The sequence below is a fragment of the Collimonas sp. OK412 genome, assembly GCF_900112135.1.
Lineage (GTDB): Bacteria > Pseudomonadota > Gammaproteobacteria > Burkholderiales > Burkholderiaceae_D > Collimonas > Collimonas rhizosphaerae.
Genome location: NZ_FOLC01000006.1, coordinates 115,344 through 172,396, shown reverse-complemented (window position 1 = coordinate 172,396; position 57,053 = coordinate 115,344). Strand labels below are relative to the sequence as shown.

Sequence of the window (57,053 nt, the reverse complement as noted above, 5' to 3'; positions counted from 1 at the left end):
CGGAATTGGGCAAGCCATTGGCGAATGGCGCTTTGCTAGGCTCCCGCGCAAAGGTCAGTGCTGCCAGCTTAAGCAGCTCCTGCACAGTCGGACACCGCTGCCAGATTGTGCGCACTCAACCGCAAGAACAAGACGCCACCATCTGGGAAAGCTATCAGCTGGCGCTCTCCAATGCGATCCAATATATCTACGCGGAGAACCAGTATTTCTTCTTGCCTGAGTGGGCGCAAGGGATAAAGCAAATCCGCAAGGCCAACCAGACCGGCTATCAGGATGGCAAAGTCGTAAAAAAGGATATTCCGGTTTTATACGTATTTATTGTCATCCCGAATCCGGAAGAACGCGGCATGGTTCCGCGCACCTATACCACCGTGGCCGAGCTGGGGGCAGGCAATCAATTTCCTGCTTACCAGACAGAGACCGAACGCGTTGCCAAAGAAATTAACAATCCTCCGCCGCCGAGCATGAATTATTTTGACGGTGATGTCGCGGCTATCGCGAGTCCTGGCCCAAAAGATATTGTTGATAATCATCACTTATCGGACATCAAATCGATTCGCAGAGAGCTCCAGCAGCTTGGCATCGAAGTACTGGTCGCCATGCTGCAAAGCTTCGATGACAGCGGCTCCAGTAAAAGCAAGAATTCTGAAGAGCGCTATCGTGAAATTTATATCCATAGCAAATTAATGCTGATCGATGATACCTTCACTACCTTGGGCAGCGCCAATTTGAGCCCGCGTTCGATGGCCGGTGATAGTGAGCTAAATCTGATTACCGAAGATCCCGGTTTCACCAGCAATGCACGCTCGCGCGTTTGGGGCAATCTGGCGGGCGGCGATTTAAGCGGTGGTGGCGGTTCGCGTGACGAAATTGCCAAAGCTCACAAGAAATGGAAAGATCGTATGGATAAAAATTACGGCGGCAAAAGCAATAGCCAAGCTTTCGAGAAAGGTAGCTTTGTCGTGCCATTCAGGGACACAGGCGGCAGCGCTATGCGGGTTCGTTAATGGAGAAAACTTTCCTACGTTCTTTTTTCCGCAGTCCTTGGTATATACGTCTCGGTTTGCCATTACTTGCCGCATGCCTGTTGTTTGGCATTGCCCAATTCACTTATGAACACCGCCATATTATGTCCAATCAATTACGCTATAGCCAGTTGCCGTTGTTTAACCCTCATCGTACTGAATTTACCTGTATCCAGCAGGTAGCCGTGGTTCCTCCAATCGATCCCGAGGCCAATCTATGGTTTGAACAGGGTATGGCATTGACCAGTGAAGACAAGTACGAAGAAGACAAGGACTATAAAACCGCTGCCGTACTTTGGACGAAAGCGGCGCAGCGAAAGCACTGGAAAGCACAGAACAATCTCGCCGGATTGTATTTGCATGGCAAGGGCGTTCCTCTAGATCCGGAAAAAGCATTACAACTGACAGAAGAAGCGATGGCTTGGGGCGTACCACAAGCATGGGACAACATGGGTAGTTATCATATGCAAGGCGTAGGCGGGCTGAAACCTGATGCCACTGTCGCCTATGCCTTTTGGCAAAAGGCTGCAGATATGGGCGCACCCGGGGCGCAGACCCTTTTAGGTGCGCAATTGCTTGCCTCGTACGATAGTCCCAAAGATGGTTTTTGGGCTAATAAAAAAATTGGCCTGCAAATGCTTGAATGTGCGCTTTCTCAAGGTCAGGGCGCCGCGGCCAGAAAACTTGGCTTGGAATACGAACGGCAGAAAACTAGTGAGGGTAAGCACCGCGCCCTAGCCTATTATCAGGAAGGGGTGAAATTCGGTGACCAGGACTCTGCAGATGCTCTCGAAATCGCCTTTGAAAGTGGGCCGTTAGATTATGCTGCGCCATTCGTTGACCATGACCGCGAACGCCGCTACCAAGTGTTTGGCAAGGCACTGAGAGACAATCCTGATTTGCGTTTCCCGAATCTGGACAAGATATTGCCATTACCACCTGCCAAATTGCCGTATTGGGACGGTGATGAAAATCATTTGCTGGATTCCGCCGGAGAAGCCCGCCCAGTTTCTGTGGAGCCAATGTCTGGCTCAGCAAAATAGCTCGGCAAGCATGACACGCTTTATCGCGGCCCCATTTTCTATATCGTCAAGAAAGCGTTGTCGAACCTGGCATCATCATTTAGTGTTCAGCCTCCTTTGTCTTGCGTTATGTCAAGCGGTCCATTCCAGGAATAGCGATTTACCTCGCAACCAAATTCCTGACCTATTCCATCCGCATCGCACCGAGTTTGCGTGCAAGCGCGAATTGAACGTGGCGCTGGCGCTGGATACGCCAGATCTGTGGAAGGACGACCGAAATTGGCCGCTCATCATCGAACTATATAAAAAGGCTGCGGACCGCAAACATTGGAAAGCGATGAATAATCTGGCGACCCTATACCAGACAGGAGTATGGGGCCTAAAAGATTCCAACAAAGTTCTCGTGCCGCGGAATCCAGAGGCGGCGATGGCGCTAACCGAAAATGCCATGCGAATGGGCGTGCCGCTGGCTTACGCAGTGATGGGCAACTATTACGCCGATGGCTTCATAGTCAAAAAAGATCCGACAGCAGCTTGGGCATTCTGGCAAAAAGCAGCTGACATGGGCAGCAGTTATGCACAATTTACAATCGGGCGCAGCTTGAATGCGGCATTAGAAAAAGATGAACCCGAACGTGAGCGCTGGAGCAATGAAGTGATCGGCCTCAAAATGCTTGAATGTGCTTTTGCGCAGGGCAATGGCGATGCCGCCGAAGCACTGGGGATCGAATATGACGTCATTCAAAAGGACAAGTCACGGGCCCTTCACTATTTTCACGAGGGAGTGAAGTTCGGAAGCGCCGGATCGGCTGACTATTTACCCGGCGAATTCCAGAAGGTTGGTGGTCTCGCGCCTAGTGGTGTTGATAACTCACGAGCTGATCGCTATCGAGTCTTCAAGAAAGCCCTGGAACACAACCCGGATCTGCGTTTTCCTAATCTCGACAACGTCTTACCATTGCCCCCGACAAAATTGCCACAGTGGAGCGGCAAATCGGAAGACCTGATCAACGCTGCCAAATAAATTCATCCTGTGCCGCCAAAGTCCGCACCAAGCGTCGCAAGCTAGCTCAACAAGAGCTCCCAGCCATTTACCCGTTACCGCTATTTCAAACCAAGCGGTGCATATATTTAAAAAAGGCAGATGGATCAGAAAGGCGAGACTGGATATTTGGTCGCAGGCTTATTGAATGCCATACCTCTGCTGTGCACGATATTAATCGCATCCTTTCAGTTTTACATACTTCATACCGAGCGCTGGAATTAGTGATGGAACGTGTCGCTGTGCGTCTTGTTTTTCCTGCGTCATACGACGCGACATCCACCGCAGGTTAAATGTTAAATACACCTGCAATGCAGGCTATCGAATGTGCACAAACTCGCACATATCATTGCTGGATATTCTTTCACATCAACCACCCCCAAATCCCCGCCAATCCCGCCTGAATACACGCTACACAAGCCACGCAATCAATATCCAATACGGTATCGATGCCATGCGAAACTTCATTGGATATCTGCCGTGGTGCCTCATACAATCGGCGCATCATTAATCCGGCGCACCGCCATTCCGTCCTTCCGATATGTGCTGCCGCAACAAAACCATCCCCAAAATTTTTCTCAGCAGGTGACGTAGCTTCATACAAACGACGACAAATCCATAAAAAGGAGACAGGCGATGAAAAGAAGAGACTTCCTGGGCTATGCAGTAGTCACGCCGCTGCTGGCGGCTTGCGGTGTGGGCGGCGAGGACGGCGCGGCGGCCATTACCCCGAGCGCAAAATCGTTTGCTGCTGCCGGCAACACCACCAACGCCGTGTTCGCCAGCGGCGGCAACCACGCGCTCTCCTGGAACAGCAGCGGCAACTGGTTCATGGATGGTTCGGCGTTCCAGTTCTTCGGCGGCGAAATCCATCCGGCGCGTGTCCCTTCGCAATACTGGGACCATCGCATCAAGATGATCAAGGCGCTGGGCTGCAATACCATCTCGATCTACCTCATGTGGAATTTCCACGAACTGTCCGACGGCTCATTCGACTTCAGCTCGCCCGACAAGAACATGGGCCACTTCATCGACCTGTGCGCGCAGAACGGCATGTGGGTGCTGCTGCGCCCCGGCCCTTACGTCTGCGCCGAATGGGATTTCGGCGGCCTGCCGCCGCGCATGCTGGCCGATCCGCAGTTCAGGGACAGCGCCGGCAACCTGCAGATCCGCGGCAACTTCGCCAGTTACATGGCGGCCGTCAACAGCTGGAACACCGCGCTCTACAACAATGTAGTGAAGGGCCGAACCCTGGCGGCCGGCGGTCCGATCATGCTGGTGGCGGTGGAGAATGAGTACACCTCCTGGTCGCCCGACGACGGCACTTATCCGAACGCGATCGCGCAGCAATGGACGGCGCTCGGTTATGCGGAAAAATTCTGCGTGTGCGACGGTTACGCCAACGGCTTCAAGAACAACCATATCACCCTGCCGGCCAACACCGCCTACGGCATGACCGCGGACGGCGCATCGGCCGGCAACTATGCGACCGCCGCCGGCAATTACGGCGTAGGCGCGTTCGGCGCGGAGTGTTATCCGGGCTGGATCTGCCATTGGGGAGACGCCAGCCAGACCCTGCATGTCGGGGATTTTGTGAACCAGGTCACGGCGCTGACCACGTCGCAGTGTTCGTTTGTGCTGTACGTGGCGCATGGCGGCACCAACTTCGGGTTTACCGCCGGCTCCAACGGCATCAGCGATTCCAGCAGCCAGGGAACCATCACCTCCTACGACTACGGCGCGCCGGTCTCGGAATCCGGCGGCGTCAATCCGAACTTTTCGCCGATCCAGGCTGCCTATGTCGCCAACGCGTCGTACAGCGTGCCGTTTGCCGCCACGCCAGCCGGCATCCCACATATCAGCGATGGCGATATCGCCGCCGTGCCGAGCAGCCAGCTGACTTACTGCGGCTTGCTGCCCGGCCTCAACCTGACTATCCAGAACCGGCTGCCGCAAACCATGGAAGCGATGGCGCTGGCGCTGAACAAGAACCAGCCGGCCAGCGCCGGCGTATATCCCTCCGGCGTAGCGATTTACCAAACCACGCTGCCGGCATCCGGCGGCAACTTCACCCTTACCTTTGACCGCGCTCCCGACTATGCGCTGGCGTTCGTCAACGGCGTGCGCGCGTCCAGCCAGGTGCTCAGCACGGCATCCAACGGTGCATTGTCTCCGACCACATCGCTGACGATCAGCAACGCCGCGCCAAACGCCACGCTGCAGATTGTCTGCATGCCGTTCGGACGGGTCAACTACGGCGCCGGCGGCATGAATGCCGAGGGCAAGGGCTTGTCCCTGAACGTCTACGCCAACGGCGCCGCGCTGATCAACTGGAGCATGGCGCTCGCGCCCCTGTCGGCAGCGCAGGTCGCGGCGCTCACCTTCAGCGCCACGGCGCCTGCCGGTAGCCAGCCGTTCTTTGCCAAAGCCACGGTCAACATCGCCACGCCGCAAGACATGTACATCGACATGTCCGCCTGGGGCAGCGGCTATGTCTTCGTGAACGGCCACAACCTGGGCCGCTACTGGACCGCCGCCGGTCCGCAGAAGCGGCTGTACTGCCCCGGCGTGTGGCTGACCAGCGGCAGCAATACGATCGTGGTGTTCGAATTCATCCAGGGCAGCGCGGGCAGCCTGAGCTTCTATGGCGCGAGCGGCATGCCGCAGAATATCACCGGCCCCGCCAGCACGACAGCGGTGCCGCCGCCTGCCGCCAACACTTATTTCCTGCAGAACGTCAACAGCGGCCTGTACCTGGACGTGATGCCGGCGGTGGCGGGATCGGCCTACACCTATCCCGGCGTGCAGCCGCTAAGCGCCGCCGCGACGCAGGGGTGGACGGTGAGCACCGACAGCTTCGGCAACCTGAAGATCGTCAACGCCAGCACCGGCGCGGCGCTGGACGTCGCCAACAACAGCACGGCCGCGGGTTCCTCGGTGATCCTGTATGCGGCCAACGGCGGCGCCAACCAGAGCTGGAAAGCGGCCGGCGTCAGCACCGGCATCTACACCCTGGCCGGCAAACAAAGCCAGCTGCTGCTGGACATCAACGGCGCATCCAAGGCACCGACGTCGATCTCGTCCACCAGCGCATCCGCCAACATCGTCATCAACCCGGCCGACAATCCCAACCAGCAATGGCCGTTCAGCCAGCAGTGGCGCTTCCTGCCGGCCATCGTCAACAACGGCGTCTACACCATCACCAGCGCCATCAGCAGCCTGCTGCTAGGCGTCTACCAGGGCGGCACGGCGGCCGGCACCCGGCTCGGCATCGCCGCCGCCACCGGCGGCCAAGAGCAGCAATGGCGGCTGACCATTTCCAGCGGCAACTGGCAGCTGACCAACATCAAGAGCGGCCTGGTGATGGACGTGACGGGACAGAAGACCGACAACGGCACCGCGCTGGAAATATGGCAAGGCAACGGCGGCGCCAACCAGCAGTTCGCGCTCGTGCCGCGGCCGGATGGCGTGAGCTACGGAATCAAGGGTGTGCAGAGCGGGCGCGTCATCGACGATAACAATTCGGGTACGTCGCCCACCAGCTACGGCGCCACCAATGTGTCTGCGATTACGCTGTGGGATGACAATGGCGGGGGTAACCAGAGCTGGAAGTTCACCAAGGTGGGGTAGCAGAAGAGGTGGCTTGCCGGGGAGAAGAGGACTTCACATGCTATCCCCGGCATAGTCAGCTCGAAATCAGGCCGGAACCAGTTCTATCTTGATTTTCTTGCCTAATGCCGCCGCTACGCCCGCCAGCGTAGTCAAGGGCAGGCTCATATCGCTTTCATCCAGCAAGCGATCTAGAGCAGCGCGACTGCTATGCATCTTGCAGGCCATCGCAGTCTTGGTTATTTTTTGTCCCTTCATTTCACTTGCAATTTGCCACGCAATCACACGTTTAATGGCCACGGCGGTTATCTCGTGCAGCGTCGTATCCTCTGCAAGCGAGGTATCGAAACTGCTGCCCATATGTTTTCTGTTCATCATTCACCTCTTGATTTTTTCTTGCGGTTCATCGCTGTTCTCAATCTCAGGTTTTAGAGAAGGTTGACGCTTTTTATAAAACCGTGCATCAGCGCCATGTCAGCCAAAAGCCGTCTATCTCGCTTGCTCTTGTTCGTCTTCCGTCATATCCATTATTTCATCTGCAGTAATAAGGCTTGACTTAAAGTTAGCTTTAACTCGTATCCTTGCACTGCATACAACTTAGTGCATTACTTAATTCATTAAATTGGTAGGATGTTATTTATATATGAAGAATTTAAGGGCCTATATGGAAGCAAGTTTTTGGCATGAAAAATGGAAACGCGGCGAAATCAATTTTCATCAAAGCGAAGCAAACCCTTTACTGACAGCGCATTTTGAAAAGTTAAACCTGGCAAAGGGCAGCCGCGTATTCCTGCCGTTGTGCGGCAAGACACGCGATATTGCATGGCTGCTTGCCAGCGGTTATCGCGTTGCCGGAGCGGAGTTGAGCGCACAAGCCATTAACGACTTATTCAAAGAACTCGGCTTGGCGCCGAACATATCCAACGTGGGAAATTTGACCCGCTACAGCGCTGACGATATCGACATATGGGTAGGCGATATTTTTGACGTGTCTGCGGAATATCTTGGCCCCATAAATGCGATATACGACCGCGCCGCCTTGGTCGCGTTGCCGGCAGACATGCGAAAGCAATATGCCGCGCACCTGATGCAAATAACCGGCGCGGCGCCGCAGCTGCTGGTCTCTTACGTGTACGACCAATCGAAGATCGACGGCCCGCCGTTTTCAGTGAACGAGGATGAAGTAAGGCGGTATTACGGCGCTGCCTACCAATTGACGTCCGTTGAGATCAGGGACGTGGTGGGCGGATTGAAGGGGAAGGTTGCGTCAACGGAGACTGTCTGGCTCCTTCAAAAAACCAGCAGATAAAGCGTTAAAGCGCAGTCGATGGCGGCAATCTCACCAGCCCGCCGCGACACCAGCACGGCGGTGTATCCTGTCGCCATGGATTCCCTGATAACCGCCTCCGCGCGGGCTCTCGCCGCCGGCGATGCGCTCGGCGCCCTCAAGCGTGTCGCCCTGCGCGACGATCCGCCGGCGCTGGCCTTGCGCGGCATCGCCATGGCTCAGCTGGGCGAGCACCCGCGCGCCCGTGAGCTGCTGCGGCGTGCCGCCCGTGGTTTCGGTGCCCATGAGGAGTTGTCGCGCGCTCGCTGTGTGGTCGCCGAGGCCGAGGTGGCGCTGGCCGTGCGCGACCTTGGCAGTTCGCCGCGCGCGCTGGCGGCGGCCTTAGCCACGCTGGAGGTGCATGGCGATCACGCCAATGCGCTGCAGGCGCGCCTGATCGCGGCGCGCAGGCTGTTGCTGCTTGGCCGTCTCGACGAAGCCGAAGCGACACTGACGCAACTCAATGGACATAGCCTGCCGCCGTCCTTGGCGGCGGTGGCCGAACTGGCTGCGGCGGAACTGGCGCTGCGCTCGTTGCGCGTAGCCCCGGCACGAGCGGCGCTGGCTCGTGCGCACGAAGCAGCCGGTCGCGCGCGCGTGCCGGCGCTGCTGGCAGAGGTGGCGGAGGCGCTGGCCACGCTTGAGCGTCCCGCCGCCCGGCGCCTGTTTGCCGGCGGCGAGCTGGCGCTGCGCCTTGATGAGGTAGCTGCACTGCTGGCTTCCGATGCGCTGGTGATCGATGCCTGCCGTCGCGGGCTGGGTGTCGGCGCCAGCAACGCCTGGCAGCCGCTGGCGCGGCGGCCGGTGCTGTTCGCCCTGGTGCGCGCGCTGGCCGAGGCATGGCCTGGCGATGTCGACCGGGAAACCTTGATTGCGGCGGCATTCAACACACGCCATCCCGACGACACCCACCGGGCGCGCCTGCGGGTCGAGATCGGCCGCCTGCGGGCGCTAGTCACGGAACTGGCGCAGATCGAAGCCACCGCGCGCGGTTTCGTGCTCAAGCCGCTAGGCGAGCGCGCCGTGGTGGTGCTGGCGCCGCCCATAGCCGGCGACCAGGCGTCGCTGGCGGCGCTGCTGGCCGACGGCGCGGCCTGGTCGACCTCGGCCCTGGCGCTGGCCCTGGGCGCCAGCCAGCGCACCATCCAGCGCGCGCTGGCCGAGCTGGAGGCCGCCGGAAGGGTGCGCTCCATAGGGCGGGCGCGGACGCAGCGCTGGCTGTCGCCGCCGCTGGCGGGATTCACGACAATCTTGTTACTCCCCGCCGCGCTCCAGATGGAATAGAGTTGTCTTACGGCGCCGCTTCGAGGCGCGCAACAAGACAACCGCAAGGAGACAGCAATGCCCCACAAAGCCAGTGCACCCAGCAAAGACAAACCCCAGGCCAAGGCGCGCGCGGCCGAGATCGTGCGCGAATACGGCCCCTTCGCCGGCGCCACCAGCATAGCCGGCGTGACCCATGACGGCCAGCGCGTCTGGGCCGCCACCGGCGCCAGGCTGATCGCCTTCGATCCCGAGAGCGGCGAGACCACGCGCACGCTGGACTGTCCGTGCGACGCCGGCACCGCCTTCGACGGCACCCATCTGTACCAGATCGCCGAACAGCGCATCGACAAGATCGATCCCACCAACGGCAATGTGCTGGCCTCGATCCCGGCGCCCGGCCACGGCAACGACTCCGGGATGGCCTGGGCCGAGGGCAGCTTGTGGGTAGGCCAGCACCGCGACCGCAAGATCCACCAGATCGATCCGGCCACCGGCGCCATCCTCCGCACCATCGAATCCAACCGCTTCGTCACCGGTGTGACCTGGGTCGACGGCGAGCTGTGGCACGGCACATGGGAAGGCGACGAAAGCGAAATCCGCCGCATCGACCCGGACAGCGGCGCCGTGCTCGAACGACTGGAAATGCCGCCCGGCACCAACGTCAGCGGGCTTGAATCCGACGGCGCCGGCCTGTTTTACTGCGGCGGCGGCGGCAGCGGCAAGGTGCGCGCCGTGCGGCGTCCGAAAGGCGCCGGGTCGTAATCACCCCAGCAGCACGGCGAGCAGGGCCATATCTTCGGCGCAGCCGAGGGACGCCGCACGCCGGTCTGATTCAAACACTGTCCTGATCAACCTCAATCCAAGGAGCAAAACCATGAAGCTGTACTACATTCCATCCGCCTGTTCGTTGTCGCCGCACATCGTTGCCAACGAGCTTGGCCTGCCGATCGAACTGGTGAAGGTCGACCCCAAGACCAAACGCACCGAACACGGCGACGATTATCTCGCCATCAATCCCAAGGGCTATGTGCCCGCACTGCAGCTGGACGACGGCCGCGTGCTGACGGAAGGACCGGCCGTGGTGCAATACCTGGCCGACTTGAAGCCCGAAGCGCAGCTCGCGCCCGCCAACGGCAGCATGGCGCGCTACCGCCTGCAGGAGACGCTGGGCTATATCAATTCAGAACTGCACCAGGGCTACCTGCCCTTGTTCTACCCAGAGACCAGCGATGAAATGCGCGCCGGACGCATGGCCCATCTGCGCAAGCACTATGCGCTGATCGACGCCACGCTTGGCTTCACGCCATTCCTGCAGGGCGAACAGTTCAGCATCGCCGATGCCTATCTGTATGTGGTGACGCGCTGGTCAGCGTTCGTCAACCTCGACCTGTCGCCGTTCCCGCACCTGCAGGCATTCCAGGAACGCATCGCTGCCCGCCCTGCCGTGCAAGCGGCGATGCGGCGCGAACAACCGGCAACCGCCTGACCCTTTGCTATCCGTCAAGGAGCACATCATGAACACCGCTATTTCCGAAGTAAAGAACCATCCCGTGGTCTCCAGCGAGCGCTGGCTGAGCGAACGCAAGACGCTGCTGGCGCGCGAAAAGGAACTGATGCACCTGCATGACCAGGTTGCCCGCGAACGCCGCGCGCTGCCGTGGGAGCGCGTCGAGAAGGATTACGCGTTCGACACCGCCGAGGGCCGGCGCACGCTGTCCGAACTGTTCGGCGGCCGCCGCCAGCTGCTGGTGCAGCACTTCATGTTCGGCCCGGGGTGGGAGCAGGGCTGTCCGAGCTGCTCTTTCATGGCCGACCACAGCGACGGCATGAACGCGCACCTGGCGCAGCGCGATATCACGCTGGTGGCTATTTCGCGCGCGCCGCTGGCTGAGATCGAACCCTTCCGTCAGCGTATGGGCTGGCGGTTCCGGTGGGTGTCCTCGCATGGCAGCGATTTCAATTACGACTTCAACGTCAGCTTCACGCCGGAAGAACGGGCCAAGGGCGAGGTCAGCTACAACTATGTCATGCAGTCCTTTCCGCACGAAGAGGCGCCGGGCGTCAGCGTGTTCTACAAGGATGACGCGGGTCAAATCTTCCACACCTATTCGACCTACGGCCGCGGCGTGGAGGTGATGATGGGTGCGTACAACATGATGGACCTCACGCCCGAGGGGCGCGGCGAGCGGGATGTGCCGCACAAGATGGAGTGGGTGCGTCATCATGATCGCTATGAGACGGGGCTAGTGGCTGGTTCTTCTTGCTGCGCGCATACCTGAAGCACTGGCTATCTGAGCGCATCATGTCTAACCTTTGGCCATGGCTGGCGGTGGCGGGGGTTGGGGCTCTCCATGGGCTCAACCCTGCTACCGGGTGGATGTTTGCCGCCGCCCGGGGTCTGCAGTCGGGTGATCGGGCGCAGGCGTTGCGGGCGTTGGCGCCGATTGCGGTTGGGCACGCTGCATCGGTCGCGCTGGTGGCAGGTGCAGTGGTGCTTGGGCTGGCTACGGATCGTGCGATGTTGCAAGTTTTGGCGGGCGTGCTGCTTGTGATGATCGTGGGATATCACCTGGTGAGCCGCAAAACCAAACGGATCAGGACGCCGGCAGGCCACGTCGGGCTGGCGCTCTGGTCCTTCATGATGTCCACCGCGCACGGCGCCGGATTGATGCTGGTGCCGGCGTTCATTCCGCTGTGCATGACAAACACGCCTGCGCGTGAAATCACCGCATCTGGTTCGCTGATGCTGGCGCTAGCTGCAGTGGGTGTTCACGCTGTGGCTATGCTAGCCGTCACCGCTGTGACCGCATACGGAATTTGCCGCGGCTTTGATGTCGGCGGCCGCTTGCTTCATAGCGTCAGACAGAAAGCGCCAAAAGTAGTCACTAGCGACAGACCGTAGGGTGGGCACGGATGCCCGAGAAGACTGAGAACATGGTGATTCGCTTCGCACAATCGAGGCCAGCAGCGACGCCGCACACTGGCATCGATTGTCATCAACTCGCTCAGCGCCGGCCTTCGATTTCGCTGCGCCGCTGCCGCCCCAAAGCTGTCAGGCGATAGCGCTGCTTGCTGCTGCGCGGCACAGCAGGCAGTGTCATTTCGACCATTTTTGCTTCAAGCGCCGGCAACAGATAGAGTTTGCGGAAGTTATCTTCATGCCTCAACCCCAACGCCAGCTGCAGCCCCGTACGCGGCATCTCGCCATTGAGTGCCAGTAATAGCTTCTCAACTTCCCCGGTCACTTCCCCGGTCACTTCCCCGGTCACTTCCCCGGTCACTTCCCCTGAAACCACTGGGGATCTGGCGTGAATCGGCAGGCGGATCACAAATGCGGTGCGCTCCTCATCGCTCTCAAACACCGGCGCCGGCGAACCATTCGTCATCATGACTTTCAGAATTTTAGGGATGCCGGTGGCACGTCCTTCCGCGAGATCCAGTTCCTTCAGAAACTCGCCAATGCGCCGGTTACGATAACGACGGCTAACCGCGCGTCCTGCCTGTAAATCAGCCAGGCGAATGGAACGGTCAGGGCCTGGAAAACTCAGCACGACCAACTCTTCATGACTGATGCGCACCTCGATCGGCTCGCGTTCTTCATACGAGCGGTGATATACCGCATTCACCAGCGCTTCTTCAACAGCGGCATAGGGGAAATTCCAGAACCGCTCTGCTTCGGCACGCTGCGGGTGTTTAATCACCGTTTCATGCAGATAATTACGCTGGATATAGTCGAGCGCCTCGCGCGTCATGCGGCCTAATGGCCCCTCGAAAGTCTTTTCAACAAAGCGGTCACCGCCTGCGCCCTCGGGAAACCACAGCACGTCAATCTGCGTGGCGGGAAAGAAGCGCTCCGGCCTTTCATTAAAAAATAACAAACCCACGTTCTTGAGCAAGGGCGACTCACTTGCGCCACCGACAACATTCATCTGCCGCCCCAGACTCTCTACCGATAATGCATGCGCGCCTGCCGCCAGTTCGCTACCGACCTGATCCAGGAAATCCTGCATCAACGGCTGCGATAAATCGGCCATCTTGGCAGATTGCTGGAAGCGGTCGTCGAACGGTACTTTAGCCGTCAAACCGAGCAGTTCCTGCTCAACTTCCCCCTTGGCCTCGATGGTGCTGGCATAGCGGCGAATATAGTAGTGCCAGGTTTTATGTCTGGCAGTAACCGACGCCGGCGCTTTATAAGGACGGTTCTGGCCACCCGGTGCCCACAGCACGATGAGGTTCCGGCCTTCTACAAGCTCCACGCTCAGCGCCGGGAAATACGGCGGCTGCAGCCGGTTGCAAAAAGCCAGCAACTCTTGCTGAATCCTGTCCAGCTGCGTGTCCGGCAAACCCGTCGGCGGAAAGACCGGCTGTCCGTTGGCATCGCAATCTTGCCCGATGACGATATAGCCACCGCCAAGATTCTCTATGTCATTGGCGAACGCGCAGATGGTGCGCAAGACCGGATCAGGATTCCACCCCGTCTTGTATTCGATACGCTCACCTTCGACAGTACGCTGGTGCAGCAGGTCATGCAAATTGATAGGTAACTTGTTGGGCATGATAGATCTGCACAGTCCTTCAGTTTCACATTGCTCTTTTTTAAGAGTAGCTGCTGTTATTGAAAAACGTCAAACATCAGCGGATATACGGACAGGATAGACTCTCGCCCTCGTCGGGGAAGCGCTTCTCGATGTCGCGCGGGGCCAGAACATACACTCCGCGCCGCGTCGACTTTGACCAGCGCTGCTTTCATTCTGAATGTTACGTGCTAATATTGCAACATTAATTAAAAGATAATATTAGCGCACTAGCAAACCACGTCACCGCCAGGCATTCGACGGACCGCCAAGTAATACCCGTCATTCGTCTGAAGCAGTTTCTTGATTGAAGACCCATGCTGAACACCGACCCACAACGCAGCAGACCCGGAATTCAGGCAATGGAACTTCGCTGCACGGGAAGATGAATGAGGAGAGACAAATGATGGTGCTTGGAAAAGGAATCATACGGGTCGGCGACCAAAACGTACTTGGCGGGCAGGTGATGACAGGCTCGCCTGCAAAGAAGGTGCTTGGCAGGGCGGTTGCGCGCGTCGGGGACTTGGTGGATTGTCCGCTGCATGGGATCAATCAGATTATTGAAGGATGTCCGTCGTACAGGGTGATGGGTGTGCCGGTAGCTTTGGATGGGCATGTCAGCGAATGTGGGTGTGCTTTGGTTTCCAGCTTCGGTGGCGGAAATGGCAATGATGCTGCTGGTTACAGTTCGTCCGCTAACGCATTCAGCTCTAACAACGACCGTTCCGCATCGAGCCATGAATTTGATCAGCATTTTTATCTCATCGACGATGGCACGGGCGAAGTGCTACGAAATCGACTCTATCGTATGCATTATTCAGACAGGGTTGTAGAAGGCCGGACAAATGAGATGGGCGTGACAGAGACGGTTTCGGCCAATGTGGGCGAGGAAATCAAGATCGAGATTTTTGCGGAGGGCATGTAATGCCATTGCCCTTAGCTCCTATTGTTGTCATGACAGCCGTCATGACATTGCGCAGTGATACCAAGCCCGTCAAAGTATACGTAAAGAAACCTAGAGGGACCCTGTATTGGGGTGGCGCCGGCCTGGACGGAAAATACGTAGAGCCGCAGTTAAAGGCGTTCTATGCAGCTGGGATTCATAACGTTAATGCAGGCCTAACCAATTCGGCAGTCAATGATGTAGGCGTAGATGCAGGCCCAATTGTTGATGCACTTCGAGCCGGACTGCTTATTCGCTATGAAGACGACGATGAATGGGTTATTTCAAAAGGAATGGATTCATCGGCAACGCAATTCAATATGATTGGATATTCCTATGGATCGCTACTTGCCGCACAAACAGCAAATTTCTACGCAAATCAGGGGCACGTCGTAAGCCATCTAGTTCTCATTGCCTCTCCGATCGATCGTGATTTCTTGAACAAATTAAAGATCAACAAAAATATCAAAAAGGTCGTTGTGGTCAATTTGACAGATCATGGTGATCCCATCTACGCTGGCATCACGCAGCTCGATCTTATCAATGCAGTGCCACTCATTCAGCATCAGCAGGACCGAAACAAAGGGGAAGGGCATTTTTATTATGCCCACGCGACAGCAGAAAGTCCCGCCCGTTGGGCCTCACTGGCAAAAAAAATGTTTGATGAGGGATTGAGGTAATGCAATTAACCAAGCGAATATTCATCAGCCTGATAAATTTTCAGCAAATTGTATTCGCGGTCTTTTACTGCGTTTTTGCAATTTTTTTTGCCAAATACGATGATAGGAATGTCGGTCCAAGCGTCATATATATGGGCTATGTCATGTTATCGGTTGCGATTTGCCAGATTACAAATCTCCTCTACTGGTTTTTCGTCAGGAGAACTCCCTCCGAGGTCTACTATCTGCGAAACATCGCCGTGGCTGCATTTTCTCTAGTGATCATGTCAGTTTGGCTTGGGCAGCACTATGCGTACTGGGGATCAAGTCATCGTTAGGCAATTACATGCGCAAACGCAAACTGGATTATCCAAGCGATTTTTTGTCTGCGCCGTGAATTCACTGCAAGTCCTGATGGCAGTCTTTTACTGCATATTTGCGATTTTCTTTGATAGGTACGAAATGAGAAATGTTGGCGTCGGCGTGACCTATGCAGCCTATCTCATCCTCTCCATCGTTATCTGCCAGATTGCCAATGTGATTTTTTGGGGAGCCGTCAGGAAGATACCTTCTGAAGTGCGATTCTTGCGAAACACCGTTCTTGTTTCTCTCTTTGTGTCAATCGTGTTTGTTTGGCTTGGGCAGCGCTACTCATACTGGGGCTCAATGCACATCGGGTAATTCACTGTTACCGACAACAACTCATATTGAGGACTGAAAAATGCCTTTTCGCAGTTTTCTACAACGTCAGATTGCCTGTATTTTGCTTGTCGGTGGTTCTGCTATATCAAGCCAATCTGGTGCAATGTTTAGCGGTTATGATGCGTCAGCAATCCATGAATTATTAATGGCACAGGTCATTCTGAAGGACGACGTTCCTTGTTTCTTTTCGACTGCGATGACTGAGGAAGATAAAGGAGCAAGGCAGCGATCCATTACCGTGGAACCCATGCAAGGTAAAATCGCTTGGCATATTTCTGAAGATCGTGGTTCGCGACCGTTGCCAGCCAGCGCAGACCAATGTGTCAAATACGGCGAGACCTGGCAAGCTGGAAAGATACTGGCGGAACCAAAGCCCCTGCAATACGGAATGCCTTATCTTGTCGACTTTGGCGCCCGATATCACTATCTGGGCATATTTTGCCTTTCGCGCGATTCCACCGGCGCGACGTTGCTTACGCAATGGAGCATGGGTGAAGATATTGTGTGTACAGAAACGCCATTAAACAAACCAAGCAAGAATCCGTCTGGTACATAAAGAAGCAACGCTGAACCGACTATATTTCTGATGTCGGCTTATCGCTCGTAGTGAGAACCCATCGGCTTAGCAACGGCCGCACCTGGATCGAACCCACTTAGGTCGGCACTGAAAATCGAACTGGCCTGTTGCTGTTTGTCTCGCCGATCGGAGCCGAAATTTTCAGGCTCCTGATTTGGATCTGGTGCGTGAAATTCAGCGTGGGCACGGGTGCCCACCCTACCGATCAAAAACAATAAAAAGACTCGATCTATCCCGTCAAGATTCGCCAATATGGCAATGGCCGCGCAGCTCGCCTGCATACGCATCTGGGCCTGAATTCCCTAGGGTTGACGCAAACCTCTTTCGCAATCGAAACGGATAATGGCCATGGACGCGTCATTTTCCGCATGCATGGCCACCATCTTGATTGCAGCCGCGACGTTCACGGCGTGATGCTGATTACTTAGGTGCAGCTTCTTTCACATCGGCCTTGGCAACAGGCGCCTTGATGTCAGCCTTGGCTGCCGGTGCTTCTGCCTTTTCTTTTGCGACAGGTTTTTTTGCTTCCGACTTGGCTTTTACAGTCTTGTGGTGCGCCTTGCTTGTCGCGGTATTGACCTTGGCTTCAGTGCCAGCGGTCTTTGCTTCCGTCTTTGCATCAGCCTTGACTGCCGGGGTAGTGGCGGCAGTAACTGCGGCAGGCGCGGCTGCCGGTGCGGCTGGAGCAGCTGGTGCAACACCTTGGGCGAAAACAGAAGTAGCAAACAAGCCTGCGATCAAAGTAGCGATTAATTTGTTCATTTGTGCACCTTTACGTTATCTTGATTACCCCCGGATAATTCCTGAGGACCTGAGCAATTAACGAGTGCTGCAAAGGGTTTGTTGACGCACATTACACGCGGTTACAACTATGCCATGAAGCGCCTGGGAGGCAGGCAAAGAACGAGTGACGAGGTATTCAGTGGAACGCCCGTTTCGGCCTGGCGGAACATGTTTCGTTTCTTCTCGATGCCAACCAACATGACGTCATAGGATGCGAGCATGTCAATCCATGTGCTATAGAAACGTTATGCCACCCAAAGTGTCTTCGGCTGCCGAACATCCTGTTTTTTCCCCGGTCGATGAGCATTCTTCGGTTGACGGTGAGAACGCTTCCGCTCAGCCCGCCCGGCCTGTTGCACGACAGCGCCGCGGTGAGTCGTTTGATGGATTGCCGCGCCGGGTATCCAGCGCGACGCCGGAGATCCGGCCGGAACCGGCACGCAGGTCCGCGCGCCTGCCTTTTGTCAGGGACGTTCGCAGCCAAGGCCCGCACGCAATTCCATCGGCGGAACAGATTGAGTCAGACAGGAACTGGGGAGGTGACCTGCTTCCGGGCCTGAAGACGGCTTTGCTGGCCCGAACCAATCAGGGTGCAGCATTCTTAACCCATTTCAGCGACGAAGAGATGAGCCGCTGGGAAGGCGCCTGCAATGGGCAGTGCCATATATGGATGAGATTGCGTGAAGCCAGTCCGCTAGCCGCCGCCACAGATCGGCTCAACGCGCTGGCATCGTTCGAAGGCACGGTCCATGCGAATATCCATCAGAGCGCCTATAGCGATAATCGCGCCGACGATTTCAGCATCGGGCGCCTGCTTGGCATCGATGCGTGGAGTTCGAAGCCTGGAACCCACGATGCGATCTACACCAAGACCATCAACGACCTCAATCGCATGGCGCTGCACGTCAACTCGCATTCCAATCTGCGCATGGAGATGCTTCCCAGGGCGCTCGAAACAATCACCGGGTATGCGATGTTGCGGCTCAGTCTTCCTGGGCGCCAGTCACCGCGGCACACCTGGGCAATCCATCATGCGGGCCAAGGACACATGACATTGTTCGATCCCAACTACGGAGAATTCCATGTTCCCAATAATCGGCTGCCAGATTTTCTGAGAACGCTGAACGAACAAATCAAGTTGGATCTCGGGAACACTGTTGCCCGGATCGACATTGCACCGTGTATTGTCAACCCCGAATTCGACGATACTCCGGTCGCGGCACTATGTCGAAGCCTGCTGGACAGCGGCCAAACTTCCGCGCCATCTCGCTCCGAGCTCAACAGTGAAAGGCAATCTGTTACCGAGATTGATCAGGCAGGCAAGCCGTCTTCGAAGAGCCAGGCCGACTTGCGTCGCCGTGGCGGCAAGAAGGAAGCGGAGCTTTAGTGGGCTGTAACAATCAATTCGGAAGTGCCGATCAGGGATCCGGGATCCGGTCTACGCGTTCGTACAAATATAAATACCGTTCTCCGCGGCTCACCGCTTGGTGTGGGTGAACTCGATCGTCCCGTACCGCAAGCGCGTCAAATGGTAACGCCGCTGACAATCTTCGTTGACCAAATTTGCTTCCGGCGTATTGCTACCCACCGTACCCGGCATCAATCACCAACTCGCTGCCGCTGACAAAGCGGCTCGCATCCGACACCAGATATAAAATCCCCGCCGCTACATCCGTGGCCGCGCCCCGGTTCGTCATCATCCGCAATTCAGCAGTGTCGGTCAGCGCCTGCGTCAGGTCGCCTTGCTTACGCTTGGCCGCCGCCAGTGCCGGCGGCCGCGCTACACCGGGATAAATGGAATTGACGCGGATGTTATGCGCGGCATAGCGGATCGCATTCATGTTCGCCATTCGCAGCGCCGCCTTCGCCGCATGATCGGCGGCATCCTGCCGCTCATCGTCCATACCGCATAGCGACAGCACATTGACGATAGAGCCGCCGCCGGCCCGCGCCATTGCAGCGATCACATGCTTGCTGCACAAGATGCTGCCGTTGACGTTGGCCTGCATCGCTTTTTCCCATTGTTTTATCGATAGTCCCTGCGCAGACGAATTATCGGCATGGACGCCGGCGCTGTTGATCAGGATATCGATGCGGCCGAAATAAGCTTCTACCGCCGCTATCGTCTGCCGCACTGCATTGTTGTCGCTGACATCGAGTTGCCAGAATCGGGCGCGGTTCTGCGCGCCGCCAAGCATCCTGGCGACGGCATGTCCTTCCTGCGCGCGCAAGTCCAGAATTGCCAGCCGGGCTTCAGCGGCGGACAGCGCGCCGGCGATGTGTAAAGCCATGCCGCGTGCTGCGCCGGTGATTACCGCTACTTTGTTTTTGAGGGGGAAGTAAGCGTTGAGTGGATTCATGTCAGTTCAACCATTTCGAGGTTTCGGCCTGCGCCACCAGCGTACCGATCAGGTTGACGAAGACCATCTGCTCCAAATCGCCGGCGGCGCACATCATTTCGCCAGCTTGAATCATTAGCGTTACTGGCGCGATGCAGTTGTCGATCACTTGCGCCCGGGTCTCTGCCGAGAGAGAATCGTTGCACAACAGATCCAGGCGATCGGCAATGATGTCGGCGAGGTCCTGTGGATCAGGTAAGGCAAATAATGGCATTTCGTATTCCTTATCGCGTGTTTGGGTCACGATGGAAGCGTTCATTGATCCGGCCGCCGTCAAGACCTTGTCTCCTTCGCTCTTGTTCCATAACCAAAATTGTATATAGCCCTCAGCCGTCCAAAAGCTCCGCTACGGTGACACTCAATGCTTTAGCCAAAGCCTCTATGGCTAACAGAGACGGATTACGACGTCCTCTTTCGATTCCGCTAATGTATGTGCGATCAAAGCCACACAAATCGGCAAATCCATCTTGAGAAAGACCTCGATCTTTTCTTAGCTTTCGTATTCGTTCACCGAAGTGTATTGATAAAGGTTTCACATACGCATTGGGCCATTTTTTTGGCTAGTAGTGAACGGACTAATCGTCACATATATAAGTGTCGTGCGTTGTGGATAGACTTTGACATCCTCAAATCACACAACGAATTCGCCCAACCACCACCTCTGCCTGACACTTCCTTCTGAATAATCTTTATCTAACGTGTCAAATCTGCAATAAGACGAGTAATATAGACGTTACCAAAAGGAAACGTTTATATGGCGACACTTATTCCCGCAATAGGCTCCTGCTCTTCCAGAATGACTTCTGGCGAACGACGATTCGCGCTCCGGCTGGAAGAAAAGCTAGAGGCTGATTATCTGTGCTGGTATGACGTTTCCATCGGCGAGAAAACCAAACACCCGGATTTTGTTGTAGTTCATCCCAGCCGCGGATTGCTGGTGCTGGAAGTCAAGGACTGGAAGCTTGACACCATTCAAAGCGTCGACAAGCAAAATGCCAGCATCCTCACCGCCCAAGGCGTAAAACATGTATTGAATCCACTCGTACAAGCACGACACTACATGTTCGCTGTCACCAATCTATTTGAGCGCGATCCGCAATTGATCTGGCCGAGTGGATCGCTGAAAGGAAAACCGTCATTCCCGTATGGGCATGGCGTGGTGCTGACCAATATCAGCCGCAAGCAATTCGACAGCACCGATATCGGCGAGGTGATCCCGCCTCATCTGGTCATCTGCCAGGACGAGATGCTTGAGAGCGTTGATGCGGAATCGTTTCAACAACGTCTGTGGGAAATGTTCCCGATTAAATTTACCCGGCGCCTGTCTCTACCGCAGATTGATCGCATCCGCTGGCACATGTTTCCAGAAATCCGTATCCCGGCGCAGCAAGACATGTTTGAGGATGCCGGACAAAAGATGACTGAAATTCCTGACTTGTTGCAGGTCATGGATTTGCAGCAGGAGCAGTTGGCCCGCAGCCTTGGCGAAGGTCATCGCGTCATTCATGGCGTCGCCGGATCGGGGAAGACACTGATATTGGGCTATCGCGCGGAACATCTTGCCAAGCTATGCCAGCGTCCGATTCTGGTGCTTTGCTATAACAAGACTTTGGCGACCAAACTTGGCAGCATGATTGAAGCCAAAGGATTACAAGACAAGGTTAACGTCGTCAATTTCCACGCCTGGTGTGCCCGCCAATTAAAAGCTTACAACGTCGGAATGCCGCCTCAAGATTTCAACAAGAACAATTTCTTCGAGGCTTGCGTTGAGAAGGTCATTCAATCCGTCGACAACAAGTTCATTCCATCTGCACAATATGACGCTGTATTGATCGATGAAGGGCACGATTTCAAGCCTGAATGGTTCAAGTTGGTAGTGCAGATGATTCATCCGGACTCTAACTCGCTGTTGGTGCTGTACGACGATGCGCAGTCGATTTATGGAGGTAAGAAGAAGCTTCGGTTCTCGTTCTCTAGTGTTGGTGTACAAGCGCAAGGGCGCACCACCATTCTCAAGTTGAACTATAGAAATACGGCGGAGATTTTATCGGTTGCACGTGCGTTTGCTGATGATCTTTTATCGCAAAACGACGCTGAAGACGATCAGGCACCAACTCTTCTTCCTATGAGCACTGGCCGCAGGGGACCCAAACCACTGTTGGTCAAATTTCCGACATTGAAAGACGAAGCGGACTATCTCGCCGAAAGGCTACTTGAGGCTAACAAGACAGGTACTGCCTGGAATGACATTGCAATTATCTGCAGACACTATGCAACCGGCAGCACCTTTACAGACAGTTTAAAGCGGAGAAGCATTCCATTTGAATCGCAAATGGATAAAAAACATTCTTACAATCCTGCGGACAACAGCGTCAAGATTATGACCATGCACAGCAGCAAGGGTCTCGAATTTCCGATGGTCTGTATTCCGGCCCTCGGTGCCGAAGCCATCGGGGTCGACGATCTGCAAGATGAGGCACGCTTGGTCTATGTCGCACTGACCCGCGCGACACATGAATTGATCATGACACATAGCGAACAAACTCTGTTTGTTGACAAGATGCAGAAGGCCATGCAAACACTGCAATCTCTTTAATTGTATATATCATTAAAGATAAAAGTGGTATCAAGGATTACACCATAATGAGCAGTCACGCGGACCCAAAATATACTTCGCGGCGTAATCAAAAAATTTGATCCTACAACGAACTGATAGTGTTGATTAAAAAAATGGACGATGCAATTTTTTCTTCAATTCGCTCGGACTCTCTAGCGACGCTGCGTCCGTTGATTGAACGCGTAGGAATTCTTAAAACTTTAGCACCCCTCTTCCAGCTGACAATTGTTGTCGATGCTAATATTGTTTTGAAAGATATTTTGTGGGCCGTACGCAAACGAGTGAAAGTTGCGGCGAAATCAGAGCTCGTCGAACTACTTCATTCCCAAACGATCATCGCGATAGCGCCAACGTTTTTACTTGAGGAAGTCCAAAAGAAAATTCCTGAAATCGCAGCAATGCATAAAATATCGACAGTCGAGCTGGAGAAACACTGGGAAAGTTTTCGCACATTTATCAAATTCATCGATACTGGCGGCCCAGATCTCTCATTCATCGATCCGAAGGATGCGCCCTATATCAAATTGCAGCGTCAAACTGGGCACTTAATCTACTCCCGCGACTCACATATGACGCGGATGGGCGGCGAGGTTATTCAGCCAGCAGTAATGACAACGCTGCGATTTTACTCACGACATGTTGCTGTTGAATACACGCTCAAGGTAGGAGGCGTCGGTTCACTAGTGGTGGCGTTTCAAACACTTCGACTCGCGGGGCGGTTGGCCAAGACAATATTTGAAGGTGTAAAGAAAATCCCCAGCTATGTGTGGCCAATCTTAGTCGGAATCATCGTCTTGGCGCTGTTACATGAGTCGACGCGTGATGGTCTCGGGAGACTGATCTCGCAATTAGTTGGACGGCAACGTACACTAGGCTACAAACTCCTTGGTCATTTAAGTGAGATGTATGTTATTCACGAAAAAGCTAAAGCGGAAGCGCAGCGACAGTTGTTTACCGCAACCAATAACTTGCCTCAAATACCAACGCAGTGAGGCACCACGGGGTTGTCGTTGCCAAAGGTAAACGTAGGCCCGAACAAGGCGGCTTTCGCCATACCCATTTCACCAAGAAATCCTTCGATAGCACTAGTCATTGTTGTCGTTTCTTCCACCTATTCATTCTGATCAACAGAATCATCATCTACAGAAGAGCCAACAAAACACATTTTCAGTTTTGATGGAAAGCTCCACGCCGACAACTGGCTTCATCCGGCAAAAAAACGAACTGTAGTTGAGAGTCGGGTCGGGGTGATCAATACTCCATAAGAAATCATATTGTCCGGCTTCACACGTGGCTGGCACTTTCATTATCAACAACTAGTTATGGCCTCAGTTTTTCCATGGCATGCAATTTTGCTACTTTTCCGAAAGAGTCCGCACAGTATTGCTACGTCAAAAAACGATTTTTAAGTGAATATGGCATTTCCCAATTGACAGCATATGGCAACTAATGGATATTTGGATGTCTCATGTACATCCAATGTGGTCACAATGAAAGAATCAGGAATACGCATCAGAGTCGAGTCCGATCTGCGAGAACAATTCTTGCTTGCCTGCAAGCAAGAAGACCTCACTGCCGCTCAAGTTATCAGAGGATTTATGCGGATGTACGTTCAAAAAAAACTTCTACAGTCGCAGCAAGACCTGTTTGACTTAAAAACTTCATCTGAGCAGAAAATATGAATTTCCCCGCAATAAAACTTCCTCTTGTGAACACATATTTGGAAACACTGAATGGTCAATCGCTCCCAAAAAAATATAGTGGTTTGAATTTTGTATCTGTCTTCTGCGGAGGTGGGGGGTTGGATCTAGGCTTTAGCTTAGCTGGTATAAAGCCAGTGTTTTCTTCGGATGTTATCCCATCCTTTTGCGCCACCGTTGCAAAAAACCTGCCTAAGCATGTTGTAGAACCACACGATATTAATCTCCTGTCCGGCAACTATGTGCTGGATAAAGTACGTGCGCCCGTTGATATTGTAATTGGCGGCCCTCCTTGCCAGGCATTCAGTATTTTGGGAGATCGAAAGTCGCGAGATGATCCCCGAGGTCAGTTAGCTTTTGAGTACGTTAGGTTTATTAAGGAAATCGGCCCTAAAGCCTTTTTGTTTGAAAATGTTCCCGGTTTGCTAACTGTGAACAAAGGAAAAGATTGGGAGCAGCTTTTAGAGTTTTTCGCAGCAGAAACCGGCTACAAAATTAGATGGACAAAATTGAATTCTGTTAGATATGGGGTCCCGCAAATCAGACAGCGAGTAATTGTTGTTGGCTTCCGCGACGAAGTAAATTTCAGATGGCCAGCGCCAAGATATGCGGAATCTCAGGATCAAAGTGAATTAGGGATGATTCCACCATTGCCGGCATGGATGGCACTAGAAGATGTCGAAAATCTTCCAAATCACGTTCTTCGGGAACATGGTGAAAGAGTGATCGAGAGATACAGTACGATTCTTCCCGGCGGAAGAGATCGAAAAGATCATACGGACCGAGTTCATCCTGACAGGCCATCCGGTACTGTTCTCGTTGGTTCTGGAGCCGGCGGTGGACGACCATTTATACATCCATTTGAACATCGTCATATTACCGTTCGTGAAGCGGCCAGGCTGCAATCGTTTCCCGATTGGTGGGAATTTTCTGGTGGACCGACATCTGCTTATCGACAAGTTGGTAATGCCGTTCCTCCTTTAATGGCAAAAGCCATCGCGTCAGAAATTCGACTGGCTCTGGGGAAATAATGGCAGCACTACCTTACGACGGTTATTCGTGGTCTTTTACCCAACATGCGGCAGGCCTTCCAGAAGAAACACTACGTGGTTTTCTGGAGTCCGCTGCACAACAGGAGGGTAAAAATGGTGGGTACGCGGCCCTCATAACTGCCTCTATGATTGATAAGGATTTGTTGACGCCAAACAAGAGAGATGGGACCGATGACGCATGGCGGGACTATCAACAGATATTGGCAGAGCTGGGATTAATTTACTCAACAACAGTTAATAAAACACTAACATTAACACCTATTGCACATGCTTTTTTAAGCGGCGATCTCAAATATTCTCAAGTTATGGGAATGCAAGCGCTTAGATATCAATATCCAAATGGGCAAAAATCCACTGTTTCTTCACGCGTAAGAAACAATCTTACGATTGAAAAGCAATTCAATGCTCCAGATACATTGATTGAGTTTCAATCGGATATTGGGGTATTAATCAAGCCGGGCCTATTTGTATTACAGGTTCTACTTGGTCTAATTGAAGCAGGTAGCGATAACTATTTAGATATTGCAGAATGCCAAGCATATCTTCTTCCATATGCCCTCAATTCAAAGTGGGAGATGGCCGTCAGCGATATTTTGAATCAGCGCTCAACTGGCGTTGAATGTCGTCATATAAATCGACACGCCAGAAGAAATCTTCAAGATTGGTTTAGTTTCTTGCAACGCTCGGATATTTTCGTCAAGACATCTACTACAGGGCTGTCACTTAGCGAAATCGCGGTTTGGAATAGCACTATGCTGCGAAAATTTTGTGATGAACAGCAGGAGCCTATCAATTATTGGCAGCCAATTTCTTATGACTTAAATGCACGTCGTGAATGGTTCGATTGGTTTGGAAAAATTGACCCAAAAGTAAAACAGATCACTTCATCTTTACTACCTGAGCTTAATAGACTTGAAGTATCGGACATTTCGCCAATTACAGCACAAATTTCAAATTCTGGTATAGAACAGGAGCACGAAGATCCTAGCCTGTTAATTATTCAACCTTTCGATCCTGAAAAAATTAGAGTAAACACCATACCTGCACAAGTTAGCCTGGTGATCAGACGAATCGAAGAAAAAGAGATTGATCTAGCACCCGAATTTCAGCGTCGGGCAAGAGTTTGGGATCAGGGTCGGAAGAGTAGATTAATAGAATCTCTACTGTTGAAAATTCCTCTACCCGTCTTTTATGTTGCAGCAGACTCAAAAGACAACTGGTCTGTGGTAGATGGACTACAACGCCTCACCACAATCTTAGATTTTGTAAAGAATGAATTCAAACTTGAGGGTTTAGAATATTTAACCCAACTAAATAATTTGAATTATGGATCCCTTCCACGCGCCTTTCAGAGAAGAATAGAAGAAACATCTCTTGTGGTCAATTTGATACAAGATGGCACGCCTGAAGAAGTTATGATTAATATCTTTAAGCGCATCAATACGGGGGGGGTATCACTCACACCTCAGGAAATACGTAATGCGCTTAATAAGGGACCAGCTAGGAATTTTTTGCGAGATCTCGCAAAATCAGACGCATTTCTCCTCGCTACGGCTAGTTCTATTAATGACGACCGTATGGAAGCGCAAGAATGTATTCTTCGCTTTTTTGCGTTCTTTCTGCACCCTTGGCAAAATTATCTTGTCAGTAATCCTGGCTTAGAATTGTTTCTCAATCAAACGATGCGATTGTTGAACAGCCTTTCCGAAAATCAATTAAAAAATAGCGGTGATATTTTTATTAATGCGATGGATACAGCTTATAAAATATTTGGCTCCGATACATTTCGAAAACGTTATGCTGAAAATGATCGTAGAAAAATGGTGAATAAAGCACTATTCGAAGCGTGGGGTGTAAACATCGCTTTATGCACGCAAAAGGATTTGCTTATTCAGCGCAAGGAATTTCTCCGTAGAGACTTTATCTCGCTTATGAATGATCCTGATTTTGATGCCTCAGTCTCATCATCAACAGGTGCACCAAAGAGAGTTGAAAAACGATTTTCTGCAATTGCAAATCTTATAGAACAAATCACACAATGATTTCGCACATCTCACTCAAAAATTTTAAATGCTTCAGATCCCTTGAGCTGCCATTGAGAGGCCTTACTTTACTGGCAGGCCTAAATGGCATGGGCAAAAGCAGCGTTATACAAAGCCTACTGCTACTACGACAATCATGGCAATCTGGTGATCTGTACAATGGACGTTTGGATCTCGGTGGTGCGCTGACAGACCTTGGAACGGGAAATGACATTCTTTTTGAGGGGGCTGAGAAGGATTCAATTGAAATAGGTATTGTTTTTGAGAGGGAAAATTCAGAATTCGACAATATCCGTATTGATTTTGAGTTTATGTATAACAAAGAAGGTAATCAGCTTGCCACTTTGACTGGGCGTGGACTTGAGAAAAATATCAACGACCAGGTATTACAGGCGGTGAAAAATTCACTCCCTCCTTTCGGTGGACGATTCCATTATATTTTTGCTGAAAGATTCGGCCCCAGAAAAATGTTACCTTTGTCTGAATCTCATATCCGAGAATTCAATATCGGGATTCGCGGCGAATACGTCTTTCATATGCTCATCGAGCACGGGAAAGGAATAGTTCTATCCGCAGATGATCCCAGAATTTCTTCTTCGTCCTCGACTCCAGCTGGTTTGGCATTAATTGACCAAGTTGATGCTTGGTTGCAAGAAATCAGTCCTGGTAGTCATCTCGCAATCGAAGCCATACGAAACGCTGACTCTGCCGTCGGCGGCTTTTTCTTTGACAGGCCGGGTGACGTTGCGACACGAGCATTCCGCACTACCAATGTAGGTTTTGGGCTGAGTTATGTTCTGCCCGTGATTGTCGCTCTTTTGGCCGCTCCCAAAGGTGCATTGGTACTACTCGAAAATCCAGAAGCTCATATGCATCCAATGGGGCAAACCCGACTCGGGCAATTAGCCGCGCGTGCGGCGGCAGCAGGTGTTCAAGTAATCATCGAGACTCACAGTGACCACGTAATGGACGGTGTCCGTATTGATGTTCGAAGCGAAATATTAGATGCTCAAAATGCAGCTTTCCATTTCTTTGAGAGAAAAGGCGCGGAGGCCCATGTAGTAAGTCCGATGATCGATGCTGATGGTCGCTTGGATAGCTGGCCAAACGGCTTTTTTGATCAACACAATGAAAATTTAGCTCATCTTTTGGCGCCGAAATCATAAATCAAAATGCGCGAACTAATATTCAATGAGGCATCTACAAGACCGGACAGTACACAGCTCAGTGAGTTGCAACCGATTTTAGTAAATTTGGCAGAAGGGATTGCCATACTAATAAAAAAAGGTTACACCGACAAAATTCTTCGTATGCAAAATGAGAGCAGTGAAATTGCCGTTGCCAAAAATTGTTCATTATTTCAAGCAATCATGAGTCTTCGAGCTACAGCTGCTTATCGCGATGCTTATAGTTTTTGGCTAGGGCTTACGCAAATTACACCTCTGCTTTCCGAATTATCAAGTGAAGTATTAGCTCGATTTTATGGATGCGAAGTGGATGCAACAGATGGATATAGCAATGAAGCTTTAGTTTTGTGTGCACATCATTTGGCCGTTGCTATTTCAATACCAACAACACAAATTTGGGATGCACATTATATTGAGGTTCATTTTGTCGAGCTTTTACAAAACGAGAATGTAGTCCCCGTAAAAGAAATAATAGACAATGTTTCTCGTAGCAAACATGCAAATCTAATTCTTGAAAAGTATCAAAATCAGGAACTCAAAAATCTAACGCCCGAAACATTCTGGCGAACTAAAGAAGTTGTATATCCTCTTTTAAAATTTGGACTAGATGTCGAGGAAAATATCGCAACGCAAGGTGGCCATGGATTTGAAACCATAGTAATGCGTCTTGCCGAATTAAATGAATCTGCCGCTGACTGGAAAAAATTGGGAGGTCCAGCGCCTCCGTGGAGGTCCGTCGTAACACCGGAAAGCACCACTGTAATGAATAATGCAAAACTGAGGTCCTACCGTAATTTCCGCGATGCAGAAGGAAACAGCCGCTTATATGAATGGCACGCGCGTTTTGGAGGCGGTCGAATCCATCTACGGTTTGATGGTGCTGAGAGGAATGTTGAAATTGGTTATATAGGCAAGCATCTTCCCTTATAAAAGGCGATTTGCTCATTAAGCCCCCACTGACTCGACAACAAATGCGTCGCCAAATAAAAGGCCCCTCCGATGGAGGGGCCTCTCTGATTTTTCACAGCATCCGACAAATCAGACGTCGATATTCCCCGCCTGCAGCGCATTCAATTCAATAAACGCCCGCCGAGGCTCAACATCATCCCCCATCAATGTCATAAAGATCTGATCCGCAGCAATAGCATCCTCAATCTGCACCTTCAACAACCGGCGCACAGTCGGATCCATCGTGGTTTCCCACAGCTGCGAAGGATTCATCTCGCCCAGACCTTTATAGCGCTGCTTACTGACGCCGCGTTCGGCTTCGTCGCGCAGCCAGGCCATGGCTTGGTGGAAATCGATGATGGCTGATTCTTTTACCTTTTCGCCGGCGCCGCGGCGGATCAGGGCGCCTGGGCCGATCAGGCCCTTGAAGGTTTCTGCGGCGTTGACCAGCACCGTGTAGTCCGGGCTGGCGACGAAGTCGCTGTCGATGGCGCTGACCTTGATGTTGCCGTGGTAGCGGCGCTGGATGCGCAGGGCGTGCTTGTCGGAGAGTTCGTCGGATTTGACGATGACTTGCACCGATGGCTCGTTGATCGACGCTTGCAGGGCCTGGGCCGAGGCTTGGGCGTCGGCCAGGGTGTCCAGCTTGAGGGTGACGCCGGTCATGATGGAGGTGAGGGCGGCGCCGTCTACCGCGCGCGTCAGGCGCGTGATGATGGCGTTGGCCATGTTGTACTGGCGCACCAGCTCGGCCAGGGCCGGGCCGCTGATCGGCTGCGCGCCTTCGCTTGGGATCAGGGCGGCGTCGTTGAGGGCGACCTGCATCATGTAGGAGACTTCTTCGGCGTCGTCCTTGAGGTAGCGCTCGTCCTTGCCGTGCTTGACCTTGTACAGCGGCGGCTGGGCGATGTAGATGTGGCCGCGCTCTACCAGTTGCGGCATCTGGCGGTAGAACAGGGTCAGCAGCAGGGTGCGGATGTGGGCGCCGTCGACGTCCGCATCGGTCATGATGATGATGCGGTGGTAGCGCAGCTTGTCGGCGTTGAATTCGTCGGCGCCGATGCTGGTGCCGAGGGTGGCGATCAGGGTGGTGATCTGTTCCGACGACAGCATCTTTTCAAAACGGGCTTTTTCGACGTTGAGCACTTTACCGCGCAACGGCAGGATGGCCTGGAATTTACGGTCGCGGCCCTGCTTGGCGGAACCGCCGGCGGAGTCACCCTCGACGATGTAGAGTTCGCACAGCGCCGGGTCTTTTTCCTGGCAGTCGGCCAGTTTCGATGAGAGGCCGAGGCCGTCCATCACGCCTTTGCGGCGCGTCAGTTCGCGCGCCTTGCGGGCGGCGTCGCGGGCGCGGGCGGCTTCGACGATCTTGCCGCAGATGATCTTGGCGTCGTTCGGGCGTTCTTGCAGGTAGTCGTTCAGTGTTTTTGCGACGATTTCTTCTACCGGCAGGCGCACTTCGCTGGAGACCAGCTTGTCTTTGGTTTGCGAGCTGAATTTCGGCTCGGGCACTTTCACGGACAGCACGCAGGTCAGGCCTTCGCGCATGTCGTCGCCGCTGGTTTCTACCTTGGCTTTCTTGGCGAAGTCATGTTCTTCGATGTATTTGTTCAGGATGCGCGTCATCGCCGCGCGCAGGCCGGTGAGGTGGGTGCCGCCGTCGCGTTGCGGGATGTTGTTGGTGAAGCAGAGCACTTGTTCGTTGTAGGCGTCGTTCCATTGCATGGAGACGTCGACGCTGACGCCGTCTTTTTCGCCGGTGGCCTGGAAAATCGTCGGGTGCAGGACGCTCTTGGCTTTGTTGATGTATTCGACGAAACCGCGGGTGCCGCCTTCGAACGCGAAATTTTCTTCCTTGCCGGTGCGCTGGTCGGTCAGCTTGATGTGCACGCCGTTGTTGAGGAAGGACAGTTCGCGGATGCGCTTGGCCAGGATTTCGTAGTGGAATTCGACGTGGGTGAAGATTTCTTCGTCGGCCCAGAAGTGCACTTCGGTGCCGCGCTTGTCGGTGTCGCCGATGACTTTGATCGGGGAGACCAGCACGCCTTCCTGCATTTCGGTTTCGCGGTTTTGCGGCACGCCGCGCACGAACTCCATGTAATGCACTTTGCCGTCGCGGCGGATGGTCAGCTTGAGCAGCTTGGACAGGCCGTTAACGCAAGAGACGCCCACACCATGCAGGCCGCCGGATACTTTATACGAGTTCTGGTCGAACTTGCCGCCGGCGTGCAGCTCGGTCATGACGATTTCGGCTGCGCTGCGTTTCGGGTCGTGCTTGTCGTCGAACTTGATGCCGGTGGGCACGCCGCGGCCGTTGTCGGTGATCGAGATCGAGTTGTCGGAATGGATGGTGACGTGGATTTCGGTGCAGTGGCCGGCCAGCGATTCGTCGATGGAGTTGTCCAGCACTTCGAACACCAGGTGGTGCAGGCCGGTGCCGTCAGAGGTGTCGCCGATGTACATCCCGGGGCGTTTGCGTACCGCTTCCAGGCCTTCGAGAATTTGGATCGAGGACGCTCCGTATGCATTGGGTTGCGGCTGATTGGTGTTGTCTTGAGGGGCTGATGACATGGCTACCTTCTGAAAAACTTACTTCGGAACTGCTTATATTGGGGCTGAGTGCTATTTTTACAAGTAAACAGGGCGGAACAGCTCGATGCTTTCCGCCCTGTTTTTTATGCAGACTAGATCCGCATTGGCATGACGACGTATTTGAAGTCAGCATTTTCCGGCACGGTGATCAGTGCCGAGGAATTGGCGTCGCCGAGGGCGATGTTGATGTTGTCGCCCTTGAGGTTGTTGAGGACGTCGAGCAGGTAGGTGACGTTGAAGCCGATGTCGACGCTGTCGCCGCCGTAGTCGATTTCGAGTTCTTCGATGGCTTCTTCCTGGTCAGCGTTGGTGGAGCTGATTTTCAGGCTGCCTGGCGTGACTACCCAGCGCACGCCCTTGAACTTGTCGCTGGTCATGATGGCGGCGCGTTGCAGGGAGCGCAGCAGCTGGTCGCGGCTGATGGTGAAGTCGTTCTTGTAGCCCTTCGGCACCACGCGGGTGTAGTCGGGGAACTTGCCTTCGACCAGCTTGGAGATCAGTTCGATATCGGCGAACGACAGCTTGACCTGGTTGTTGGCGATTTCGAGCTGGACCGGTTCGTCGGTTTCTTCCAGCAGGCGCTGCAGTTCGATGATGGTCTTGCGCGGGATGATGACTTCCTGGCGCGCGAACTCTTGCTCGGTGGCGACCTGGCAAAACGCCAGGCGGTGGCCGTCGGTGGCCACGGCGATCACGTTCTTGCCGTCGAGGACCAGCAGCAGGCCGTTCAGGTAGTAACGGATATCCTGTTGCGCCATCGAGAAGTGCACCATGTTGAACAGGTGCTTCAGCGTCTTTTGCGGCAGGGTGACGGTGGCGTTGTAATGGTCCGCCTGGGCTACCGTCGGGAACTCTTCGGCGGCCAGGGTTTGCAGGGCGAAACGCGATTTGCCGGACTGCACGGTCATGCGCTTGTTGCTGAGGGTGAGCGAGACTTCGCCGGTGTCGGGCAGGGCGCGCAGGATGTCGAGCAGCTTGCGTGCCGCAACGGTCGTCGCCGCGGTTTCGCCGCCGCTGCCGACGTTGGCGTTGGTGGTGATTTGCACTTCGATGTCAGTCGACAGGAAAGAGACCTTTTCGCCTTCTTTGCGAATGAGGATATTGGCCAGAATCGGCAATGTGTGCCGACGCTCGACAATACCGCTCACGATCTGCAGTGGCCGGAGAAGGGTATCTCGGTTGGTTTTGACCAATTGCATAGCTATATCCTTGTTATTTAAAAATCAAATATTGCTGCCAGCTCGATGGCGCGTTTGAATACTTCCAAGCAGTCTGTAAATGTAACTTAAATCGACCCTCTACGGACCCATCCGGCGCTTAAATCTGCCTCGCTTTCCGGCTTTTTTGCGATTGTTAGTTAATAAACCGGCAAGCTGCCGCGTTTCGCTCAATCGACAAAAAAACCACAGTAGCCGCCCAGTTTCAAACTTGCCTTATCCAAACTTATCCACAGGGCCGCAGGCAACGTGCACAATCGCCCGACATATCAACATCAGCCCTTCAGGGTCTGTTCCAGCACGTGCAATTCGTGGTTGCATTCCGGGTTCTTGGTGCGGTCGCCGGCGATTTTGCGGACTGCGTGCAACACCGTGGTGTGGTCGCGGCCGCCGAACAGTTCGCCGATTTCCGGCAAGCTTTTCTGGGTTAACTCTTTGGCAAGGTACATCGCAATCTGGCGCGGACGGGCGATATTGGCCGGCCGCTTTTTCGAGTACATGTCGGCAACTTTGATGTTGAAAAAGTCGGCTACGGTCTTCTGGATGTTCTCGACGGAGATCTGGCGGTTCTGTACCGACAGCAGGTCCTTCAATGCATCTTTGACCACATCGATGCTGATGTCTTTGCCATGGAAACGGGAGTAAGCAAGAATCTTGCGCAGTGCGCCTTCCAGCTCGCGGACGTTGGAACGTAGATGTTTGGCAACAAAAAACGCGACGTCGTCGGAGAAGGTGACGCCTTCTGATGCCGCTTTTTTAAGCAGGATAGCTACCCGCATTTCCAGTTCCGGCGGCTCGATGGCGACCGTCAGACCCGAGTCGAAACGCGAAATCAGGCGGTCATCCATGCCGGTGATTTCTTTCGGGTAGGTGTCGCTGGTGATGATGATTTGTTTCTTTGCTGCAATCAACGCTTCGAAGGCGTAGAAGAATTCTTCCTGGGTGCGGCTCTTGCCGCCGAAGAACTGGATATCGTCGATCAGCAGCAGATCGAGCGAATGGTAGTAGCGCTTGAAGTCGTCGAAACCCTTGCGTTGGTAAGCAGTCACTACGTCGCGAACGTATTGTTCTGCGTGGATGTAGCGGATCTTGGAGTTCGGATTATCGGCCAGCAGCTGGTTGCCGATGGCGTGGATCAGGTGGGTCTTGCCGAGGCCGACGCCGCCGTACAGGAACAGCGGGTTGTAGGAAACGCCAGGATTATTGGCGACCTGGATCGCTGCCGCGCGCGCCAGCTGGTTGGCTTTACCTGTGACGAAACTGTCGAAACTGAGGGCGGTGTTGATGCGCGACTGGTCGCGCCTGGCGCTGACGGCGCTGTTCTCGGTCTGCACTTCCGGCAGGCGGTCGAAGTTGCTGTTGCCATAACTGCCGCCGCCGGCGGAGGACGCCTGCGCGCCGGCCTGCTCGTTATTGCCGCCATGGCTATGAATAGCTACCGGCATGCTGGAACTGGAAGGGGCCGGGGCCGACTTGCGCGGATCGAGCACGAACACCACTTCGATCGGCGCCTCCCAATATTGGTGCGCCAGGGTCGTGATGCGGCTGGCGAACTGCGTTTTTACCCAGTCCAGCTTAAAGCGATTCGGCGCAGCGATGCGCAATCGTCCGTCCTCGTAATCGAGTGGCGTCAGCGGTTTTATCCACGCGCTAAATTGTTGAGGCGTCAATTCCTGCTCCAACTGGGTAGAGCAGCTCTGCCAGAAATTTTCCATGAATCGTTCTAAGTGAAGGTGTGCGGGGTGAGGTTCTTTACGCCCTGGCTGGGGGGGGTGCCGGACTTAGGTAATCGGCTGCAAAAATAGCTGACCGGTCCATATTTCACCGTGCTCTCGGTCAATAGCCCCGCTATTGACACTTCGACCACGGCAAAATCTGGCCTCGCCCAGCTATTTTTTCGCTTCGATTACCTAAATCCGACACCCCCCGCTGTTCTTATTGCACGCTGGGTTCAGTAATGGATTCCGTACTACTGAGCAATGCATAACTGGCGGGCGTGCCACACATAAGCCGCTATTCTACCCTTGCCGGCGCAAGTTATCCACAGGCACGGCCAATTATTCCGGTTGCCGGGCGCAAAAAGACCTTGTGGAAAAGCGCCCTAAGTGATTGACAAACAAGCAGAAAATGCGTTCTAATTCAAGGTTCACTGTCCGCTGAATTGCCAGTTTGTGCGTTGACTGTCCCTTGTACTTGTTTGTATTTGCCCCGGTTTCGTCCTCCGACGCCTTGGCAGCCTGGTCCAGATCGAATCGCGAAAGGGTAGAAACCCAGCGCTCTGAGTGTGAAGATCCGATTTATTTTTGCTGATTAGCGAGACCAACATGAAACGTACTTACCAACCTTCCGTCGTGCGCCGTAAGCGTACTCACGGCTTCCGCGCCCGTATGGCAACCCGCGGTGGCCGCGCTGTGCTCAATGCACGTCGCGCCAAAGGCCGCAAGCGTCTGGCAGCTTAATCCAGCCGGACGCAGCAGCGTTGCTTGCGTGACAGATCAACTCGGCGACCGTTCCCAGAACAGCGTCCAGGACTTTTCACGTGACCGGCGCATCGTTAAAACGGATGAGTTTTCATCCGTTTTTCGTTTGCGCCCTGTGTATAGAACGGCGCACTTCGTCTTGTACACCCGCCTTAATGCGCTGCCGCATGCCCGTCTGGGCGTGGTGGCGGCAAAACGGCTGGCGCCGCGTGCTGTTACGCGTAACACGGTCAAACGCGTTACGCGCGAGCTGTTTCGTCTGACGCCATTGCCGCCAATCGACTGCGTTGTGCGTTTATCGAAACCGGTAAACACCAAGGCGGGCCCGGCCACGACTGCGCGCCTGAAGCGAGAGCTGCATGGCGAACTGAAGCAGCTGTTCGCGTCGCAACGGGCTGACAAGTCGTAAGTTCGCGTAATCGCGTAAGTTTCGGCTTATTTGTATCCGCGGCTTGTATTGTTCCAGCCTGGCCACACATAGCCGGGGCCGGAAGAAGAAGGGAAAAAAGCTGTCATGAAAATGCCTCTACTGTTCCTGTTGCGCCTCTATAAACTGGGCATCAGCCCGTTTCTGGGACAGAATTGCCGTTTTTATCCCAGCTGCTCCGATTACGCAGCCGAAGCTATCCGCACGCATGGCGCCCTGAAGGGCAGCATGCTGGCCGGACGCCGCCTGTGCAAATGCCATCCCTGGCATGAAGGCGGACTCGATCCGGTGCCGCCGCAACAGCCATCCACATCTCCATCTGCAACCAAACCCGCATCGGCTAACCGATCGTGTGGTTGCGGCCATTCCTGAATCATAGATAAATACTCTTATGGATATCAAACGTACCGTCCTGTGGGTTGTATTTTCGGTCTCGCTGCTGTTCCTCTGGGACCAGTGGCAGCGCCATAACGGCCAGCCGTCGCTGTTCTTCCCGAGCGCCAACCCGACTGTTCCTGCCGCTGCCACCGGTCCTGCCGGCGCTGCCGCATCGGCTAGCGCCAGCACCGCCGTGCCGCAAGCTTCGGCTATCGCCGGCGCGCCCGCCGCATCGGCCAGCGCGGTGCCTGCCACCGCCGCTGACGCCAAGGGCGAAGTCATCACCATCACCACCGATGTGGTCAAGGCTGACATCGATACCGTCGGCGGTGAACTGAAGCGCCTGGAACTGCTGAAGCACAAGGACACGGTCGACCCGACCAAGAACCTGGTGCTGTTCGACTCCAGCGCTACCCGCACCTACCTGGCTGAAACCGGCCTGATCGGCGGTCCGTTCCCTAACCACAAGTCGCCGTTCACGGCCTTGCCTGGCGTCCGTACGCTGGACAACGGCAACCAGGTGCAACTGGTGCTGGAATCGACCGAAGGCGGCGTCAAGCTGACCAAGACCTACACCTTCAAGCGCGGCGACTATTCGATCGACGTCAAGCACACAGTGACCAACGACAGCGGCGCGCCAGTCTCGCCTTCGCTGTACCTGCAGCTGGTGCGCGACGGCAATGCGCCTGAAGGCGAACAACGTTTCGTGCACACCTTCACCGGCGCTTCTGTCTATACCGAAGCGAGCAAGTTCCAGAAATTCCCGTTCGACAAAATCGAAGGCGGCAAGGCTGAGCACGCTACCAAGGCGGACGACGGCTGGTTTGCAGTGATCCAGCATTACTTTGTCTCGGCGTTCATCCCGCAAGACAAGGCGCCGCGCGAAATCTTCACCAAGAAGATCGCCACTAACCTGTACGCAGTCGGCAATATCCTGCCGCTGGGCACGATTGCTCCCGGCGCCAGCGTGACCATGGATGCGCGCCTGTATTCGGGTCCGGAAGTGCAGGCTGACCTGGAAGCGATTACGCCTGGCCTGGAACTGGTCAAGGACTACGGCTGGCTGACCATCATCGCCAAGCCGATTTTCTGGCTGATGACGCAGATCCACAAAGTGCTCGGCAACTGGGGCTGGACCATCATCGCCCTGACCGTGCTGATCAAGCTGGCGTTCTTCCCGCTGTCGGCAGCGAGCTATCGCAGCATGGCCAAGATGAAGCTGGTGACGCCGAAGATGACGTCGATCCGCGAGCGCTTCAAATCCGAGCCGCAGAAGATGAACCAGGCCATGATGGAGCTGTACAAGACCGAGAAGATCAACCCGCTCGGCGGCTGCCTGCCGATCGTGGTGCAGATCCCGGTGTTCATCTCGCTGTACTGGGTGCTGCTGGCCAGCGTGGAAATCCGCAATGCGCCATGGCTGGGCTGGATCCATGACCTGGCCGCACCGGATCCGTTCTACATCCTGCCGGTGGTGATGGCGATTTCGATGTTCATCCAGACCAAGCTGAACCCGACGCCGCCTGATCCGATGCAAGCCAAGGTGATGATGTTCATGCCGCTGATTTTCTCGGTGATGTTCTTCTTCTTCCCGTCCGGCCTGGTGCTGTACTGGGTCACCAACAACGTGCTGTCGATTGCGCAGCAATGGGTGATTACCCGCAAGATGGGCGCAGGTCCGGCCAAGGCTTAATATCGCCGTTGAGCGAGTGTCGTAAAAAAGCCCGTGAATGTTCGATTCACGGGCTTTTTTGTGGCCGGCTGCTTGCCGATGTTTCTATTATCAAACAACCCTCGTAGAATAATTCCATGTCTTTCGATTCTTCCCCCATCGCCGCGATCGCCACCGCACCAGGACGCGGCGGCATCGGCGTAGTCCGCATTTCCGGCAAACAGCTGGGCCCGCTGATCGAAGCCGTTTGCGGCATCCCGGAAAACAAGCTGGCGCCGCGCCACGCTACCTATCTGCCATTCAAGAATGCCGACGGCAGCGTCATCGACCAGGGCCTGGCGATCTATTTCAAGGCCCCGTATTCGTATACCGGCGAAGACGTGCTGGAGCTGCAGGGACACGGCGGGCCGGTGGTGCTGCAGATGCTGCTGAGCCGCTGCCTGGCGGCCGGCCAGGATATCGGCCTGCGCATGGCGGAGCCGGGTGAATTCACGCAGCGCGCGTTCCTCAACGACAAGCTGGACCTGGCGCAGGCGGAAGCGGTGGCGGACCTGATCGAGGCGTCTACCGAGGCGGCCGCCAAATCGGCTTCGGAATCGCTGTCGGGCGCGTTTTCCAAGGTGATCCATGCGCTGGTGGAGCAGGTCACGAACCTGCGCATGCTGGTTGAAGCTACCCTGGATTTCCCGGAAGAGGAAATCGACTTCCTGGAAAAATCCGATGCGCGCGGCCAGCTGGCGACTATCCGCAGCACCTTGGACAATGTGTTCAGCCAGGCCGCACAGGGCGCCTTGCTGCGCGACGGTTTGAACATCGTGCTGGCGGGGCAGCCGAATGTCGGCAAGTCGTCGTTGCTGAACGTGCTGGCCGGGTCCGATGTCGCCATCGTCACGCCGATCGCCGGCACCACCCGCGATAAGGTTACCGAAACGATCCAGCTGGAAGGCATCCCGCTCAACATCATCGACACCGCCGGCATCCGCGAGGCGGAAGACGCCAACGACGAAGTGGAGCGGATCGGCATCGAACGCACCTGGGCCGCGGTGGCGAACGCCGACGTGATCCTGCACATGCTGGACGCCAACCACGGCCCGTCGCTGGCCGATGAAAAAATCGTCGCGCGTTTTCCGAACAGCGCGCCGATCATCCGCATCTGGAACAAGATCGACCAGTCCGGCCACAAACCCGCGGTCGATGTAATGAACGACGCTACCCATATCTACCTGTCGGCCACCGACCATCTCGGCATCGACCTGCTGCGCGCGGAACTGCTGCGCATCGCCGGCTGGCAGCAAACCGGCGAATCACGCTACCTGGCGCGCGAGCGTCACCTGATTGCGCTGAAGGCGGCGCGCGACCACCTGGAGATCGCCGACCAGCACGCCTCGCTCGACAACCGGGTCAACGACCAGTCGCTGGATCTGTTTGCGGAGGAATTGCGGCTGGCGCAGGACAGGCTGAGCAGCATTACGGGGGCGTTTACGCCGGATGATTTGCTGGGGGTGATCTTTTCCAGGTTCTGCATCGGGAAATAAGCAGCGATGTCTTTCGGCAACATTGTAGAATGCACACAATGATTTGCCGTACCGTCTAATTCGAGGAGAGAGAAAAGATGAAAACAGTCGCTGCATTGGTACTTCTTTTTGCTGTTTTGGCCTGTTCAAAGGAAGAAGAGCCGAAAGCCGTTGTCGCTACGCCCGAGGCGGGAGCCCCGGCTTCTGCTACTACTGTTGACAGCAAGGATATTCAGGCGGCAAGAAAGGCTGCCATGGAGGCGCTCAACGCTGCCAGCGCGCCCGCTAAACCCTGATGGCGGATATCTTAGCGCTGTCTCGCTTCAGTATTGGAGCAGCCCGTAATCCAAGCCGTCGATTAAAAGCCTCGCACCTTCACCGGTTCGGGGCTTTTTTTACACCCGCACGCTTCCTTGGTCCGGGGATGCAGTTTTATATCGTGCTTCGGCCCAGATTCAGCGCTGATTTCGCATCAATCGCGTTTTTCAATGCAGTTACATGATGATCGCCATAGGCGCTGCGCGATCTGGTCATCAGTATCTGGGACAGGTACGCAATCCGTTCATTCAGCACCGATTCCAGGACCTCGATGTCCTTCTGCGACAGGCTGACGCTGTGGCTTTCATGCACTGTAGACATATCGCCCTCCCCATGGAAATTCCATAGTAGCAAGGAAATATTTCAGTTTCGCTACGAATCTGGCGTTTTTCCCCGAATGTTCACTCGAATCCTCTGGGCAATTTCCTTATGTCATCTTTCCAAAAAATCACAATCGCTTTCAAACGGATACAAAAAAATCAGAGGAATTACGTCCCTTGGCCCCATGTAATGCCGTGTTAAGCCAATGGCGGGTTTGTGCAGGCCGCATGCGTGATCTTCGCCAGATTATTTTTCTACCTTGCTATAGGAGCAATACTCATGAGCCCGCAAGAAATCCAATCGCTGCAAGATTTTCTGAATCAACTCATCCAGGTGCGCGGCATTGCCAAGGATCCGCAAGCCGATGCCTTGATTGCCGGCGCCGTTGCGCAGCAACCGGACGCTGCTTACCTGCTGGTGCAGCGTGCGCTGTTGATGGAGCAAGCACTTACCACTGCCAAGACGCAGATTGCATCGCTGCAGAGCCAGGTCCAGGCAACGCAAGCTGCGCCGTCGCGCAGCTTTTTCGATCCCAATGCGTGGGGCAATACTTCGGCTACGGCGCCGCGCCCGGCAGCGCCTCCGATGATGGCGAGCATGCCGGCGGCAATGCCTGCCCCGCCCATGCAAAGCCAGGCGCCGGCGGCGTCACCGGGATTTTTTAGCGGCGGTATCGGCAGCACGCTCGGCACGGTTGCGGCTACCGCTGCCGGGGTCGCAGGCGGTGCATTCCTGTTCCAGGGTATCGAACACTTGATGCATCCCGGCAGCAGCAGCGGCACCGCGGGATTCATGAACCAGTCCGGCATGGCGCCGTCAACCACATCAACCGAGAACACCACCGTCAACAATTATTACGATGGCGATACGGCAAAGGATGACAGCACGAGCGCGGACGACACGCTTGCCGACGACATGAGCGGCGATGACGACTCGTCAATCATCTAGCTTTCCCTCACGATTCTTTGCCGGGAATAAATTAATGAAAAAAGGGTATTGAAAACCTGCAGGGCAACACAATATTGAATTGGTCTCCTCCAACTCTCCCTAAGTTTTGGATTTAGCCCGCTGCCGCAAGGCAGGCGGGCTTTTTTTTATCCGGGGGATGGGAAACGGCAAATGAAAAGAGTACATTGCCAGTAAAACCTGCCTGACAAAGGGACGTATGAAACAGCTCTCAACCCTTCATCGCTACAATCCCCTCTATGCGGGCCTGCTATGCATAGTCGTACTGTTTGCCCTGGTAAAGGGCCTGGCAGTGGGGATTGCCTATATCATCGGCGCCGCTCTCAAGCTTGGCGTGGTGGGGATAGGCGCCCTGCTTATCCTGAAAGTACTGCTGGTGGCAGGCTGGCTCGCCCATAGGAAGAATGGCCGAACCAGGACCTGATACGGCTGCTAGTAACGATTAGGGTTGTCATCTCTGCGGCGGTCGCCGTCTCTGTCGTTGTGGTGATCATGCCAGTCGCCGCGATCTCCTCTGTAACCGCCATCTCTCTCCCCATACGGCGCAACTACGCAACCGCTGAGCAGCACTGCCAAACCCAACAAGATAGCAAGATGTTTCATGACAGGCCTCAGGTCATTGACGATACCTGTTTCGATGCCGAAACCTGCTTATCGTTCACTGGTTCACTTGAATTGGTCTGGCCGTTCGGTCAAGCTCTCGCGCCAATCGCCAGAATAAGCGAAGGTTGGCGCGTGAACTTCCTGCGCGTACCAGAAATGCGCCTTGACTTTGTGTGTTGGCTCCATGAACCAATGGGCATGGCCGCTTGAGTCCATTGCCCACCATCGTGCACCTTTCGGCGCATGCTTCCAGTCTATCTCACCGTACATGCTTGCCTCTTGAAATTCAGCTACATAATCCATGGCTTCAAGCGGCTGTTCTTGCCGCTTTCATTACGAATGACCCATGCATTTAAATAGGATAAAAATTTTGACAGGCATATCGGAAGGCAGGTTCCGTCATTTGCACAATGCCGTCGCGCGACAGCCGCTGCCGGCGCTGGACCACTGGATCGGATTGCCGGGAGTCGGTGTCAGCACGTAGGTGTCGGAGGCAAGAATGCCGTCTTTTTCCTGTGGGACAACTGTGACGACGCCGTTCTTGGTGCTGACCGCGGCAACGCGGTTGCCGGCATTTGCGGTCAGGTCGGCAGGAATTCCATTGCTGCCGCCGTCGCAGCCTGCCGCGGCGTTCAAATGTTGCATGCAGGCCTCGACAGCAGATTTAGCCGTGGCGCTTGCCGCAATCACTTCAGCGAATTTTTCTTTCTTCAGGTGGTTTTGATAGGCGGGTATGGCAACCGCCGCCAGGATGCCGAAGATCGCTATGGTCAGCATCAACTCAATCAGCGTAAAACCCTGGCCGGTCCTGGCATGCAGATGGTGTGATATTTTCATTTTTGCACTCCCGGATTCAGTGAAGCTTCCGGTTAGAGCGCGAAAAGGTGTTTTTGTTCTTACTGCTTATGCAAGATGGGTTGCCTTGGAACAGCTAACGATCCGCGGAGAGGTACTTCCGCGGACTCAGCCAAGCGGACTGGCTTTCCGATAAACCGTCACCGGCCTGGCTTGGGCATCGCCTATCAGCCGCAACGCCCAGTCCTGATGCTGCAGGGAGGCGTCCAGATGCAAGGGAATCTGCTCGGTCAATTGCGCCCATATCTGGCTTTGCTCGGGAATGCTCAAGGTTTGATCGCCGTCAAAGCGAATCAGCAGCAGCAAACTGTCGCCGACAAACTGGTCAGCACGGACCGCCACGATTTCATCGATTTGCGTCCATCGCACTTCTTGCCTGGCATCGGCGGTTTCAGCCAGCAAGCCTTGTTCTGTCAGGCTAAGCCTGGGAGCAAGCCGGCGCGAGGGCAGGCGGTTGATCAGCCAGGCCTGGAGGCGTTCGATCAGCATAAGGCAAATTCCTATTTATCCGTTTTCCAGTAGAACTCCGATAACATCCACGCCTGGTGCACCGCCTCCTTGCTCACATCGTGGCCGACCCAGGCGCCCAGCAGGCCGCCGACGATGCCGCCGACCAGCACCGCACCGCCTTCGGTGATTTCACCGACCACCGGAATCAGCAAGGTCGGCGAAGCCCAGGTGCCGGCCCAGGCCGCGCCGGCCGCTGCGCCGCCGAGCATGCCGTAGCGGCCGCCCATGAAACCGCCGGCAACGCCGCCTATTTCTTCGGTAGCAACGCGCGCCCGTTCATGCTGGTCAGCCTTTTCGATGACGACGCCGACCACTACCACTTCCAGCACGATGCCGGCCGGCCCCGCCGTGCGGCCGATGATCGCCAGCCGGTTGGTAAACGCGCGGGTCTTGCCGACGCTGTTGAGCACCGCTTCGATGCTGCCTTTTTTCTTGAGCAGCTGTTCCAGGGTGGGAAGGTCTTTTTCCGGCTTCAGCACTTCGGAATAAAAGCGGCCGAATGGCGTCAGCGGCTTGCGCATTTCGATCACCAGCCGGTTGCGCTGTACTTCGATCAGTTCCCTGGCTTCTTCCGCGGTCACGTTGCCGCGCTGCAAAAGCTGGTTGGCCTGCTGCTGGATCAGCTTGTTGGCCTTGTCGTAGACTGCGCGCCAATAACTGTCCCAAGCCAGGTTGGCGCCGACCGGGACCGGAATATTGACCAGCTCGGAAGCGGTGACGGCCTGGCTGTAGGTGATGCCTTGGCCAGGCGCCGGCCGGCGGGCAATGTCGGGCGCCATGCCGGCGCCGAGCAGGCCCGGCTGCGGCCCGAGACCAAGCGGGTCTTCTGCGGTGCAAGGATAGAACGCTTTGTTTCCCATTGTTTCAGCTCCCGTCGACCGCGTAAGCATAGCCGCTGAACAGCAGTTGCGCCAAGTTTGACTTGTCTTCCGGCAAGGAATTATTGCACTTTATCTGCAAAAAACCCTTTTACTTCAACAACTTACAGGCGTTTTAAAAAGCCCCTAAAGTTTACGCTAGGATAATGTTTCAGCACGTCAATACCAGCAACCACCGAGTCCAGCGCCGCTAAACCGAAAGCGACAAGGAGTGCATCGTGTCAGAGTCCAACCTGGTTAATCTGCAGAATCAACGCATTATCGTATGGCACGGCCCGACCCAGGGATCGCAAGAACTCTTGCTGCGCAGTTTTGGCGGAGTCGAAACGCTGTCCCAGCTGTTCGAGTTCGATTGCGACTTGCTCTCGAACGACCCCGGCATCGAACTGAAGCAGATGATCGGCAAGAAGGTGGCGCTGGAAATCGCCATGTCGGACGGCGATCCGCGCTACCTTAACGGCCTGGTGACGGCTTTTGCCCATACCGGCTCGGACGGCGGCTACGCCATGTACCGGGCAGTGCTGCGGCCCTGGCTGTGGGTGCTGGGAAAACGCTACGATTCGACCATTTTCCAGGACAAGGGGCCGGAAGACATCACCCGTGCGGTGTTTGCCAAGTTCGGCACCTTGCCGGATTTTGAATTCCGGCTGCGCCATGCCCCGCCAAAACCGTATAGCTATTATGTGCAGTACCGCGAATCGGACCTCAATTTTCTCTCGCGCATGTGGGACGAGCTGGGCTGGACCCGCTATTTCGAGTACACCAAGGATTCGCACAAGCTGGTCATTACCGACGACAGCACGCAGCTGCCGGAACTGAAGGCGCAGCCGCAGATCCGCTTCCACAATACGCAGGCGATCCAAAGCAAGGATTCCATCGTCAGCTGGGCCGCGACCCGGGAACTGCAATCCGGCAAGGTCACGCTGAAAAGCGGCAACTATAAATCGCCGGGCGCGCCGATGATGACGGAAATGGATACCGTGGCGCAGCAGGGTGAAGTCGAGCGCTACGAGATTTTCGACTACCTGGGGCAATACGGTTTCGCCAACGCCGACGAGGCCGACCAGATCGCCAAGCGCCGCCTGGAGCGTATCGAAGCCCAGGGCAAGGTCTTCAACGGCAAGAGCAATTGCCGCGCGCTGGCGGTGGCCAACAGTTTTGAACTGGTCGGCCATTACGACCACGATGCCGGTTCAGCGGAAGACCGGCAATTCCTGGTGACCTCGATCAAGCATGCCGGCAGCAATAACTACGCTAGCGAAGAAGGCGGCGGCGAATACTGGAACAGCTTCACCTGCATCCGCAAGAAAATCCCGCACCGACCGTCGCACAGCGCTTCGATGCCGATGATCCCGGGGCCGCAGACCGCGGTAGTGGTGGGTCCGTCCGGCGAGGAAATCTATGTCGACGCCATGGGCCGGGTGAAAGTGCAGTTCAAATGGTTCCGCGACGGCGAATCGAACGAAAAGAGTTCTTGCTGGGTGCGCGTTTCGCAGCTCTGGGCCAGCGGCGGTTTCGGTTTCATCCAGCACCCGCGCATAGGCGACGAAGTGATCGTGGCGTTCATGGACGGCTCGCCCAACCGGCCGATCATCGTCGGCCGGGTATACAACGGCGAGAACCTGCCGCCCTGGGACCTGCCGGCCAACAAGACCCAGAGCGGCATCCTGACCCGCTCCTCCAAGGGTGCGACGGCGGCCAACGCGAATGCCTTCCGCTTCGAGGACAAGAAGGGCGCGGAGGAAGTCTGGCTGCATGCCGAAAAAGACCAGCGCATCGAGGTCGAGCACGACGAATCGCACTGGGTGGGCAATGACCGCAGCAAGAACATCGACCACGATGAAACCACGCATGTAAAGCACGACCGGACCGAGACGGTCGACAACAACGAAACGATCACCATCGGCGTCAACCGCACGGAAAAGGTCGGCGCCAACGAAACCCTCGATGTCGGCGGCAACCGCACCGAACACATCACCGGCAACCATACGGAAACCATCAATGGCATGGAAAACGTCGTCATTGCGCTGACCGCCACCGAGAGCGTGGGGCTGGCCAAGGCCCTGACGGTGGGGGCGGGCTACGCGGTGACGGTCGCCGGCGCGATGAATACGGCGGTGGGGCTGGCGCAATTTGAAGAAGTAGGGCTTAACAAGAGCGTCATGGTCGGCAAGAAATTCTCGATCAATGCGGGCAACGAATTCGCCATCCATGTCGGCAAGTCTAGCCTGGTGATGAAATCGAACGGCAGCATAGTGATCAACGGCGCCAAACTGGAAATTTCCGGCAGCGGGCCGGTCAAGATCAACGGCAAAGACGTGGACATCAATTAAGCCGGGCCGCCCCATGGAATTCCGCAACCTGACCTCGTTTCCGGCGCTGGCCTTTGAAGGCATAGACCAGCACGGCCAGTCTTTCCATGTGGCCGTGCTGCGCCAGACGCTGACATTTTCTTCCGGCCGGCTGGAGTACGCCGGCACGCAAGCGCCGCTTTGCGAGGTCGATACTTTCTTTGGCGAGATGAACCGCAGCAGCCTGCGACAGGAAAGCGACCTGTGCCAGTACAAGCCGAAATGCGACGTCATCGTCAACGCCACCGCACATGCGCCGCAGCATAAGCCGGCCCAGCGCTTCGAGGTGCTGGTGCGGATCAAGCGGGCCGATACGCAGATGGCGCCGCCGGCCGCCGCGCAAGGATTGAATCCCTTCACTTCGCCATCGCAGGCCGAGATGGAAGCGTGGCGCACCGCTACTGCGCACGCGCAACGCACCAGGGTGCCGGGCGCGGTGCTGCTGGAAAAGAAACTGGCTGTTACCGGAGAACGCGTGTTCCGGCAGCGCGCCTGGCCGCTGCGGCTGGCCGCCACGCTGGCCAGGTGGGGCACCCTGGGACTGATCAAAGCCAATCCCTGGCGGCTGACTTCTCCCCAGGCTTTTACCGAGATGCCGTTGCGTCATGAATACGCGTATGGCGGCGAATGCCGCGTCAACGCCGGCGACCGCGGCGCCAAGCGCATCGGCAAACGCATCGGCAAAAAACACCGCCTGACGCCAGCCGAGCTGGCCGGCCACCCGGACCGCGAAGCAGCGCCGGCATTGCAGCCCGTGGCCCACCGCACATGCGAACAGAACCTGGTGGGCCGCGGTTTTGCCGAGCCATGGTTTTTGCGCGCCAGCGGCATGAAATCTGTTCCGGCGCCACGCATCGAACACCCCGATGCGCCGCTATCCGCCAGGCTGTTCTGGCAGTCCCTCAGAGGAAAGTTCACGGACGCCGGCACGCTGCCGCGGCCGTTTGAGCCGGCCGGACTCGGCCTTCGCGCCAAGGCGCATCCGCAGCGCCGGGCATTGCTGGGCACCGTCGATGAGGCATTCATCGGCAGCGACGCCTGGCTGCCGCAGGATTTCGACTTCGCGATCTGGAACTGCGCGCCGCCGGACCAGCAAATCGACTATCTCGCCGGCGACGAGAGGATCGAGCTGGTCAACCTGTGCGCCCCGGACGCGCCCGGGGCCACCATCGACGCGCAAGGCAATACCTGCCTGGAACTGGCCTTGCCCGGCCATGCCTGCACCCTGCTGATGCGGATGGAGGACGGCGCCATGTTCTTGCACCCGATGCACATCGACTCCCTGCTGATCGAACCGGAGCAGGGCGCCGTCAGCCTGGTATGGCGCGCCGTCATCGCCAAGGATGCCGACATCCGCGCTGTCGATTTGCGCCAGCACTGCGAATTCGAGGCGGAATTCATGCAATTGATAGCAGAAGGCGCCCGTAAGCAGAAGTCATTCGGACGCGCCGGCAGCAACGTCGAACGGGAGCTGCAGCATGGGTAAGATAGGCGCGCGCCAAAGCGATATTTTAAAAGCCGTATCCACCGCACCCTCCATCAATAAAACGCCGGTGGGCAGCAGCACTCCGCCTTTGCCTTATCCGACCACGCAAGACCTGTCGAACAGCGCTTCGGTAGCCGATAGCGTCCACTTCAACGGCAAGCCGGCCTATGTGTTGAACATGGCGCAACAACCGAAGTGCAGCGGCGACGATCCGGGTACCGCCAACGGCGTCAAGTCCGGCACCGTCAACGGCTATGTGAAACCGACCGGGGCCGCCAGTCACTTCAAGGCGGAAAGACACTACGTGGTGCGCCAGGGCGACAGCAATGTCATGAACGGCGGCAATAATCCTGGCATCTATATCACCACGCAGATGCCGCATCCGCCTGGCAGCCTGCCGCCGCCCGCCGCGCCGACCCAGAGCAGCCCGCCGGTGCTGCCGGAAACGCCTGCGGAGAGCGCCTTCCTGTCTCGGCAAGGCAACGCCCTGGCGCCGGCGCTCGGCCCCAACATCAATACCGGCAAGGTATTGGCGGTGGCAGCCATTGCCGGCCAGGCTGGCGTGGTGCTGGCGCCGTGTACCGCTTTCATTCCCGGCAAGAAGGGCTAAGCATGGCCGCTATCCTTATCCCGGTTGGCGAGGTCGTGATCGAGGGCGGGATTACCATATGGCATATCCTGTTTGGCGCCACCGTAGTCACCGGCGGTGCGGTGGTGCTGCATGAAGCCACCCAGGAGAAAGTGCCGGCCACGACCGAAACCACTACAATTGTCGGTACGGGAAAGCTGGATTGCGGAGACAATGGAAGTTATGAAGATCTGTTGAAAAAGAGCGGGGATAATAAATTTGACCGCGATCACGTTCCATCGAAGGCGGCATTAAAGGAAGCTGCGCAGAAAATCATCGACGAGACGCCTGGGCTCGCCGAAAAACTCACCGATGCGGGGCGAAAAGCGCTTTTTGGATCCGGCAGCGATCCTGGATTGATCGCTAAACAAGGCCAGGCGATAGCGATTCCCAAAAAAGACCATCAGCAGCACAGCGATACCTATGGCCGGCGCAACAATCCGGAAAAGATCGATACGGATTCCGATGAGCTACAGGAAGCGGCAAAAAAAGACACGAAAACGATTGAGGATGCCGAAGGCAAAGAAATGGATGACGAATGCTTGAAGAAATATCAAAAAGCAGCAGAGCAGATTCGCAAGAAAACGCATGCCGAATATATCAAGGACCTTACCAAGCTGATTAAAGATGTCATTGCGAAACAGTGATGCATTTTTAATTTTCACAAGGAAATCACATGTTAATTATTGAAGATGCGGTGAAGTTGTTTGGCTTGTCGCCGATAGACAAATCTGTTGATGCTTACTTAACCACTCTCGGCATAGAACAGCGCCCGGAATTCGACGAAAATCCTGAAGAGTGGGTAAGCAAAATCGAACAAGGTTATATCCTGATGTTCCGCGCCAAGCACGGATACACGCGGCTCTACGGTGCGACCGATGCCGCCGGGGACATGATCTTCAGCGGGATCCGCTTGCACGGACCGCAAAATGCCGATGATTTCCAGCCTTACCTGGGCAAATTGCCCTTTGGGCTGCATTTTGAGCAAGGTCCCGATGAACTCAAGAAGACATTGGGAGAGCCCGGTTTCGAAGATGAGCCGGGCACATCCCAGAGGACGCTGTTGTGGAACAATTTCAAGGAACTGCAAATCGGCATCGTATTGACGGCCGATGAAAAGCATTGCGCTTACATTACCGTCAAACCGGTACAAATCAAATTCCGCTAAGAGAAACGCATACCAGAGCAGTGATGCCCAATGGACCAAACTACGCCGCCGACCGCTGATCTCTTCCTGCACCACCTGGGAAAACCCGTTGAATCCATAGAGGCAGCGGTATTCCGGTATGCGCACAAACCGGATTTCGCGCTCCCGGAGCACTCTCCGATAGGCGGGATCTTTTTCAAGCGCCTGGGATTTTCGATCACATTCTGCCCGCCGGATTTTTATCACGCGGATGCTGCGCAGACCGGAGCGCCGGCGATCATTACCAATGTCCAGATGTATTCCGGCGACGATTATTATGACCACGCCCGCTACGCATCTTCGCTGCCGCACGCACTCAGCTTTGCGGACAGCCGCGAGGATTTGCAGCAAAAACTGGGAAGTTCGCAATGGATATTTCCGTTTGTCGCCCCATTCAAGCTGGAGCGCTGGGATTTTCCCGACCACTGGCTGCTGGTTTCTTATACCGAGGACATGTCCGCCTTACGCATGATAGAGATCGGACTCCGGCCTGGGCAGCCGGCGCCGTCCGTCTTGCCGAAAATCGAACAGCCGGATATCCACACCCTGCAATCCCTGCTGGAACTGCGCTGGAATGAGGTCGCGCTGCATCCCAGCCTGCAAGATGCGGATTTTTCCGCTCTGGCCGACGCTGCGCCTGATGACGAAAATTCGCATGAAGTGGATGAACTGCTAACGCGCGGTATCGAACTGTATTTTCGCCGCTCGCAGAAGAGCGGCGAAGCGTTTTTTATCCTGTCGGGCGCCCGCTATATCCGCAAGGGCCTCTATGCGTCGGCCGGCTTTGACGGCGCCTTGCCCAAGGGCCTGCTTTTTTCAGATACGCCTGAAATCGTCGTCGGCAAAGTAGGCAGTTATCCGGTAACGGGCAAGGCCGATGAGCTGACCGGCTATTACGTATGGAAGCTGCCGGAATACATGCTGCATGTAGGGTTCAGCGTCATGGAGCAGCGTGTCAACCGGATCCGCGTCGCCGCCCATCCCTACTATGCGGCTGAATTGCTGGAATCGCCTCTCTTGGAAACCCCATCCTGAATTCAGCGGGAAACGCCGCTGTACGCGGGTAAAGCAACTAATCCAATCTGGTCGGATGTCATTTGATGTCCAATTTTTGCCACAATCTGTTACTTGGCGTTACACTTGTTGCCCCGCAGACCAACATAGATTAGCGCTTGCCTCTACACTGAAGTCACAGAATGACGACATCGGGCGACATCGCCGCATACAGCAGTATTGGCATACAGGAAACGAAATGAAAAAACTTTTAGCATATCTGGCGTTCAGCGCCATTGCCGCAGGTGCTTGCGGCAGCGCCGTGGCCGGCGGCGTGAATGTCGGCGTCGGTATTTATGTCGATCCGCCGGTACGGCCGTATTACCCGCCGGTTGTGCAATATGAGCCGCGCTATGTCCCGGCGCCTGTGTATTACCCGCCGCAGGAAGTCTATGTGGACCCGGGCTGGCGCGAGCGCCGCGAATGGCGGGAACGCCGCGACGACGAATGGCGCCGTGAAGAATGGCGGCGCCGGGAAGGATGGCGCGAGCATCGCCATCATCACGACGACGATTAAATCCTGCCAAGCCCGCTGCCCGCGGGCTTTTTTTCGGCTACTCCCGATTCGCCGGCGCCGGCAACTGGCGCCAGGTTCTTAGCGGACGCCGTTCCTGTAAATTCAGGCGTATGGCATGCGGCTTGCCGGCACGGTCCTTGATCACCAGCTGCCGGCGACCGTCCGGCAAGGTGATGGCGGCGGGTGTGACGGTTGACGGCGCTACTTCGATCATGGAGACGGTTCTCGGGAAATCGGCAAACGCAGCGCCAGCCGTGGCGCCGCCCGTGGTGTAGTCGATGGCGATCAGATATGATTTTCCATCGGCGGCGGAGTATGTCAGCACCCACAGCACGCCATCGATGACCTGCAGTTTTCCGACGACCCGGCCGACTTTTTCCGGCAAGTCGATGTACCACCCGCGCTGCCTGCTCCAGTTGACGGTATTGCCGCTCAATTGCCATTTGCCGTCTTTGTCTTCAACCAGCGTCTGTTGCTGCAACTGCCCCCGGCCTGCAACGGGAGCGGCGCCGGGTTTTTCCCCGATGCCGTACAGGCTTGCGGTTTGCGGCTTGCCCAGGCCGGCGCCGTCTTCCATTCCGCCCGCGCCAAACATGACCAGGGCGCCACCCTTGGGATGATGTTCCAGCAGCGGTTGCTGCATCAGGGACTGCGTCTTGTGCCCGCCATCGGCGGCGGTAAACAGCGGCTGGCCGTCGAATGCAGCTTGCCACTGCTGCGCCGTGCCGGCGTTCAGGTCGAATTTCCAGAGCTTGCCGTGCAAGTCGCCGGCGTAGGCTGCGTTTATGTGACGCTGGCGGTCAAAGACCAGGGCAGGCGTCGACAAGCCGTTGCGCGCTTGCGGACCGCCAGCGCCGGCAACCAGTTTCCTGACCAGCCTGCCGCTGGCAAGTTCAACCAGGTACAGCACGGCGCGCTGCTTTTTGCTTTGATAACCATTGCCGTATATCGCGGCCCAGCTGCCGTTGCGCAGGCGAACTGCAAAAGCTTCGCCGAGCTGGTAACCCATGTCGTCATCCGGCGCGCCATGGCCGTCGTCTTCCGCGCTTTTCTGCCACAGCAGAGGATTGCCGGGCAAAACGTCGGGATCGCTGATGTCCAGTGCAAACAGGCTCCTTGCGGCGGCGCCGGTTGCGCCAAGCAGGATGGTCTTCCACCCGGCGCTCCCGCCATTCCCGAGATAGGCGTCGCCAGCCGTCAGCAGGCCGTCGACGTACAGCCGGTGCACATAACCGGCTTCGCCCAATGCCGGCAAACCGTCAAAGATCGCGCGTGGAATGAAAGCCGATTTTTCGACACCGTCGATCGCATCGAAACCATGCAGCATGCCGTCGTTGGCGCCGACATAGAGCATGGCGCGGCGTTGTTTCTTGCTGCTGACGAAACGCCGGTAACTGTCGCCGCCGTCGGCTGCCGGCAGCAGGTGATAAGCGGAATTGGAGCAGCCGACATACAGCGGCACGGAATTGATGATGTCGCCCAGCTTGCCCTTGCGGTCGCGCAGCCGGCCGCCGTGCCGGATTTCCAGCGCCGCATTGCCTCTCAGGTATTCCAGTATCTCCTCGGACGACAAGGTGGCCCGTTGCCGGTCGTCGAGCTGTTGCCATTCGAATGGAACAGCGGCGCCGCCATCGCCCGCGGCCAGTATATGGCGCTGCTGCCACGCCGGAACAAGATCGGCGGCGTCCCACTGCGCTGTTTCGGAAACGCCGGCGGCGCTGATCGGATAGGCTTTGACATGGCCTTGCCAGGTTGCCGCTTCATGGCTTGCCGTATAGATGAACGGCGGCTCGCCCGGCGTATCCGCCGCCCGGGCGGACACGGAAATCAGCGTGAGCGCACAGATACAGGCCAAGATCGTCTTCATGGCTTGCGCCTCATAAGAGCAGATAACTTTGCAGCAGCACCACCGAGGCGTTGCTGGCGCCTGTGCCTCTTGCCGTAATCCTGAATGCCGGCCGCGATGGCTGCAGGTGCTGCCGGTACTGCAGGTCGGCGTCGAACTGCAGCTGTTCAACCAGGCAGCGCGCCGGTGCGGCAGGCTGCAAGCCTTCGCCGGCCGTGCGCGGCACGGCTACCGAGACTTCGCCGTTGCGCCAGCTGTCCGCGATTTCCCAGTAGGGTTTGCGGCTATCACCCACTGCAACCGGTCCCTGCTCCAGCAGCGGGATGACGATCGGCGACAGTTGCAGCTGGTTTTCGCAAAAACGCAGGGCGTGCTCGGCAGCCTGGAAAGCCAGTTGCAGGTTACCCGCATTGGCCGCCATTTTTTCTTCAAGCAGTGCGGCGCGCAAAGCGCTCGACCCGAGCAGCAGCATCATCAGCAGGCAAAGCAGCAGCATGGGCAGGACCAGGCCCGATTGCCGGCGCCGCTGGCGCAAAGAAGTGTTCATGGATAAAAAGCGGTGGCGAAACAAACCACATCCTTGTGCAGGACCAGGTCGGCGGCGCCGGGCCGGCAATGTTTTGCAAGCTGATTACGCGCATCGCCGGCAGTAAGCGAATCCAGGAAATACACCTTGACCATAAATCCCTCCGCCACCGAGCCGGCGATCTCGCCCCAGCCGCCGGCCATTGCCTGGCTGAGGCCGGTGCGCCACTCGTGGATATCCTTTGCCGCCAATTCCTGGGGCGTACATCCGCTGGAACCGAGGCAGGACGGCGCGGACTCGCCGATGTCAGGATAAGCCTGCCGCCGCAGGTTGTAAGCGCCGCCATGCGCGCCGCGGATATTGGCGCGCACGCGATCGGCCAGGTCGGCGCTGAACTGGCTGGCCGTGGCGCGCAAGTGAGCCGTCTTCTGATAACGCAGGGCGGCGGTCTGCATGCCCATCAGGGCAAACAGGGCGAAGGCGCTGATGGCGATCGCCACCAGCACTTCTATCATGCCGATTCCTGATTGCGTGGCGGTGCGGCTGCCGGCTGAGATCATGCGCTTCCTCTTTTCGCTCCAACATCGTCTGAAAAGAATTATAGGAATCGCAGATTGGCGAGGAAATAGCCGGCGCGCTTAAAAACTTCCAGCTAAAACTCAGGCAAATTTATCCAGCAAGGCGGCCAGGTTCCTGGCGTTTTCTTCCGCTTCCGCGGGACTGGCGGCAGCCGCGGTATGGGTCACGATGGCGCCTGTCAGCAAGGTGATGAAAGCCCGGTCGAGCGCTTTGCGGGCCGCCGCCAGCTGCTGGGCGACGCCCTCGCAATCGGCCGGCGCCGCGGCGTTGGCGATCAGTTTCTGCACGCCGCGGATCTGGCCTTCGACCCGCGCCAGCCGGTGCAGCAGGTCTTTCTTCTGTTCGTCGCTCAGGGCCGTGCCATGCACTATCTTGATAGGCGTATCGCTCAAAGCCTGTCTCCTTGAAGTTGAAACACCGCGCACAGCCGTTTGCCGGGCCGGCGCAAGTTACCGGGATGCCTAACGCTATCAGGAATCAAGGGATAACGCTAAGGGGAAGCTGACCGTCACCTTCAGGCCAGGAGCCTGCCCCTTGCTGTCGTCCGCGGCAGAGAGCGTGATCCGGGCGCCGTGCGAGGAGGCGATATCGCGCACGATCGACAGGCCGAGGCCGGCGCCGCTGGGGTTTTGCTGCTGCGCGGAGGGCGCGCGATAAAAGGCGGAAAACACGCGCTCCCGGTCTTCTTCGGCGACGCCCATGCCGCTGTCTTCCACTTCCAGCAAGGCGCGCTGCGCCGTGCTGTCGCGCTGCACGCGCAACACAACCCTGCCACCGGCCGGCGTGTAGTGAATCGCATTATCCAGCAAATTGCTGACCAGTTCGTGCAGCAGCAAGGCATTGCCGCTGATGATCAGCTGGTCGGCCGCATCGAACGACAGGTCGATCTGTTTCTTCACCGCCGCGCGCGCCTGCTCCAAGCCCACCTGGCGCGCGACGTCGGTGAGCGAGAGCGGTTCATTGCCGCTCTCGGCTGCGCCGTGCTCGGCGCGCGCCAGCGTCAGCAGCCGGTTGGCCAGATGGACGGTGGCGTCGGTGGTGCCGGCTATGCTGGCGACGATTTCGCGCAGGCTGTGCCAGGCGCGCCTATCGTCGAAATTGCGGTCGGGATTGCGGTCCAGCTCGCGCAAAGCCAGTTCGGCCTGCGTCTTGAGCACGGTGAGCGGGGTGCGCAGCTGATGCGAGGCGTCGGCGATAAAACGGCGCTGGCCGGTGATCAGCGCCTGCAAGCGTCCCATGTAGCCGTTCATCGCGACCACCAGCGGCCTTACTTCCTTATGCACCTGGTTGACCTCGAAATCGGCCAGGTCGGTAGTGGCGCGCGCTTCCACCGCGGCTTTCAGCTGCATCAGCGGACGCAGCACGAAACGCACCGCGAACCACACCAGCAAGGCTGCCACCGTCACCAGCAAGCCCTGGCGCCACAGGGTGCTGAACAGGATCTTGCGGGTCAGGTCGCTGCGCGCATCCATGGTTTCGCCGACCTGGATCAGCGCGATGCCGCGCATCGAGTCGTCATACACAGGCTGGTACAGGGCGGCGATGCGCACCGCCTGGTTGTGGTAACTGGCGTGGTAAAAACGCACCAGCGCCGGATAGATTTCCGAGCGCGGCACGTCGGGCGGCAAGGCCGGCAGGTCTTCGTAGCCTGAAACAAATTCGCCGCGGGTGCCGGTGACCTTGTAATAGATGCGGCCCAAGGTATCGGTCTCGAAACTGTCCAGCGCCACATACGGCACATCGGCGACCACCTTGCCATCGACTACCGACACGCGTTCCGCCAGCGCCCGGGTCGACGCCAGCAGGGCGCGGTCATAAGCCAGGTCGGCCACATCGAGCGCATTGCGGTAGACCGAAAATGCATCCAGCGCCACCACCAGCAGCAAAGGCACCAGGAGCCAGCTCAGCAACTGGCTGCGCAGGCTTCCCAGGGACTTTGCAGGCTTGGCTCCTGCGGCGACCGGATCGGCTGGCGGCGCTGTCATTTTTCGGCGGCGACTTCCAGCAGGTAACCCAGGCCGCGCAAGGTCGTGATGGCGACCGCTTCGGCGTCGGGACGCTGCAGTTTCTTGCGCAAGCGATGGATATAGATTTCAATCGCATCGGGATTGGCGTCGTCGACCAGCGAAAACACTTCGTCGAACAGTTTTTCCTTCGACACCACGCGGCCGGCGCGGCTGATCAGCACTTCCAGCACCGCATGTTCGCGCGGCGTCAGCGCCAGCACCGTGTTGCCATAGCTAAACATGCGCGACACCGTATCGAACTGCAAGGCGCCGCAGCTGTAGACCGGCGCTTCGCCGCCTTGCGCGCGGCGCAGCAGGGCCTTGACGCGCGCTTCCAGCTCGACCAGCTCGAACGGCTTGGCCAGGTAGTCGTCGGCGCCCAGGTTCAGGCCTTGCACCCGGTCCTGCAGGCCGCCGCGCGCGGTCAGGATCAATACCGGGGTCTTGCTGCCGCGGGCGCGCAAACGCTTCAGGACTTCCAGGCCGTCCATTTTCGGCAAGCTCAGGTCCAGGATCACCAGGGCATATTGCTGCGTGTGCAGCAGGCTGTCGGCGTCGGCGCCGTTCATGGCGCACTCGACCGACCAGTGCGCATCCTGCAGCGCCTTGGTCAGCCAGCGCGACAGCTCGACATGGTCTTCAATCAGTAAAATCCGCATGGCTATGG

The 57,053-nt window shown here is 56.1% G+C and carries 56 protein-coding genes (1 of these 56 only partly in view); 37 read left to right on the top strand and 19 right to left on the bottom strand.

Translation table 11 applies throughout. The features are described 5' to 3' along the window. From BM062_RS26175 to BM062_RS09035, 4 genes are all read left to right on the top strand, one after another. Positions 1–1,007: the 3' portion of a phospholipase D-like domain-containing protein gene (locus BM062_RS26175; RefSeq protein ID WP_092395973.1), read on the top strand. 889 nt of this gene lie to the left of the window's left edge; the window shows 1,007 of its 1,896 coding nt (coding positions 890–1,896); its start codon lies off the left edge, out of view; its stop codon occupies positions 1,005–1,007. Beyond that, complete coding sequence (locus BM062_RS09045; RefSeq protein ID WP_092395971.1) at positions 1,007–2,068, top strand: tetratricopeptide repeat protein; 1,062 nt, start codon at positions 1,007–1,009, stop codon at positions 2,066–2,068. The genes BM062_RS26175 and BM062_RS09045 overlap by 1 nt, the downstream gene beginning before the upstream one ends. Then, entirely contained in the window at positions 1,992–3,071 is a 1,080-nt protein-coding gene (locus BM062_RS09040; protein WP_092395969.1) for an SEL1-like repeat protein, read from the top strand. The genes BM062_RS09045 and BM062_RS09040 overlap by 77 nt, the downstream gene beginning before the upstream one ends. Before the next feature lie 654 nt (positions 3,072–3,725). Continuing rightward, entirely contained in the window at positions 3,726–6,719 is a 2,994-nt protein-coding gene (locus tag BM062_RS09035) for a beta-galactosidase (protein ID WP_092395967.1), read from the top strand. Between the two features lie 66 nt (positions 6,720–6,785). On the opposite strand, the gene BM062_RS09030 is transcribed toward BM062_RS09035, so the two are convergent. Next, positions 6,786–7,073, bottom strand: a complete 288-nt coding sequence (locus tag BM062_RS09030) for an XRE family transcriptional regulator (RefSeq protein WP_092396136.1) — start codon at positions 7,071–7,073, stop codon at positions 6,786–6,788. Positions 7,074–7,341: 268 nt separating this feature from the next. Between BM062_RS09030 and tmpT the strand changes: the two genes are divergently transcribed. From tmpT to BM062_RS09000, 6 genes are all read left to right on the top strand, one after another. After that, positions 7,342–8,007 (top strand): thiopurine S-methyltransferase, encoded by a 666-nt coding sequence (gene tmpT / locus BM062_RS09025; RefSeq protein ID WP_254785012.1) that lies wholly within the window; start codon positions 7,342–7,344, stop codon positions 8,005–8,007. Positions 8,008–8,082: 75 nt separating this feature from the next. After that, positions 8,083–9,309: a helix-turn-helix domain-containing protein gene (locus BM062_RS09020; RefSeq protein WP_092396134.1), complete on the top strand. Its 1,227-nt coding sequence runs from the start codon at positions 8,083–8,085 to the stop codon at positions 9,307–9,309. A gap of 57 nt (positions 9,310–9,366) precedes the next feature. Next, positions 9,367–10,053, top strand: a complete 687-nt coding sequence (locus tag BM062_RS09015) for a Vgb family protein (RefSeq protein ID WP_092395963.1) — start codon at positions 9,367–9,369, stop codon at positions 10,051–10,053. A gap of 112 nt (positions 10,054–10,165) precedes the next feature. Further along, positions 10,166–10,777, top strand: a complete 612-nt coding sequence (gene gstA, locus BM062_RS09010) for a glutathione transferase GstA (protein WP_092395961.1) — start codon at positions 10,166–10,168, stop codon at positions 10,775–10,777. A gap of 28 nt (positions 10,778–10,805) precedes the next feature. Then, a complete protein-coding gene (locus BM062_RS09005; RefSeq protein ID WP_092395959.1) occupies positions 10,806–11,570 on the top strand; it encodes a DUF899 domain-containing protein in 765 nt (254 codons plus the stop codon). 23 nt (positions 11,571–11,593) lie between these two features. Then, positions 11,594–12,193: a hypothetical protein gene (locus BM062_RS09000; RefSeq protein WP_092396132.1), complete on the top strand. Its 600-nt coding sequence runs from the start codon at positions 11,594–11,596 to the stop codon at positions 12,191–12,193. A 103-nt stretch (positions 12,194–12,296) separates the two neighbouring features. Here BM062_RS09000 and BM062_RS08995 read toward each other — a convergent pair whose 3' ends face one another. Next, positions 12,297–13,847, bottom strand: a complete 1,551-nt coding sequence (locus tag BM062_RS08995; RefSeq protein ID WP_092395957.1) for a Fic family protein — start codon at positions 13,845–13,847, stop codon at positions 12,297–12,299. 421 nt (positions 13,848–14,268) lie between these two features. Between BM062_RS08995 and BM062_RS26230 the strand changes: the two genes are divergently transcribed. The 4 genes from BM062_RS26230 (at position 14,269) to BM062_RS24995 (ending at position 16,725) form a co-directional block, all read left to right on the top strand. Further along, entirely contained in the window at positions 14,269–14,790 is a 522-nt protein-coding gene (locus tag BM062_RS26230; RefSeq protein ID WP_371326568.1) for a PAAR domain-containing protein, read from the top strand. Continuing rightward, a complete protein-coding gene (locus BM062_RS08985; protein WP_092395955.1) occupies positions 14,790–15,488 on the top strand; it encodes a hypothetical protein in 699 nt (232 codons plus the stop codon). Before BM062_RS26230 ends, BM062_RS08985 begins: the two co-directional genes overlap by 1 nt. Positions 15,489–15,776: 288 nt before the next feature. Then, positions 15,777–16,148, top strand: a complete 372-nt coding sequence (locus tag BM062_RS08975; RefSeq protein ID WP_139220017.1) for a hypothetical protein — start codon at positions 15,777–15,779, stop codon at positions 16,146–16,148. A 40-nt stretch (positions 16,149–16,188) separates the two neighbouring features. Continuing rightward, complete coding sequence (locus BM062_RS24995) at positions 16,189–16,725, top strand: hypothetical protein (protein ID WP_139220016.1); 537 nt, start codon at positions 16,189–16,191, stop codon at positions 16,723–16,725. A 441-nt stretch (positions 16,726–17,166) separates the two neighbouring features. Here BM062_RS24995 and BM062_RS08965 read toward each other — a convergent pair whose 3' ends face one another. Next, positions 17,167–17,508, bottom strand: a complete 342-nt coding sequence (locus BM062_RS08965; protein WP_092395947.1) for a hypothetical protein — start codon at positions 17,506–17,508, stop codon at positions 17,167–17,169. 268 nt (positions 17,509–17,776) lie between these two features. Here BM062_RS08965 and BM062_RS08960 point away from each other — a divergent pair, with 268 nt between their 5' ends. Beyond that, positions 17,777–18,916 (top strand): YopT-type cysteine protease domain-containing protein, encoded by a 1,140-nt coding sequence (locus BM062_RS08960; protein ID WP_175500935.1) that lies wholly within the window; start codon positions 17,777–17,779, stop codon positions 18,914–18,916. Positions 18,917–19,109: 193 nt separating this feature from the next. Here BM062_RS08960 and BM062_RS08955 read toward each other — a convergent pair whose 3' ends face one another. From BM062_RS08955 to BM062_RS08945, 3 genes are all read right to left on the bottom strand, one after another. Further along, entirely contained in the window at positions 19,110–19,889 is a 780-nt protein-coding gene (locus tag BM062_RS08955; protein WP_092395943.1) for an SDR family NAD(P)-dependent oxidoreductase, read from the bottom strand. A gap of 1 nt (position 19,890) precedes the next feature. Then, positions 19,891–20,187: a hypothetical protein gene (locus BM062_RS08950; RefSeq protein ID WP_092395941.1), complete on the bottom strand. Its 297-nt coding sequence runs from the start codon at positions 20,185–20,187 to the stop codon at positions 19,891–19,893. A 67-nt stretch (positions 20,188–20,254) separates the two neighbouring features. After that, complete coding sequence (locus BM062_RS08945) at positions 20,255–20,464, bottom strand: helix-turn-helix domain-containing protein (RefSeq protein WP_092395940.1); 210 nt, start codon at positions 20,462–20,464, stop codon at positions 20,255–20,257. A 218-nt stretch (positions 20,465–20,682) separates the two neighbouring features. Here BM062_RS08945 and BM062_RS08940 point away from each other — a divergent pair, with 218 nt between their 5' ends. The 6 genes from BM062_RS08940 (at position 20,683) to BM062_RS24990 (ending at position 29,456) form a co-directional block, all read left to right on the top strand. Next, positions 20,683–22,524, top strand: a complete 1,842-nt coding sequence (locus BM062_RS08940) for a DEAD/DEAH box helicase (protein ID WP_092395938.1) — start codon at positions 20,683–20,685, stop codon at positions 22,522–22,524. A 134-nt stretch (positions 22,525–22,658) separates the two neighbouring features. Beyond that, positions 22,659–23,537 carry a PIN domain-containing protein gene (locus BM062_RS08935; RefSeq protein WP_139220015.1) on the top strand — a complete coding sequence of 293 codons (879 nt, stop codon included), beginning with the start codon at positions 22,659–22,661 and terminating at the stop codon, positions 23,535–23,537. Positions 23,538–24,223: 686 nt separating this feature from the next. Beyond that, entirely contained in the window at positions 24,224–25,276 is a 1,053-nt protein-coding gene (locus tag BM062_RS08925; protein ID WP_092395932.1) for a DNA cytosine methyltransferase, read from the top strand. Continuing rightward, positions 25,276–27,339, top strand: coding sequence for a DUF262 domain-containing protein (locus BM062_RS08920; RefSeq protein WP_092395930.1), 2,064 nt, complete (start codon positions 25,276–25,278; stop codon positions 27,337–27,339). Before BM062_RS08925 ends, BM062_RS08920 begins: the two co-directional genes overlap by 1 nt. Next, complete coding sequence (locus BM062_RS08915) at positions 27,336–28,505, top strand: DUF3696 domain-containing protein (RefSeq protein ID WP_092395928.1); 1,170 nt, start codon at positions 27,336–27,338, stop codon at positions 28,503–28,505. The genes BM062_RS08920 and BM062_RS08915 overlap by 4 nt, the downstream gene beginning before the upstream one ends. Before the next feature lie 6 nt (positions 28,506–28,511). Continuing rightward, positions 28,512–29,456, top strand: a complete 945-nt coding sequence (locus BM062_RS24990; RefSeq protein ID WP_139220014.1) for a hypothetical protein — start codon at positions 28,512–28,514, stop codon at positions 29,454–29,456. Positions 29,457–29,564: 108 nt separating this feature from the next. Here BM062_RS24990 and gyrB read toward each other — a convergent pair whose 3' ends face one another. The 3 genes from gyrB to dnaA all read right to left on the bottom strand — a co-directional run bounded on the left by gyrB (position 29,565) and on the right by dnaA (position 35,001). After that, complete coding sequence (gene gyrB, locus BM062_RS08910) at positions 29,565–32,048, bottom strand: DNA topoisomerase (ATP-hydrolyzing) subunit B (protein WP_092395926.1); 2,484 nt, start codon at positions 32,046–32,048, stop codon at positions 29,565–29,567. A 113-nt stretch (positions 32,049–32,161) separates the two neighbouring features. Then, on the bottom strand, positions 32,162–33,268 hold the full coding sequence (dnaN, locus tag BM062_RS08905) for a DNA polymerase III subunit beta (RefSeq protein WP_092395924.1): 1,107 nt from the start codon (positions 33,266–33,268) through the stop codon (positions 32,162–32,164). Between the two features lie 293 nt (positions 33,269–33,561). Then, positions 33,562–35,001 carry a chromosomal replication initiator protein DnaA gene (gene dnaA / locus BM062_RS08900; protein WP_092395922.1) on the bottom strand — a complete coding sequence of 480 codons (1,440 nt, stop codon included), beginning with the start codon at positions 34,999–35,001 and terminating at the stop codon, positions 33,562–33,564. Positions 35,002–35,610: 609 nt separating this feature from the next. Here dnaA and rpmH point away from each other — a divergent pair. From rpmH to BM062_RS08870, 6 genes are all read left to right on the top strand, one after another. Further along, entirely contained in the window at positions 35,611–35,745 is a 135-nt protein-coding gene (rpmH, locus tag BM062_RS08895; protein WP_061535510.1) for a 50S ribosomal protein L34, read from the top strand. A gap of 28 nt (positions 35,746–35,773) precedes the next feature. Then, positions 35,774–36,175, top strand: a complete 402-nt coding sequence (locus tag BM062_RS08890; RefSeq protein WP_256381567.1) for a ribonuclease P protein component — start codon at positions 35,774–35,776, stop codon at positions 36,173–36,175. Between the two features lie 105 nt (positions 36,176–36,280). Beyond that, a complete protein-coding gene (gene yidD, locus BM062_RS08885) occupies positions 36,281–36,565 on the top strand; it encodes a membrane protein insertion efficiency factor YidD (protein WP_092395918.1) in 285 nt (94 codons plus the stop codon). Between the two features lie 19 nt (positions 36,566–36,584). Next, positions 36,585–38,264: a membrane protein insertase YidC gene (gene yidC / locus BM062_RS08880; protein WP_092395916.1), complete on the top strand. Its 1,680-nt coding sequence runs from the start codon at positions 36,585–36,587 to the stop codon at positions 38,262–38,264. Between the two features lie 116 nt (positions 38,265–38,380). After that, positions 38,381–39,778: a tRNA uridine-5-carboxymethylaminomethyl(34) synthesis GTPase MnmE gene (gene mnmE, locus BM062_RS08875; RefSeq protein ID WP_092395914.1), complete on the top strand. Its 1,398-nt coding sequence runs from the start codon at positions 38,381–38,383 to the stop codon at positions 39,776–39,778. Positions 39,779–39,855: 77 nt separating this feature from the next. Beyond that, positions 39,856–40,053 (top strand): hypothetical protein, encoded by a 198-nt coding sequence (locus BM062_RS08870; RefSeq protein ID WP_092395912.1) that lies wholly within the window; start codon positions 39,856–39,858, stop codon positions 40,051–40,053. Positions 40,054–40,189: 136 nt separating this feature from the next. On the opposite strand, the gene BM062_RS08865 is transcribed toward BM062_RS08870, so the two are convergent. Next, positions 40,190–40,396, bottom strand: a complete 207-nt coding sequence (locus tag BM062_RS08865) for a hypothetical protein (RefSeq protein WP_092395910.1) — start codon at positions 40,394–40,396, stop codon at positions 40,190–40,192. 279 nt (positions 40,397–40,675) lie between these two features. On the opposite strand from BM062_RS08865, the gene BM062_RS08860 reads away from it, so the two are divergent. From BM062_RS08860 to BM062_RS25530, 3 genes are all read left to right on the top strand, one after another. Then, on the top strand, positions 40,676–41,344 hold the full coding sequence (locus BM062_RS08860) for a DUF2076 domain-containing protein (protein ID WP_092395908.1): 669 nt from the start codon (positions 40,676–40,678) through the stop codon (positions 41,342–41,344). Between the two features lie 217 nt (positions 41,345–41,561). Next, the gene (locus BM062_RS08855; RefSeq protein ID WP_092395906.1) at positions 41,562–41,786 is read left to right on the top strand and encodes a hypothetical protein; all 225 of its coding nucleotides are present in this window, start codon (positions 41,562–41,564) and stop codon (positions 41,784–41,786) included. A 68-nt stretch (positions 41,787–41,854) separates the two neighbouring features. After that, on the top strand, positions 41,855–42,175 hold the full coding sequence (locus BM062_RS25530) for a hypothetical protein (protein WP_175500933.1): 321 nt from the start codon (positions 41,855–41,857) through the stop codon (positions 42,173–42,175). Positions 42,176–42,364: 189 nt separating this feature from the next. On the opposite strand, the gene BM062_RS26170 is transcribed toward BM062_RS25530, so the two are convergent. The 3 genes from BM062_RS26170 to BM062_RS08835 all read right to left on the bottom strand — a co-directional run bounded on the left by BM062_RS26170 (position 42,365) and on the right by BM062_RS08835 (position 44,190). Then, on the bottom strand, positions 42,365–42,802 hold the full coding sequence (locus BM062_RS26170) for a pilin (RefSeq protein ID WP_092395904.1): 438 nt from the start codon (positions 42,800–42,802) through the stop codon (positions 42,365–42,367). Between the two features lie 126 nt (positions 42,803–42,928). Further along, positions 42,929–43,309 carry a hypothetical protein gene (locus BM062_RS08840; protein ID WP_092395902.1) on the bottom strand — a complete coding sequence of 127 codons (381 nt, stop codon included), beginning with the start codon at positions 43,307–43,309 and terminating at the stop codon, positions 42,929–42,931. 11 nt (positions 43,310–43,320) lie between these two features. Next, on the bottom strand, positions 43,321–44,190 hold the full coding sequence (locus BM062_RS08835; protein ID WP_092395900.1) for a hypothetical protein: 870 nt from the start codon (positions 44,188–44,190) through the stop codon (positions 43,321–43,323). A 236-nt stretch (positions 44,191–44,426) separates the two neighbouring features. On the opposite strand from BM062_RS08835, the gene BM062_RS08830 reads away from it, so the two are divergent. The 7 genes from BM062_RS08830 to BM062_RS08800 all read left to right on the top strand — a co-directional run bounded on the left by BM062_RS08830 (position 44,427) and on the right by BM062_RS08800 (position 51,429). Further along, entirely contained in the window at positions 44,427–46,541 is a 2,115-nt protein-coding gene (locus tag BM062_RS08830; protein ID WP_092395898.1) for a type VI secretion system Vgr family protein, read from the top strand. 13 nt (positions 46,542–46,554) lie between these two features. Next, positions 46,555–48,045 (top strand): DUF2169 family type VI secretion system accessory protein, encoded by a 1,491-nt coding sequence (locus BM062_RS08825; RefSeq protein ID WP_092395896.1) that lies wholly within the window; start codon positions 46,555–46,557, stop codon positions 48,043–48,045. After that, positions 48,038–48,655, top strand: coding sequence for a DUF4150 domain-containing protein (locus BM062_RS08820; RefSeq protein WP_092395894.1), 618 nt, complete (start codon positions 48,038–48,040; stop codon positions 48,653–48,655). The genes BM062_RS08825 and BM062_RS08820 overlap by 8 nt, the downstream gene beginning before the upstream one ends. Positions 48,656–48,657: 2 nt before the next feature. After that, positions 48,658–49,320, top strand: a complete 663-nt coding sequence (locus tag BM062_RS08815; protein WP_092395892.1) for a hypothetical protein — start codon at positions 48,658–48,660, stop codon at positions 49,318–49,320. A 29-nt stretch (positions 49,321–49,349) separates the two neighbouring features. Continuing rightward, entirely contained in the window at positions 49,350–49,841 is a 492-nt protein-coding gene (locus tag BM062_RS08810) for a hypothetical protein (RefSeq protein WP_092395890.1), read from the top strand. Positions 49,842–49,871: 30 nt separating this feature from the next. After that, positions 49,872–50,894: a hypothetical protein gene (locus BM062_RS08805; protein ID WP_092395888.1), complete on the top strand. Its 1,023-nt coding sequence runs from the start codon at positions 49,872–49,874 to the stop codon at positions 50,892–50,894. A gap of 217 nt (positions 50,895–51,111) precedes the next feature. Next, positions 51,112–51,429, top strand: a complete 318-nt coding sequence (locus BM062_RS08800; RefSeq protein ID WP_092395886.1) for a hypothetical protein — start codon at positions 51,112–51,114, stop codon at positions 51,427–51,429. Positions 51,430–51,466: 37 nt separating this feature from the next. Here the strand turns inward: BM062_RS08800 and BM062_RS08795 are convergent, their stop codons facing one another. The 6 genes from BM062_RS08795 to BM062_RS08770 all read right to left on the bottom strand — a co-directional run bounded on the left by BM062_RS08795 (position 51,467) and on the right by BM062_RS08770 (position 57,045). Beyond that, a complete protein-coding gene (locus BM062_RS08795) occupies positions 51,467–53,296 on the bottom strand; it encodes a pilus assembly protein (protein ID WP_092395884.1) in 1,830 nt (609 codons plus the stop codon). Positions 53,297–53,306: 10 nt separating this feature from the next. Continuing rightward, complete coding sequence (locus BM062_RS08790; RefSeq protein ID WP_092395882.1) at positions 53,307–53,822, bottom strand: pilus assembly PilX family protein; 516 nt, start codon at positions 53,820–53,822, stop codon at positions 53,307–53,309. Then, positions 53,819–54,361 (bottom strand): type IV pilus modification protein PilV, encoded by a 543-nt coding sequence (gene pilV / locus BM062_RS08785; protein WP_092395880.1) that lies wholly within the window; start codon positions 54,359–54,361, stop codon positions 53,819–53,821. Before pilV ends, BM062_RS08790 begins: the two co-directional genes overlap by 4 nt. Positions 54,362–54,460: 99 nt before the next feature. After that, entirely contained in the window at positions 54,461–54,772 is a 312-nt protein-coding gene (locus tag BM062_RS08780; RefSeq protein WP_092395877.1) for a metal-sensitive transcriptional regulator, read from the bottom strand. Between the two features lie 78 nt (positions 54,773–54,850). Then, positions 54,851–56,365 (bottom strand): sensor histidine kinase, encoded by a 1,515-nt coding sequence (locus BM062_RS08775; protein ID WP_092395875.1) that lies wholly within the window; start codon positions 56,363–56,365, stop codon positions 54,851–54,853. Continuing rightward, positions 56,362–57,045, bottom strand: a complete 684-nt coding sequence (locus BM062_RS08770; protein WP_092395873.1) for a response regulator — start codon at positions 57,043–57,045, stop codon at positions 56,362–56,364. Before BM062_RS08770 ends, BM062_RS08775 begins: the two co-directional genes overlap by 4 nt. Between the last annotated feature and the right edge of the window lie 8 nt (positions 57,046–57,053).

Bases quoted from the DNA above. Each gene is read 5' to 3' on its own strand.
- BM062_RS09045 (WP_092395971.1), top strand. From the start codon at position 1,007: ATGGAGAAAACTTTCCTACGTTCTTTTTTCCGCAGTCCTTGGTATATA.
- BM062_RS09040 (WP_092395969.1), top strand. From the start codon at position 1,992: ATGAAAATCATTTGCTGGATTCCGCCGGAGAAGCCCGCCCAGTTTCTG.
- BM062_RS09035 (WP_092395967.1), top strand. From the start codon at position 3,726: ATGAAAAGAAGAGACTTCCTGGGCTATGCAGTAGTCACGCCGCTGCTG.
- BM062_RS09030 (WP_092396136.1), bottom strand. From the start codon at position 7,073: ATGAACAGAAAACATATGGGCAGCAGTTTCGATACCTCGCTTGCAGAG.
- tmpT (WP_254785012.1), top strand. From the start codon at position 7,342: ATGAAGAATTTAAGGGCCTATATGGAAGCAAGTTTTTGGCATGAAAAA.
- BM062_RS09020 (WP_092396134.1), top strand. From the start codon at position 8,083: ATGGATTCCCTGATAACCGCCTCCGCGCGGGCTCTCGCCGCCGGCGAT.
- BM062_RS09015 (WP_092395963.1), top strand. From the start codon at position 9,367: ATGCCCCACAAAGCCAGTGCACCCAGCAAAGACAAACCCCAGGCCAAG.
- gstA (WP_092395961.1), top strand. From the start codon at position 10,166: ATGAAGCTGTACTACATTCCATCCGCCTGTTCGTTGTCGCCGCACATC.
- BM062_RS09005 (WP_092395959.1), top strand. From the start codon at position 10,806: ATGAACACCGCTATTTCCGAAGTAAAGAACCATCCCGTGGTCTCCAGC.
- BM062_RS09000 (WP_092396132.1), top strand. From the start codon at position 11,594: ATGTCTAACCTTTGGCCATGGCTGGCGGTGGCGGGGGTTGGGGCTCTC.
- BM062_RS08995 (WP_092395957.1), bottom strand. From the start codon at position 13,847: ATGCCCAACAAGTTACCTATCAATTTGCATGACCTGCTGCACCAGCGT.
- BM062_RS26230 (WP_371326568.1), top strand. From the start codon at position 14,269: ATGATGGTGCTTGGAAAAGGAATCATACGGGTCGGCGACCAAAACGTA.
- BM062_RS08985 (WP_092395955.1), top strand. From the start codon at position 14,790: ATGCCATTGCCCTTAGCTCCTATTGTTGTCATGACAGCCGTCATGACA.
- BM062_RS08975 (WP_139220017.1), top strand. From the start codon at position 15,777: ATGCGTACTGGGGATCAAGTCATCGTTAGGCAATTACATGCGCAAACG.
- BM062_RS24995 (WP_139220016.1), top strand. From the start codon at position 16,189: ATGCCTTTTCGCAGTTTTCTACAACGTCAGATTGCCTGTATTTTGCTT.
- BM062_RS08965 (WP_092395947.1), bottom strand. From the start codon at position 17,508: ATGAACAAATTAATCGCTACTTTGATCGCAGGCTTGTTTGCTACTTCT.
- BM062_RS08960 (WP_175500935.1), top strand. From the start codon at position 17,777: ATGCCACCCAAAGTGTCTTCGGCTGCCGAACATCCTGTTTTTTCCCCG.
- BM062_RS08955 (WP_092395943.1), bottom strand. From the start codon at position 19,889: ATGAATCCACTCAACGCTTACTTCCCCCTCAAAAACAAAGTAGCGGTA.
- BM062_RS08950 (WP_092395941.1), bottom strand. From the start codon at position 20,187: ATGAACGCTTCCATCGTGACCCAAACACGCGATAAGGAATACGAAATG.
- BM062_RS08940 (WP_092395938.1), top strand. From the start codon at position 20,683: ATGGCGACACTTATTCCCGCAATAGGCTCCTGCTCTTCCAGAATGACT.
- BM062_RS08935 (WP_139220015.1), top strand. From the start codon at position 22,659: ATGGACGATGCAATTTTTTCTTCAATTCGCTCGGACTCTCTAGCGACG.
- BM062_RS08925 (WP_092395932.1), top strand. From the start codon at position 24,224: ATGAATTTCCCCGCAATAAAACTTCCTCTTGTGAACACATATTTGGAA.
- BM062_RS08920 (WP_092395930.1), top strand. From the start codon at position 25,276: ATGGCAGCACTACCTTACGACGGTTATTCGTGGTCTTTTACCCAACAT.
- BM062_RS08915 (WP_092395928.1), top strand. From the start codon at position 27,336: ATGATTTCGCACATCTCACTCAAAAATTTTAAATGCTTCAGATCCCTT.
- BM062_RS24990 (WP_139220014.1), top strand. From the start codon at position 28,512: ATGCGCGAACTAATATTCAATGAGGCATCTACAAGACCGGACAGTACA.
- gyrB (WP_092395926.1), bottom strand. From the start codon at position 32,048: ATGTCATCAGCCCCTCAAGACAACACCAATCAGCCGCAACCCAATGCA.
- dnaN (WP_092395924.1), bottom strand. From the start codon at position 33,268: ATGCAATTGGTCAAAACCAACCGAGATACCCTTCTCCGGCCACTGCAG.
- dnaA (WP_092395922.1), bottom strand. From the start codon at position 35,001: ATGGAAAATTTCTGGCAGAGCTGCTCTACCCAGTTGGAGCAGGAATTG.
- rpmH (WP_061535510.1), top strand. From the start codon at position 35,611: ATGAAACGTACTTACCAACCTTCCGTCGTGCGCCGTAAGCGTACTCAC.
- yidD (WP_092395918.1), top strand. From the start codon at position 36,281: ATGAAAATGCCTCTACTGTTCCTGTTGCGCCTCTATAAACTGGGCATC.
- yidC (WP_092395916.1), top strand. From the start codon at position 36,585: ATGGATATCAAACGTACCGTCCTGTGGGTTGTATTTTCGGTCTCGCTG.
- mnmE (WP_092395914.1), top strand. From the start codon at position 38,381: ATGTCTTTCGATTCTTCCCCCATCGCCGCGATCGCCACCGCACCAGGA.
- BM062_RS08870 (WP_092395912.1), top strand. From the start codon at position 39,856: ATGAAAACAGTCGCTGCATTGGTACTTCTTTTTGCTGTTTTGGCCTGT.
- BM062_RS08865 (WP_092395910.1), bottom strand. From the start codon at position 40,396: ATGTCTACAGTGCATGAAAGCCACAGCGTCAGCCTGTCGCAGAAGGAC.
- BM062_RS08860 (WP_092395908.1), top strand. From the start codon at position 40,676: ATGAGCCCGCAAGAAATCCAATCGCTGCAAGATTTTCTGAATCAACTC.
- BM062_RS08855 (WP_092395906.1), top strand. From the start codon at position 41,562: ATGAAACAGCTCTCAACCCTTCATCGCTACAATCCCCTCTATGCGGGC.
- BM062_RS25530 (WP_175500933.1), top strand. From the start codon at position 41,855: ATGCCAGTCGCCGCGATCTCCTCTGTAACCGCCATCTCTCTCCCCATA.
- BM062_RS26170 (WP_092395904.1), bottom strand. From the start codon at position 42,802: ATGAAAATATCACACCATCTGCATGCCAGGACCGGCCAGGGTTTTACG.
- BM062_RS08840 (WP_092395902.1), bottom strand. From the start codon at position 43,309: ATGCTGATCGAACGCCTCCAGGCCTGGCTGATCAACCGCCTGCCCTCG.
- BM062_RS08835 (WP_092395900.1), bottom strand. From the start codon at position 44,190: ATGGGAAACAAAGCGTTCTATCCTTGCACCGCAGAAGACCCGCTTGGT.
- BM062_RS08825 (WP_092395896.1), top strand. From the start codon at position 46,555: ATGGAATTCCGCAACCTGACCTCGTTTCCGGCGCTGGCCTTTGAAGGC.
- BM062_RS08820 (WP_092395894.1), top strand. From the start codon at position 48,038: ATGGGTAAGATAGGCGCGCGCCAAAGCGATATTTTAAAAGCCGTATCC.
- BM062_RS08815 (WP_092395892.1), top strand. From the start codon at position 48,658: ATGGCCGCTATCCTTATCCCGGTTGGCGAGGTCGTGATCGAGGGCGGG.
- BM062_RS08810 (WP_092395890.1), top strand. From the start codon at position 49,350: ATGTTAATTATTGAAGATGCGGTGAAGTTGTTTGGCTTGTCGCCGATA.
- BM062_RS08805 (WP_092395888.1), top strand. From the start codon at position 49,872: ATGGACCAAACTACGCCGCCGACCGCTGATCTCTTCCTGCACCACCTG.
- BM062_RS08800 (WP_092395886.1), top strand. From the start codon at position 51,112: ATGAAAAAACTTTTAGCATATCTGGCGTTCAGCGCCATTGCCGCAGGT.
- BM062_RS08795 (WP_092395884.1), bottom strand. From the start codon at position 53,296: ATGAAGACGATCTTGGCCTGTATCTGTGCGCTCACGCTGATTTCCGTG.
- BM062_RS08790 (WP_092395882.1), bottom strand. From the start codon at position 53,822: ATGAACACTTCTTTGCGCCAGCGGCGCCGGCAATCGGGCCTGGTCCTG.
- pilV (WP_092395880.1), bottom strand. From the start codon at position 54,361: ATGATCTCAGCCGGCAGCCGCACCGCCACGCAATCAGGAATCGGCATG.
- BM062_RS08775 (WP_092395875.1), bottom strand. From the start codon at position 56,365: ATGACAGCGCCGCCAGCCGATCCGGTCGCCGCAGGAGCCAAGCCTGCA.
- BM062_RS08770 (WP_092395873.1), bottom strand. From the start codon at position 57,045: ATGCGGATTTTACTGATTGAAGACCATGTCGAGCTGTCGCGCTGGCTG.